Annotated in this window: 52 protein-coding genes (2 of these 52 running past the window's edge); 29 read left to right on the top strand and 23 right to left on the bottom strand. The window is 69.6% G+C overall.

Going from position 1 to position 55,770, the window contains the following annotated elements; genetic code table 11:
• The 9 genes from AC07OX_RS13500 to AC07OX_RS13460 all read left to right on the top strand — a co-directional run.
• A protein-coding gene (locus AC07OX_RS13500; protein WP_495261301.1) for a saccharopine dehydrogenase family protein crosses the window boundary here: on the top strand, positions 1-522 show its final stretch. The gene continues 597 nt to the left of window position 1, outside the view; 522 of the gene's 1,119 nt are visible here — the last part of the coding sequence; its start codon lies off the left edge, out of view; its stop codon occupies positions 520-522.
• Entirely contained in the window at positions 519-902 is a 384-nt protein-coding gene (locus AC07OX_RS13495; protein ID WP_495261302.1) for a DoxX-like family protein, read from the top strand. The genes AC07OX_RS13500 and AC07OX_RS13495 overlap by 4 nt, the downstream gene beginning before the upstream one ends.
• Positions 899-1,375, top strand: a complete 477-nt coding sequence (locus AC07OX_RS13490; RefSeq protein WP_070063336.1) for a DUF2269 family protein — start codon at positions 899-901, stop codon at positions 1,373-1,375. Before AC07OX_RS13495 ends, AC07OX_RS13490 begins: the two co-directional genes overlap by 4 nt.
• Before the next feature lie 123 nt (positions 1,376-1,498).
• The gene (locus AC07OX_RS13485) at positions 1,499-7,510 is read left to right on the top strand and encodes an alpha-2-macroglobulin family protein (RefSeq protein WP_495261303.1); all 6,012 of its coding nucleotides are present in this window, start codon (positions 1,499-1,501) and stop codon (positions 7,508-7,510) included.
• Between the two features lie 21 nt (positions 7,511-7,531).
• The gene (gene pbpC / locus AC07OX_RS13480; protein ID WP_495263277.1) at positions 7,532-9,853 is read left to right on the top strand and encodes a penicillin-binding protein 1C; all 2,322 of its coding nucleotides are present in this window, start codon (positions 7,532-7,534) and stop codon (positions 9,851-9,853) included.
• 75 nt (positions 9,854-9,928) lie between these two features.
• The gene (locus AC07OX_RS13475; RefSeq protein WP_495261305.1) at positions 9,929-11,281 is read left to right on the top strand and encodes an esterase-like activity of phytase family protein; all 1,353 of its coding nucleotides are present in this window, start codon (positions 9,929-9,931) and stop codon (positions 11,279-11,281) included.
• A gap of 156 nt (positions 11,282-11,437) precedes the next feature.
• On the top strand, positions 11,438-11,746 hold the full coding sequence (locus tag AC07OX_RS13470; protein WP_370680729.1) for a DUF3649 domain-containing protein: 309 nt from the start codon (positions 11,438-11,440) through the stop codon (positions 11,744-11,746).
• Positions 11,743-13,389 carry a PepSY-associated TM helix domain-containing protein gene (locus AC07OX_RS13465; RefSeq protein WP_495261306.1) on the top strand — a complete coding sequence of 549 codons (1,647 nt, stop codon included), beginning with the start codon at positions 11,743-11,745 and terminating at the stop codon, positions 13,387-13,389. The genes AC07OX_RS13470 and AC07OX_RS13465 overlap by 4 nt, the downstream gene beginning before the upstream one ends.
• Positions 13,389-13,727, top strand: coding sequence for a DUF3325 domain-containing protein (locus AC07OX_RS13460; RefSeq protein ID WP_319358189.1), 339 nt, complete (start codon positions 13,389-13,391; stop codon positions 13,725-13,727). The genes AC07OX_RS13465 and AC07OX_RS13460 overlap by 1 nt, the downstream gene beginning before the upstream one ends.
• Positions 13,728-13,763: 36 nt before the next feature.
• Here the strand turns inward: AC07OX_RS13460 and AC07OX_RS13455 are convergent, their stop codons facing one another.
• The 5 genes from AC07OX_RS13455 to AC07OX_RS13435 are packed head-to-tail and all read right to left on the bottom strand — an operon-like array spanning position 13,764 to position 18,371.
• The gene (locus tag AC07OX_RS13455) at positions 13,764-14,903 is read right to left on the bottom strand and encodes a hypothetical protein (RefSeq protein ID WP_495261307.1); all 1,140 of its coding nucleotides are present in this window, start codon (positions 14,901-14,903) and stop codon (positions 13,764-13,766) included.
• Complete coding sequence (locus tag AC07OX_RS13450) at positions 14,900-16,291, bottom strand: aminopeptidase P N-terminal domain-containing protein (protein WP_354345955.1); 1,392 nt, start codon at positions 16,289-16,291, stop codon at positions 14,900-14,902. The genes AC07OX_RS13455 and AC07OX_RS13450 overlap by 4 nt, the downstream gene beginning before the upstream one ends.
• A 6-nt stretch (positions 16,292-16,297) precedes the next feature.
• Complete coding sequence (locus AC07OX_RS13445) at positions 16,298-17,242, bottom strand: hypothetical protein (RefSeq protein WP_495261308.1); 945 nt, start codon at positions 17,240-17,242, stop codon at positions 16,298-16,300.
• Positions 17,239-17,967 carry a nucleotidyltransferase family protein gene (locus AC07OX_RS13440; protein ID WP_495261309.1) on the bottom strand — a complete coding sequence of 243 codons (729 nt, stop codon included), beginning with the start codon at positions 17,965-17,967 and terminating at the stop codon, positions 17,239-17,241. The genes AC07OX_RS13445 and AC07OX_RS13440 overlap by 4 nt, the downstream gene beginning before the upstream one ends.
• A 14-nt stretch (positions 17,968-17,981) precedes the next feature.
• Positions 17,982-18,371: an S-adenosylmethionine decarboxylase family protein gene (locus AC07OX_RS13435; protein ID WP_153281429.1), complete on the bottom strand. Its 390-nt coding sequence runs from the start codon at positions 18,369-18,371 to the stop codon at positions 17,982-17,984.
• A 149-nt stretch (positions 18,372-18,520) separates the two neighbouring features.
• Between AC07OX_RS13435 and AC07OX_RS13430 the strand changes: the two genes are divergently transcribed.
• The gene (locus tag AC07OX_RS13430) at positions 18,521-20,626 is read left to right on the top strand and encodes a transketolase family protein (protein ID WP_062473533.1); all 2,106 of its coding nucleotides are present in this window, start codon (positions 18,521-18,523) and stop codon (positions 20,624-20,626) included.
• Positions 20,627-20,689: 63 nt separating this feature from the next.
• A complete protein-coding gene (gene gap, locus AC07OX_RS13425) occupies positions 20,690-21,691 on the top strand; it encodes a type I glyceraldehyde-3-phosphate dehydrogenase (protein WP_056575024.1) in 1,002 nt (333 codons plus the stop codon).
• 71 nt (positions 21,692-21,762) lie between these two features.
• Here the strand turns inward: gap and AC07OX_RS13420 are convergent, their stop codons facing one another.
• From AC07OX_RS13420 to AC07OX_RS13410, 3 genes are all read right to left on the bottom strand, one after another.
• Positions 21,763-22,359, bottom strand: coding sequence for a hypothetical protein (locus tag AC07OX_RS13420; RefSeq protein ID WP_492698510.1), 597 nt, complete (start codon positions 22,357-22,359; stop codon positions 21,763-21,765).
• Between the two features lie 15 nt (positions 22,360-22,374).
• On the bottom strand, positions 22,375-22,965 hold the full coding sequence (locus tag AC07OX_RS13415) for a hypothetical protein (RefSeq protein WP_139702926.1): 591 nt from the start codon (positions 22,963-22,965) through the stop codon (positions 22,375-22,377).
• Between the two features lie 94 nt (positions 22,966-23,059).
• The gene (locus tag AC07OX_RS13410; RefSeq protein ID WP_062473527.1) at positions 23,060-23,368 is read right to left on the bottom strand and encodes a putative quinol monooxygenase; all 309 of its coding nucleotides are present in this window, start codon (positions 23,366-23,368) and stop codon (positions 23,060-23,062) included.
• A 208-nt stretch (positions 23,369-23,576) separates the two neighbouring features.
• Here AC07OX_RS13410 and AC07OX_RS13405 point away from each other — a divergent pair, with 208 nt between their 5' ends.
• Positions 23,577-23,867: a YciI family protein gene (locus AC07OX_RS13405; RefSeq protein ID WP_062473524.1), complete on the top strand. Its 291-nt coding sequence runs from the start codon at positions 23,577-23,579 to the stop codon at positions 23,865-23,867.
• A gap of 24 nt (positions 23,868-23,891) precedes the next feature.
• Here AC07OX_RS13405 and AC07OX_RS13400 read toward each other — a convergent pair whose 3' ends face one another.
• Positions 23,892-24,965, bottom strand: a complete 1,074-nt coding sequence (locus AC07OX_RS13400) for a pirin family protein (protein WP_495261310.1) — start codon at positions 24,963-24,965, stop codon at positions 23,892-23,894.
• 148 nt (positions 24,966-25,113) lie between these two features.
• Positions 25,114-25,530 (bottom strand): VOC family protein, encoded by a 417-nt coding sequence (locus AC07OX_RS13395; RefSeq protein ID WP_307582369.1) that lies wholly within the window; start codon positions 25,528-25,530, stop codon positions 25,114-25,116.
• Positions 25,531-25,694: 164 nt separating this feature from the next.
• On the opposite strand from AC07OX_RS13395, the gene AC07OX_RS13390 reads away from it, so the two are divergent.
• On the top strand, positions 25,695-27,269 hold the full coding sequence (locus AC07OX_RS13390) for a CYTH and CHAD domain-containing protein (RefSeq protein ID WP_495261311.1): 1,575 nt from the start codon (positions 25,695-25,697) through the stop codon (positions 27,267-27,269).
• A gap of 68 nt (positions 27,270-27,337) precedes the next feature.
• Here the strand turns inward: AC07OX_RS13390 and AC07OX_RS13385 are convergent, their stop codons facing one another.
• Complete coding sequence (locus tag AC07OX_RS13385) at positions 27,338-27,814, bottom strand: FKBP-type peptidyl-prolyl cis-trans isomerase (RefSeq protein WP_495261312.1); 477 nt, start codon at positions 27,812-27,814, stop codon at positions 27,338-27,340.
• A 38-nt stretch (positions 27,815-27,852) separates the two neighbouring features.
• Positions 27,853-28,782, bottom strand: coding sequence for a LysR family transcriptional regulator (locus AC07OX_RS13380; protein WP_307637731.1), 930 nt, complete (start codon positions 28,780-28,782; stop codon positions 27,853-27,855).
• Positions 28,783-28,922: 140 nt separating this feature from the next.
• Between AC07OX_RS13380 and AC07OX_RS13375 the strand changes: the two genes are divergently transcribed.
• From AC07OX_RS13375 to AC07OX_RS13325, 11 genes are all read left to right on the top strand, one after another.
• Positions 28,923-29,507 carry an NADPH-dependent FMN reductase gene (locus AC07OX_RS13375; RefSeq protein ID WP_495261313.1) on the top strand — a complete coding sequence of 195 codons (585 nt, stop codon included), beginning with the start codon at positions 28,923-28,925 and terminating at the stop codon, positions 29,505-29,507.
• Complete coding sequence (locus tag AC07OX_RS13370; protein ID WP_495261314.1) at positions 29,504-30,358, top strand: pirin family protein; 855 nt, start codon at positions 29,504-29,506, stop codon at positions 30,356-30,358. Before AC07OX_RS13375 ends, AC07OX_RS13370 begins: the two co-directional genes overlap by 4 nt.
• A 96-nt stretch (positions 30,359-30,454) precedes the next feature.
• A complete protein-coding gene (locus tag AC07OX_RS13365; protein WP_095747339.1) occupies positions 30,455-31,660 on the top strand; it encodes a M20 aminoacylase family protein in 1,206 nt (401 codons plus the stop codon).
• Positions 31,661-31,699: 39 nt separating this feature from the next.
• Entirely contained in the window at positions 31,700-32,674 is a 975-nt protein-coding gene (locus tag AC07OX_RS13360) for a tripartite tricarboxylate transporter substrate-binding protein (RefSeq protein ID WP_495261315.1), read from the top strand.
• A 430-nt stretch (positions 32,675-33,104) separates the two neighbouring features.
• The gene (locus AC07OX_RS13355) at positions 33,105-34,247 is read left to right on the top strand and encodes a branched-chain amino acid ABC transporter substrate-binding protein (RefSeq protein ID WP_062482625.1); all 1,143 of its coding nucleotides are present in this window, start codon (positions 33,105-33,107) and stop codon (positions 34,245-34,247) included.
• Positions 34,248-34,262: 15 nt separating this feature from the next.
• Positions 34,263-35,198, top strand: a complete 936-nt coding sequence (locus tag AC07OX_RS13350) for a 4-hydroxyproline epimerase (protein WP_495261316.1) — start codon at positions 34,263-34,265, stop codon at positions 35,196-35,198.
• A gap of 11 nt (positions 35,199-35,209) precedes the next feature.
• Entirely contained in the window at positions 35,210-36,313 is a 1,104-nt protein-coding gene (locus AC07OX_RS13345; RefSeq protein ID WP_495261317.1) for an NAD(P)/FAD-dependent oxidoreductase, read from the top strand.
• Positions 36,310-36,558 carry a (2Fe-2S)-binding protein gene (locus tag AC07OX_RS13340; RefSeq protein WP_070063317.1) on the top strand — a complete coding sequence of 83 codons (249 nt, stop codon included), beginning with the start codon at positions 36,310-36,312 and terminating at the stop codon, positions 36,556-36,558. The genes AC07OX_RS13345 and AC07OX_RS13340 overlap by 4 nt, the downstream gene beginning before the upstream one ends.
• On the top strand, positions 36,555-37,829 hold the full coding sequence (locus AC07OX_RS13335; protein ID WP_495261318.1) for an FAD-dependent oxidoreductase: 1,275 nt from the start codon (positions 36,555-36,557) through the stop codon (positions 37,827-37,829). Before AC07OX_RS13340 ends, AC07OX_RS13335 begins: the two co-directional genes overlap by 4 nt.
• Positions 37,826-38,542: a GntR family transcriptional regulator gene (locus tag AC07OX_RS13330; protein ID WP_390904045.1), complete on the top strand. Its 717-nt coding sequence runs from the start codon at positions 37,826-37,828 to the stop codon at positions 38,540-38,542. The genes AC07OX_RS13335 and AC07OX_RS13330 overlap by 4 nt, the downstream gene beginning before the upstream one ends.
• Before the next feature lie 79 nt (positions 38,543-38,621).
• Positions 38,622-39,548: a fatty acid desaturase family protein gene (locus AC07OX_RS13325; protein WP_495261319.1), complete on the top strand. Its 927-nt coding sequence runs from the start codon at positions 38,622-38,624 to the stop codon at positions 39,546-39,548.
• A 4-nt stretch (positions 39,549-39,552) separates the two neighbouring features.
• On the opposite strand, the gene AC07OX_RS13320 is transcribed toward AC07OX_RS13325, so the two are convergent.
• A complete protein-coding gene (locus tag AC07OX_RS13320) occupies positions 39,553-40,443 on the bottom strand; it encodes an EamA family transporter (protein ID WP_492730166.1) in 891 nt (296 codons plus the stop codon).
• An 89-nt stretch (positions 40,444-40,532) separates the two neighbouring features.
• Between AC07OX_RS13320 and AC07OX_RS13315 the strand changes: the two genes are divergently transcribed.
• The gene (locus tag AC07OX_RS13315) at positions 40,533-41,420 is read left to right on the top strand and encodes a LysR family transcriptional regulator (RefSeq protein WP_492738816.1); all 888 of its coding nucleotides are present in this window, start codon (positions 40,533-40,535) and stop codon (positions 41,418-41,420) included.
• Between the two features lie 12 nt (positions 41,421-41,432).
• Here the strand turns inward: AC07OX_RS13315 and AC07OX_RS13310 are convergent, their stop codons facing one another.
• From AC07OX_RS13310 to AC07OX_RS13290, 5 genes are all read right to left on the bottom strand, one after another.
• The gene (locus AC07OX_RS13310) at positions 41,433-41,756 is read right to left on the bottom strand and encodes a hypothetical protein (RefSeq protein ID WP_390347727.1); all 324 of its coding nucleotides are present in this window, start codon (positions 41,754-41,756) and stop codon (positions 41,433-41,435) included.
• Positions 41,757-41,849: 93 nt separating this feature from the next.
• Entirely contained in the window at positions 41,850-42,020 is a 171-nt protein-coding gene (locus tag AC07OX_RS13305) for a hypothetical protein (RefSeq protein ID WP_167395080.1), read from the bottom strand.
• 94 nt (positions 42,021-42,114) lie between these two features.
• The gene (dbpA, locus tag AC07OX_RS13300; RefSeq protein ID WP_139706904.1) at positions 42,115-43,557 is read right to left on the bottom strand and encodes an ATP-dependent RNA helicase DbpA; all 1,443 of its coding nucleotides are present in this window, start codon (positions 43,555-43,557) and stop codon (positions 42,115-42,117) included.
• Positions 43,558-43,680: 123 nt separating this feature from the next.
• Positions 43,681-43,950, bottom strand: a complete 270-nt coding sequence (gene infA, locus AC07OX_RS13295; protein WP_062482563.1) for a translation initiation factor IF-1 — start codon at positions 43,948-43,950, stop codon at positions 43,681-43,683.
• A gap of 553 nt (positions 43,951-44,503) precedes the next feature.
• Positions 44,504-45,754 carry an MFS transporter gene (locus AC07OX_RS13290; RefSeq protein WP_495261320.1) on the bottom strand — a complete coding sequence of 417 codons (1,251 nt, stop codon included), beginning with the start codon at positions 45,752-45,754 and terminating at the stop codon, positions 44,504-44,506.
• A gap of 87 nt (positions 45,755-45,841) precedes the next feature.
• On the opposite strand from AC07OX_RS13290, the gene pdxR reads away from it, so the two are divergent.
• Entirely contained in the window at positions 45,842-47,308 is a 1,467-nt protein-coding gene (gene pdxR / locus AC07OX_RS13285) for a MocR-like pyridoxine biosynthesis transcription factor PdxR (protein WP_495261321.1), read from the top strand.
• Positions 47,309-47,317: 9 nt separating this feature from the next.
• Here the strand turns inward: pdxR and AC07OX_RS13280 are convergent, their stop codons facing one another.
• Entirely contained in the window at positions 47,318-47,794 is a 477-nt protein-coding gene (locus tag AC07OX_RS13280; protein ID WP_159274176.1) for an Lrp/AsnC family transcriptional regulator, read from the bottom strand.
• Positions 47,795-47,914: 120 nt separating this feature from the next.
• Here AC07OX_RS13280 and AC07OX_RS13275 point away from each other — a divergent pair, with 120 nt between their 5' ends.
• Positions 47,915-49,213, top strand: coding sequence for an aspartate aminotransferase family protein (locus AC07OX_RS13275; protein ID WP_492745255.1), 1,299 nt, complete (start codon positions 47,915-47,917; stop codon positions 49,211-49,213).
• Here AC07OX_RS13275 and AC07OX_RS13270 read toward each other — a convergent pair.
• Entirely contained in the window at positions 49,210-50,265 is a 1,056-nt protein-coding gene (locus tag AC07OX_RS13270; protein ID WP_495261322.1) for a sugar phosphate isomerase/epimerase family protein, read from the bottom strand. The genes AC07OX_RS13275 and AC07OX_RS13270 overlap by 4 nt on opposite strands.
• A 105-nt stretch (positions 50,266-50,370) precedes the next feature.
• On the opposite strand from AC07OX_RS13270, the gene AC07OX_RS13265 reads away from it, so the two are divergent.
• Positions 50,371-51,258: a gamma-glutamyl-gamma-aminobutyrate hydrolase family protein gene (locus tag AC07OX_RS13265; protein WP_062480404.1), complete on the top strand. Its 888-nt coding sequence runs from the start codon at positions 50,371-50,373 to the stop codon at positions 51,256-51,258.
• 166 nt (positions 51,259-51,424) lie between these two features.
• Here the strand turns inward: AC07OX_RS13265 and AC07OX_RS13260 are convergent, their stop codons facing one another.
• Genes AC07OX_RS13260 through AC07OX_RS13250 form a run of 3 tightly spaced genes read right to left on the bottom strand, consistent with a single transcriptional unit; the run spans position 51,425 to position 55,482 of the window.
• Entirely contained in the window at positions 51,425-52,948 is a 1,524-nt protein-coding gene (locus AC07OX_RS13260; protein ID WP_495261323.1) for a class I adenylate-forming enzyme family protein, read from the bottom strand.
• Between the two features lie 19 nt (positions 52,949-52,967).
• A complete protein-coding gene (locus tag AC07OX_RS13255) occupies positions 52,968-54,608 on the bottom strand; it encodes an acyl-CoA dehydrogenase family protein (protein WP_495261324.1) in 1,641 nt (546 codons plus the stop codon).
• 37 nt (positions 54,609-54,645) lie between these two features.
• The gene (locus AC07OX_RS13250; RefSeq protein ID WP_495261325.1) at positions 54,646-55,482 is read right to left on the bottom strand and encodes a thioesterase family protein; all 837 of its coding nucleotides are present in this window, start codon (positions 55,480-55,482) and stop codon (positions 54,646-54,648) included.
• Positions 55,483-55,554: 72 nt separating this feature from the next.
• On the opposite strand from AC07OX_RS13250, the gene AC07OX_RS13245 reads away from it, so the two are divergent.
• Positions 55,555-55,770: the 5' end (the start) of a TetR/AcrR family transcriptional regulator gene (locus AC07OX_RS13245; protein ID WP_095948351.1), read on the top strand. Its footprint extends 417 nt past the window's final position; the window shows 216 of its 633 coding nt (coding positions 1-216); it begins with the start codon at positions 55,555-55,557; its stop codon lies beyond the right edge, outside the window.

Genomic DNA, 55,770 nt, shown 5'->3' with positions numbered 1-55,770 from the left:
GCGAAGGTGCAGTTCGCGCGCATGAAGCCGCGCCGCGGCGCCTTGTGCGACATCCCCGATCTCGAACTCTTTCCCACGCGCTACGCCGGCGTGCAGTCGGTCATGTTCCGCGCCGCACTCGAGGTCGGCCTGACCCAGCACGCCTTCGCTTTCCTGGCGTTCCTGCGCCGCACAGGCCTGCTGCGCGCACCGCAGAAGCTGGCCCCGCTGCTGCACGCGACGGGCGGCGTGTTCGATGCGTTCGGCACCGCGCTGGGCGGCATGGTGGTGCGCGTCGAAGGCACCGATGCGCACGGCGCCATCGCGCGCCGCGCCTGGCACATCGCGGCCGACGACAACCACGGCCCCGAGATTCCCTGCATGGCCGCCATCCTGCTGGCGCGCCGGCTCGCGCGCGGCGAGGCGTTGCCGGTGGGCGCGCACGCCTGCGCCGGGCTGCTCGCGCTGCCCGAGTTCGGCCCCGAGTTCGCGCGCTGGGGCATGGTGACGGACGTGATCGACGAAGGGGCGCCCACGCCATGACGCGCCCGGCTGTCGACGGCGACGACCGCCTGCTGCGCCTGAGCCTCGTCGCCGTCTGGCTCTTCACCGCCGTCGCCAGCATCGTCGAGCTCGACGGCCAGAGCCGCCGTGTGCTGGCCGACGCGGGCATCGCCTCGCCGCCGTGGCTGGTGCAGGTGCTGATCGTCGGCGGCGCGGCGGCCGATCTGGCGATCGGCCTGGCGCTGTGGCTGCGACCCGGCCGCACCGTCTACCTGGCCGCCTTCGCGTTGATGCTCGCCATGACGCTCGTGGCGACCGTGCTGCAGCCGGACCTGTGGCTGCACCCGCTGGGCCCGCTGCTCAAGAACCTGCCCATTGCCGCGCTGCTCTGGCACCTGCATCGACGCGCCACGCCATGAACACCTACCTCGTCCTCAAGTGGCTGCACATCGTCTCCAGCGTGCTGATGGTCGGCACGGGGCTGGGGTCGGCCTTCTACATGTTCTTTGCCAACCGCAGCGGCAGCGTGCCGGCGCAGGCGGTGGTGAGCCGGCTGGTGGTGCGGGCCGATTGGTGGTTCACCACGCCCACCGTCATCCTGCAGCCGGTCACCGGCTTCGCGCTGGCGCACCTGGCGGGCTGGCCGCTGTCGACGCCGTGGCTGGCGCTCTCGCTGGGGCTGTTCGCGTTCGCGGGGGCATGCTGGCTGCCGGTGGTGTGGCTGCAGATCCGCATGGCGGCCCTGGCGGGGCAGGCGCATCGCGAGAGCACCGCGCTGCCGTCGCTGTATCTGCGCTACCAGCGCTACTGGGAACTGCTCGGCTATCCGGCCTTCGTGGCCATGGCCGTCGTGTTCTGGTTGATGGTGAACAAGCCCGCACTTTCGTTCTGACGTTCGAGACGGGCCGGTGCGCGGGCCCTGTGCGGTTTTCACGCAGACTTCACACACAGCGCCATGGCTTCACAGACCGGGCAGAGACTGTCAGGCGCCAACAAAAACATCGGGGGAGCGTCCATGCTTCAAGTTGCCAATCGAAAACTCGCGTCGCTCAGCGACGTGCTCTTCACCGGCCTCAGCCGTGTGCTCGGGTTCTTGCGTCCGCTGGCACGCGGACTCATCGGTTCCTGGCGACCCCCGGGGTGGCTGCGCATCGTGGGCGCCTTTCTTCTCTTCGGGCTGCAGTGGTTGCAGCAACGGCTGGCCTGGGTGGTGGTGCTGGCACTGCTGGTGCTGGCCGGCTGGTTCGCGAGCCCGCAGGTGCTGAAGTGGTGGCACGGCCTCACGCCCGATCGCGTCGAGCCCGTCGTTTCCACCGCGCAGATCGTGGCGCCGCCGCGCACGCAGATCGAAAACGACAAGGGGCCCAACCCGGTCGTCATCAACTTCTCTGCCTCGGTCGCGCCGATCGCGCGCATCGGCCTGGAGGCGACCGGCGTCAGCATCGAGCCGGCCATTGCCGGGCGCTGGTCGTGGAGCAGCCAGAAGAAGCTCGAATTCCTTCCCGCGCAGGATTGGCCGGTCGGCCAACCCTACAAGGTGCAGCTGGCGAAGGACGCGCTCGCGCCGCACATCGAGATCGAGCAGCGCAAGTACGAGTTCACCTCGCCCGAATTCAGCGCGCGCATCGCGGGCGCGGAGTTCTACCAAGACCCGGTGCAGGCCAACGTGCGGCGCGCGCTCTTCCAGGTGCGTTTCTCGCACCCCGTGAACACGGCAGAGTTCGAAAAGCGCCTGGTGCTGACCTATGACCAGGCCTGCGGCACCTCGATCTTCAGCGTGGGCAAATGCGCGAGCGAGAAGTTCACCGTCAGCTACGACAAGCTGCGCCTCACCGCCACCCTCCAGTCCGAGCCGCTGCCCATCCCCGAGAAGACGCGCCCCGTGGTGCTCAGCCTCACCTCCGGCGCGGTCGCGCAGAAGGGCGGCCCCGGCCAGCGCAGCGACCTCTCGCGCGCGGTCGACATCCCCGGCCTCTTCAGCCTCGACATCGCGAGCATCGACCCCACCATCGTCACGGGCGAGAACGGCGAGCCCGAGCATGTGATGCACGTCACGGCCTCGATGCCGGTGCACGAACGCGAAATGGCGCGCGTGGTGCAGGCCTGGCTGCTGCCCGCCACGGAAGAAGCCAAGGGCGACCCCGAAGACAAGTTCGACTGGTCCGCCGACCCCGCGAAGGTCACCGACGCCGTGCTGCGCCGCGCGAAGAAGATCAATCTGCAGCCCATCGCCAGCGAGCGCGAAGTGACCGAGATGGTCAGCTTCCGCATGCCCCAGGCCGAGGGCGGCCGCTACCTGCTGGTGCGCGTGGCCAAGGGCCTGAAGACGCCGGGCGGTTACCAGCTCGGCGCGGCGCGGCAAGACGTGCGCCTGCTCAAGACCTTCGCGCCCGAGCTCACCATCATGAGCCAGGGCTCGCTGCTCGCACTTTCCGGTGAACGCAAGCTGCCGATCCTGGTGCGCGACCTGCCCGGCATCCGCCTGGAAATCGGACGCCTGCTGCCGCAGCAGCTGCAGCACCTGGTCACGCAGACCAACGGCGACTTCGCGCATCCGCAGTTCAACGGCGGCCTGCAGTCGGACAACCTCGTCGACCGCTTCCAGAAGGAGATCCCGCTCAGCATCCCCGCCGGCAAGGCGCACTACGAGACCGTCGACTTCGCGCAGTACCTGCGCAGCGACGTGGCCGACCGCCGCGGCGTGTTCCTGCTCAAGGTGCAGGGCTTCGACCCCAAGGCCAAGAAGAAGGCCGAAGGCGATGCGGCGCAGGCCCAGCCTGAAGAAGAACAACAGGAAGAACAGCAACAGTACGAGGGCGAGGGCGACCCCGAAAGCGGCAACCCCGAAGACCAGAAGGACCAGCGCCTGGTGCTCGTCACCGACCTGGGCATCGTCGCCAAGAAGTCGCTCGACGGCACGCGCGACGTGTTCGTGCAGAGCATCGCCAACGGACAGCCCGTGGCCGGTGCGCTGGTCGAGGTGTGGGGCCGCAACGGCATGATCGTCGCGTCGCAATCCACCGACGCCACGGGCGCCGCCAAGCTGCCGAACCTCGCCGGCTACCAGCGCGAGAAGGCGCCGGTGGTGCTGGTGGTGCGCAAGGACGGCGACCTGAGCTTCCTGCCCTTCAACCGCAGCGACCGCACGCTCGACATCTCGCGCTTCGACGTCGGCGGCCTGCGCGCGGCCGGCGTGCCAAACCAGATGACCGCCTACGTGTTCAGCGACCGCGGCATCTACCGCCCGGGCGACACCATGCACATCGCGATGATGGTCAAGGCCGGCAACTGGGCCACGTCGCTGCGCGACCTGCCGCTCGAGGCCGAGATCATCGATGCGCGCGGACTCAGCGTGCGCCGCGAGAAGCTCAAGCTCGGCCCCGGCGGCGCGGCGGAAATCGCCCACGCCACGCAGGACACCTCGCCCACCGGCAACTACACCGTCAACCTCTACCTGCCGCGCGAATCCTCGCCCGGCAACCCCGAGGTGCAGGGCCTGCTGATCGGCAGCACCACGGTGAAGGTGCAGGAGTTCCTGCCCGACCGCACCAAGGTCGTCGCCAAGCTCAGCAGCGAAGTCGCCGAAGGCTGGGTCAGGCCCAAGGACCTGAAGGCGCTCATCGACGTGCAGAACCTCTTCGGCACGCCCGCGCCCGACCGCAAGGTCGAGGGCACGCTCACGCTGAGCCCGGCCTTCCCGGTGTTCCGCGCGTTCGCCGACTACGCCTTCTTCGATCCGCAGCGCGCCACCGAGAAGCAGGTCGACGACCTGGGCAGCGTGCAGACCAGCGCCGAAGGCAAGGCCGAGTTCGACCTGCGCCTCTCGCGCTTCGATGCGGCGACCTACCAGGTGCACGTGCTCGCGAAGGCCTTCGAGCCCGAGGGCGGGCGCAGCGTCTCGGCCGAGGCGCAGACGCTGGTGAGCGACATGCCCTACCTCGTGGGCGTGAAGGTCGATGGCGACACCAGCTACGTGAGCAAGGGCGCCGCGCGCAATGCGACCGTGATCGCGATCGACCCGCAGGCGAAGAAGACGGCCGTGGACGCCCTGAAGATCGAGCGCGTGGAGCGCAAGGTGCTGTCGGTGCTCGTGAAGCAGGACAACGGCCTCTACCGCTACGAGTCGCGCAAGAAGGAAATCGTGATCGACGAGAAGCCGCTGGCCATCGTCGCGGCCGGCAACACCATTGCGCTGAACACCTCCACGCCCGGCAACTTCGCCTACGTGGTGCGCAATGCCGGTGGGCTGGAGCTGAACCGCGTCGAGTACAGCGTGGCGGGCAACGCGAACGTCTCGCGCTCGCTGGACCGCAACGCCGAGCTGCAGCTCACGCTCGACCGCAAGGACTACGAGCCGGGCCAGGAGATCGAGGTGAGCATCCGCGCGCCGTACGTGGGCGCCGGCCTCATCACCATCGAGCGCGACAAGGTCTACGCCCACGCATGGTTCAAGACCGACAAGACCGCCTCGGTGCAGAAGATCGTGCTGCCCAAGGACTTCGAGGGCACCGGCTACATCAACGTGCACTTCGTGCGCGACCCGGCCTCGGACGAGGTCTACATGAGCCCGCTGTCGTACGGCGTCGTGCCCTTCGCCACCAGCCTGGCCAAGCGCACCGCCAACCTGCAGCTCACCAGCAGCGAACTCGTGAAGCCCGGGCAGACGGTGAAGATGAAGCTCACCAGCGACAAGCCCACGCGCGCCGTGCTGTTCGCGGTGGACGAAGGCATCCTGCAGGTGGCGCGCTACAAGACGCCCGATCCGCTCAAGCACTTCTTCCAGAAGCGCGCGCTCGAGGTGGGCACCCTGCAGACGCTCGACCTGATCCTGCCGGAGTTCAAGAAGCTCATGCAGGGTGCAGCGCCCGGCGGCGATGGCGAAGGCGAGCTCGGCAAGCACCTGAACCCGTTCAAGCGCAAGCGCGACAAGCCGGTGGCCTACTGGTCGGGGCTGGTCGATGTGAACGGCAGCCGCGAGTTCAGCTACACCGTGCCCGAGAGTTTCAACGGCAGCCTGCGTGTGATGGCCGTCGCGGTGAACGACGAGACCACCGCCGCCAAGAGCACCCGCACCGTGGTGCGCGGCGATATGGTGATCCTGCCGAACGCACCGCTCGCAATGGCGCCCGGCGACACCGTCGAAGTGGGCGTGGGCCTCGCGAACAACATCGTGGGCTCGGGCAAGGACGTGCCCATTGCGCTCACGCTCACCGCCTCGGGCGGGCTCGAAGTGGTGGGCGATGCGACGCAGACGCTCAAGGTCAACGAGCGCGGCGAAGCGAGCACCAGGTTCAACGTGCGCGCCAAGCCGGGCGAGCAGGCGGTGCTGGGTTCGTCGGCGCTGGTGTTCACCTCGACGCACAAGACCTTCAGCGCGCGCCTCTCGACCGAAGTGAGCGTGCGGCCTGCGTCGCCGTTCGTCACGCTGGTGCAGGCGGGCAGCTTCCAGCGCGCGGGCGAGCTGAGCAGCAAGGCCGACCTGTACCCGAACTTCCGCAAGAGCGACGTGGCGGTGTCCGCCGCGCCGTGGGCCTTCGCGACCGGCCTCATGCAGTACCTGGAGGTGTACCCGCACGGCTGCACCGAGCAGATCACGAGCCAGACCTTCCCGGCCGTGCTGCTGTCGGGCCGACCCGAGCTGGTGAAGGAAATGGCGCGCGGCCGCACGCCGGAGCAGGGCCCGATGCCCGAGGCGCGCAAGACCTTCGAGCGCTACCTCGTGCAACTGCGCGCACGGCAGACGGCCGACGGTGGTTTCTCGTTGTGGCCTGGCGCGGGCACCGATGCCTTCGCCACGCTCTACGCGGTACACCTGCTCATCGAAGCCAAGGACCACAAGCTGCCCGTGCCGCAAGACCTGCTGCAGAAGGCGAATACGTACCTGCAGGGCTGGCTCGGCAGCGGCGACACCTCGCTCGACGGCTGGCGCCAGCGCACGCAGGCGGCCTACCTGCTCACGCGCCAGGGCATCATCGCGCCGGCCGCACTGGCCAACCTGCGCGAAGCGTGGCGCAACAAGCAGACCCAAGGCTGGAGCGACGACCTGGGCGCCGTGTACCTCGCCGCGAGCTATCAGCTCGTGAAGCAGGAGCAAGTGGCCAACGAGCTGCTCAACCCGGTGTGGTCCGACCTGCTCGCGCGCACCGAAAAGAAGCAGCGCCGCAACGTGTGGGGCGCGTACTACGACCCGCTGGTGCACGACAGCATGACGCTGCACCTGGTGGGCCGCCACTTCCCTTCGCGCCTGAAGACGCTGAAGCCCGAAGTGTGGGAAGGCATGGGTGCGATGGTGCGCGACGGTTGGTACAACAGCCTGTCGTCGGCCTCGATGCTGCTCGCGGTCGATGCGTACTTCGAAGCGGTGGCGCAGAACGCCGAGGGCAAGCTCACGGCGCAGACCGTGAATGCACAAGGGCAGGCTGCGGCGCTCGCGCTGGGCTCGGTGAACCCGATCACGCGCGCCGCGGTGCCCGCCGGCACGGCCAAGCTCAAGCTCTCGAACGACAGCGACTTCAACCTGTACTACAGCTGGGCCGAACAGGGCTTCGAGCGCAACGTGCCCACCACGCCGGTGAACCAGGGCCTGGAGATCTTCCATGAAGTGCTCGATGCCAAGGGCAACCCGATCACCAAGGCCAAGCTTGGCGAAGAGGTCACCGTGCGGGTGCGCGTGCGCAGCCTGGAGCGCGCACAGCTCAACGACGTGGCGCTGGTCGACCTGCTGCCAGGCGGCCTGGAGCCGGTGCTGCAGGCCGTGGGCGACGACCAGGAAGCCAATGCCGATGCGCCGATCTGGAAGAAGCGCCTCGGTGGCGGCGGCTCGTGGAAGGTGCAGTACGCCGACATCCGCGAAGACCGCGTGGTGTTCTACGGCGCCGTCGACAAGAACCTGCTCGAAGTGACCTACAAGGCGCGCGCCACCAACGTCGGCGACTTCGTGGTGCCTGCGGCGTATGGCGAGGCGATGTACGACCGGCGCGTGTATTCGCGCTCGGCGGGTGCGCGCTTCCAGGTCGTCGCGAACTGACGCCAGGCAGCGGAGGCCGTCATGCGCTTGGGCGTGAAGTTGGGAAGGCTGCGCAAGCCAGCGCTGTGGGCGCTGGCGGTTGCCTTCCTGCTCGCCTTGCTGCGCCTGTGGCCGCACGCCCCGCTCAGCGAAACCGTCGGCAGCTCGCGCGCCGTGTACGCGCAAGGCGGCGAGCTGTTGCGCCTCACGCTCGCAAGCGACGAGCAATACCGCCTCTGGGTGCCGCTCGACCGCATCTCGCCGACGCTGGTCGATGCGGTGCTGCTGTACGAAGACCGCCGCTTCTACGCGCACCCCGGCGTCAACCCCGCCGCGCTCGTGCGCAGCGCGTGGCGCATCGCCAGCGGCGAGCGCCGGCAGGGCGGCTCGACGCTCACGATGCAGCTGGCGCGGCGTGTCTACGGCATCGACAGCCGCACGGCCATGGGCAAGATCGCGCAGATCGGCGCGGCGCTCTGGCTCGAAGCGCGTTTCGGCAAGCGCGAGATCCTCGAGGCGTACCTCAACACCGCGCCCTACGGCGGCAACATCGAAGGCGTGCAGGCCGCAAGCCTCATCTACTTCCGCAAGGACGCCGCCAAGCTCAGCCTGCCCGAGGCGCTGACGCTCGCGGTGATTCCGCAGAACCCCGTCAAGCGCATCGCCGAGCGCGGTCGCAATGCCGAGCTGCAGTCGGCACGCGAACGCTTGTGGGCGCTGTGGGCCGAGCGCGATCCGACCGCGAAGCAGCACGCGCCGGATGCACAGCTCGCGCTCTCGGCACAGTCGCGCGGCAGCCTCCCCTTTCTTGCGCCGCACGCCACCGACATGCTGCTCGCGCAGGAACGCGGTGTGCAGGAAGTGCGTACCACCATCGACCTGCGCATGCAGGCCACGCTCGAACGCGTGATGGGCCAGTACCTGCGCACGCATGCCGACGTGGGCATGACCAACGCGAGCGCACTGCTGCTCGACGCCTCGACCATGCAGGTGCGCGCGCTGATCGGTTCGGCCGACTGGCACAACGACGCGATCGCGGGGCAGGTCAACGGCACGCAGGCCAAGCGCTCGCCGGGGTCCACGCTCAAGCCCTTCATCTACGCACTCGCGCTCGACCAGGGCTTGCTGCATCCGAAGACGATGCTGAAGGACGCACCGACCTCCTTCGGCCCCTACACGCCCGAGAACTTCGACCATCGCTTCGCTGGCCCGCTGCCCGCGCAGGAGGCGCTGATTCGCAGCCGCAACATCCCCGCGGTGGCCGTCGCCGCGAAGCTGTCGAAGCCGGGGCTCTACGACTTCATGCGGCTCGCGGGCGTGCAGAAGCTGCAGAGCGAATCGCACTACGGCCTCGCGCTGGTGCTGGGCGGCGGCGAAGTCACGCCCGAGGAGCTCGCGGGCCTCTACGCCACGCTGGCCAACGGCGGCATCTCGCAGCCGCTGCGCTACACGCAGCCCGCGTCCGACGAGCGGCCGGTGCAGCCGCTTCGCCTCCTGAGCGAAGAGGCCTCGTTCATCACGCTCGACATGCTGCGCCACACGCCGCGCCCCGACACCACGCTGCCCGCGCGCCCCGCCATCGCATGGAAGACGGGCACGTCGTGGGGCTTTCGCGATGCGTGGACCGCGGGCGTGTTCGGTCGCCATGTGCTGGTGGTGTGGGTCGGCAACTTCGATGGCACGAGCAACCCCGCGCTGGTGGGCGTCGATGCGGCCGCGCCGCTGTTCCTGCGCATGGTCGATGCGCTGCGCGCGGAGCGGCTCGATCCCGGCGAGATCGCGACGCGCCAGCCGCCTGATCTGCGCCAGGTCGAGGTGTGCACCGCGACGGGCGGGTTGCCCGATGCACTGTGCCCGGTCCGCACCACCACATGGTTCATCGCCGGCAAGTCACCGATCCAGGTGAGCAACCTGCACCGCGCCGTGTGGGTCGACGAGACGACCGGCAAGGTGGTGTGCGGGCCGCAGCCCAACGCGCGCCAGCAGGTGGTCGAGCAATGGGGCAGCGACATGCGGCGGCTGTTTCGCCAGGCGGGCCTGCCGCGCGCGAGCCTGCCGACCGACGGCTGCGAGAAGGGCGAGGCTTCGGAGACGGCGCCGCTCATCACCTCGCCCTTGCGCGGCGTGCGGCACACGCTGCGCGTGAAGAAGCCCGAGCCACTCGTGCTGCGCGCCGAAGCAGCGGCGGGCACGCAGACGATCTACTGGTTCGCCGATGACGCACTGGTCGGCAAGGCCGCGCCCGGCGAAGGCATCACCTGGATGCCGGACATGGCCGATTCAGGCCGGCGCTACGTGCTGCGTGCGGTCGATGACCAGGGCCGTGCCGAGTCGCGCGAAGTGACGGTGGACATCGCACCTTGAAGCCGGTGGATGTCACGGCGCCGTCACGCGCAATCGGCATGGTCTCGCGTTTCGACTGAAACCTTTCTTCTGCCCATGACGCGTCTCGCCTCCCTCTCCTTCATCGCCCTGGCCACCGCACTCGCCTGCGGTGGCGCGGCCGCACAGACCGCCTTCCCTGCCACGCTCGCCGGCCACGCCGTGCTGCCCGCGCAGAGCTTCGTTGCCGCACCGAAAGACGCGCCCGCCGACCTGCAGGTCAGCGGCAAGTTCACCTCGGGCAAGCGCGTCGAGGCGCTGGGCACCGTCGAAGGCCTCTCGGCCGGCCGCGGCACTGGCGTCTCGGTGCCCTTCAAGGGCCAACCGCTGCAGGGCCACTCGGGCATCAAGAAGATGGACGACGGCTCGTTCTGGATCCTCACCGACAACGGCGCCGGCGCGAAGGCCAACTCGCCCGACTTCATGCTCTACCTGAACCACTACAAGGTGGACTTCAAGAGCGGCAAGTTCAATCGCATCAACACCATCTTCCTGCACGACCCCGACAAGAAGGTGCCGTTCCGAATCGTTCACGAAGGCACGAAGCAGCGCTACCTGACGGGTTCGGACTTCGATCCCGAGAGCTTCCAGTTCGCCGGCGGCGCGCTGTGGATCGGCGAGGAGTTCGGCCCCTTCCTGATCAAGGCCGACCTGAAGGGCAAGGTGCTCGCCGTGTTCGACACGCAGGTGGACGGCAAGGCCGTGCGCTCGCCCGACCATCCGGCCGTGACCACGCCGGGCGCGCCGGGCGGCGCGGTCGATTTCCAGATCAAGCGCTCCAAGGGCTTCGAAGGCATGGCCTCGTCCAAGGACGGCAGCAAGCTCTATGCACTGCTCGAAGGCCCGGTGTGGAACGCCGAGGTCAAGGACTACGAGAAGGTCGACGGCAAGGAAGCGCTGCGCGTGCTGGAGTTCGACGTCGCGACCGAGAAGTGGACGGGCCGCCATTGGAAGTACGTGCTCGAAGCCAACGGCCACGCCATCGGCGACTTCAACATGATCGACGGCACCACCGGCCTGATCATCGAGCGCGACAACGGCGAGGGCACGAGCGACAAGGCCTGCCCCGAAGGCCAGAAGCGCACCGACTGCTTCCACGACATCGCGAAGTTCAAGCGCGTCTACAAGGTCGAGCTGAGCGACGCGAACGTGGGCGGCGCGGTGCGCAAGATCGGCTACATCGACTTGCTGAACATCGCCGACCCGAACAAGCTCGCGCGCAAGCCGCTGAACGACGGCGTGCTCAAGTTCCCGTTCTTCACCATCGAGAACGTCGACGTGGTCGACGCCACCCACATCGTCGTCGGCAACGACAACAACCTGCCGTTCTCCAGCAGCCGCGAGCCGAACAAGGCAGACGACAACGAGCTGGTACTGCTCGAAGCCGGCGCGTTGCTGCAGGCGAAGTAAGGCGTACGGCGGCGCCCGCCTTTCAAGGCCCCGCTCGCGGGATGGGCGGGGGCGAGAAAAACCCAGAAGATGAGTATGATTCTCATTCTCCAGGTTTCTCCTCTCCCTCTGTCCCATGAATTTCCGAACGACCTCGCACGTCGTCCGGCGCCCGTCGTGAGCGCCGGCCTCCGCTACCGGATGGGCGTCGCGTCGCGGGCCGTCGCCGCCATCGCGGGCGGTTACGGCGTCGCCGCGCTGTCGGCCGCCGTGCTCGCGCTGGGCCTGCCTGCCCTCTTCGGCATGGCGCGCAGCGAAGCCGCGCTGACCGGCACGCTGGCCTCCTTCCTCGTCTACGCCGTGGCCGTGATGTGGGTCTTCGCGGCGCGCTCGGCGTGGCGCGCCTGGACCGGCCTTGCCATCGCGGCGGCCCTGCAGGGTCTGCTGTTGCTGCTGTGGACCCAGGGCGGCGGAGGTGCCGCATGAAGGAAGGATTCCGTCAGTCGATGGCCTGGCTGCACACCTGGTCGGGCCTGCTGGTCGGCTGGGTGCTCTTCATGGTGTTCGCGGCCGGCACGGCCTCGTACTTCAAGGACGAGATCACCTTCTGGATGAAGCCGGAGCTGCACGCCGTGGCGCCTGGCACGGTGCCGCAGCCGGTGGCCGCCGACAACGCGCTGGGTTTCATGCAGCGCCACGCGCCCGATGCCACGCGCTGGTTCATCACCCTGCCCACCGAGCGCGAGCCCGGCGTGAGTCTGCTGTGGGCCAAGCCGCCGCCACCCGGTTCGCCGCCCGTGGACCGGCGCCGCAGCTTCGACCGCGCCATGCTCGACCCGGCCACGGGCCAGGCGATCACCGCGCCGCGCGAGACGCGCGGCGGCGAGTTCTTCTACCGCCTGCATTTCGACCTGCATTACATGCCCGCGCTCTGGGCGCGCTGGATCGTCGGCTTCTGCGCGATGTTCATGCTCGTGGCCATCGTCAGCGGCATCGTCACGCACAAGCGCATCTTCAAGGACTTCTTCACCTTCCGCCCGAAGAAGGGCCAGCGCTCGTGGCTCGACGCGCACAACGTCACCGCCGTGCTCGCGCTGCCGTACCACGCCATGATCACCTACACCGGGCTGGTCACGCTGATGTTCATGTACATGCCGTGGGGGCCGCAGGTGGCCTACAAGGCGCACGGCGGCAACGACACCTTCTTCGCCGAGGCCTTCCCGGGCGGCGTGCGCACGCAGATCAAGGCCTCGGGCACGAAGGCCGCGCTGGCGCCCCTCGCGCCCATGGTGGCGCAGGCCACGGCCCACTGGGAAGGCGCGCCCGTCGGCCGCATCGTGGTGCACCAGCCCAACGACGCCAACGCCGTGGTCTCGCTCACGCGGGCCGAAGGCCGGCACCTGTCGTACGACCAGCCCAGCATGCAGTTCAACGGCACGACCGGCGCGCTCATCGGCACCTTCGGCGACGTGCCCAAGGCCGCGGCCGAAACGCGCGGCGTGCTCTACGGCCTGCACATCGGCCGCTTTGCCGATCCGCTGCTGCGCGCGCTGTTCTTCGTGTCGGGCCTGGCGGGCTGCCTGATGGTGGCGACGGGCCTCTTGCTGTGGGCCGTGAAGGAGCGCCAGAAATACGCCAAGACCCTCAAGCAGGGCGGACGCATCGGCTTCGGCCTGCGGCTCGTCGACGGCCTGAACCTCGGCGCGATCGCGGGCTTGCCCGTGGCGATGGCCGCCTTCTTCTGGGCCAACCGCCTGCTGCCGGTCGACGTGGCCGGCCGCAACGAGGCCGAGATCCGCTGGTTCTTCATCGTCTGGGGCGCCACCGCCGTGCTGGGCCTGCTGCGCCCGACCCTGCGCATGTGGCAGGCGCAGCTTGCGCTCGGCGCGCTGCTGTTCGCACTGTTGCCGGTGCTCAACGCCTTCACCGGCCCCGCGCCGCTCACCGTGAGCTTGCGCAGCGGCCCGAGTTCGGTGGCGGGCTTCGACCTCGTGGCGATCGCGCTCGGCCTGGGGTTGGCGGGTGCGACCTGGCTGGTGGAGCGCAAGCGCCGCAAGGCTTTGGCCGCGCCGAAGAAGGCAGTCAAGCCGCCGCCGACAGAGCTCGCAGCGTCGGGCCAGGGGTCGTGATGCCGCTGCTCGGGTTGGTGTTCGCCGCCTCGCTGGCCGGCTTCTGTGCGCTGAGCCTCGCGATGGACCGCCACAGCGAAGACGTCTTCGGCCGCGGCAGCACGCCGGGTGCCTGGCGCCGCTGGCTGCAGCTCGGCGGGACGGCGCTGCTGTGCCTGTCGCTGTGGGCCAGCCTGGAGGCGGCGGGCGGGTCGGTGGGGTGGGTGCTGTGGCTCGGGGCGCTCACGGCGGCGGCGCTGGCGACGGTGGGGCTGCTGAGCGGGTTGCCGCATCGCTTTCACTGGATCGCGTCTGCAGCAGGGGGCGTTGCGTTTCTCAGTCTGCTGTTCTGCTTGTGATCGCGCGGGCATCCGGGCCCGCACCCGTCCGCGCACTCAGTGGACGATCTTCCAACCCACGATGAGGTAGGTCGCGAAGGCGGTGGCGATCCAGATCCACGCCAGAGCGCGTTGCTCCTGATCGAGCGGCGCGTGCAACGGGCGGCTGCCCGCGGGCACGGCCAGGCGGGTCGTCGGCGAATCGATCCCGACCGCCTGCAGGGTGGCTTCCGACCATTCGCTCGGCCGACGCCGAAATTCGGCGAGCGCATGCAGCCATTGCGGTGGCAGCAGGAGCGGTGCGGCCAGTGCCATCAGCACGGCGCAGAAGGCGCGCAACGGTCTTGATGCATGCGCACGAGGCCCGGCGAAAAAATTCAGGGTGCCAGCCAGGTCCAGGAACAGGCGTTCGCGGTCGTGTTCCGGTGTCCGCCAGCGGGTGGCGGGCAATTGCTCGGGGCCGTGACGCATGAACACCGCGATGAAGTCGACGACGGCCTTGCACGTCTCGTTCTCATGCGATTGCGTGCATCGATGACCGAAGCCCCAGCTCGGCAGCGGCAACGTCAATGGCTCCGTGCCCTGCTCCATTGTGGTGACGAGGGCATCGTCCTTGTTCAGCATCAGCAGACGCAAGTCTTCGGAGGTCTGCGTCGCGGGGCATCCCTTGCGATGGGCGACACGGATGCGCTCCCACGCGACCCAGCGGTCCTTCCCTTCCTCGCGCCACCACAGCCTTTGGTTGCGCCGGTCGCACAGAATCCCGACGGTCAACGGCGAGGGGCGCAGCACCTCCCTGAAGGTCATGAAAATCGAGCGCGCGCCGAAAATCACGGCGTACAGCGTCACGCCGATCAACCAGAGCGCGATCAGCGTGCCCATGATCGTCTGGGGTATGTCTACATGGAACAGCAATGCCACCAGCGGCGCGGCCATCAGCAGACCGAACCAGATCGCATAGGCGGACACGACGGACTCGGGCTCCCGCAATTCCAGTGCGGTATCGCTGATCCGCGAAATCACGCCTTCGGCGCAGACCGAGGACAGTGGCGTCCCCTTGGACGCGTGGACGTCGTAGATGCGGTACTCACGTCCATCGAACCGGTCCGATTCCTTGTGATGCAGCAGCCACTGCTGCATCCAATACGGCGGGCGGTCGTCCACCAGCCTGGCGCGCCGCTTGCGGACGGTGTTCACCCCCGCATCAACGCCTCGATCTCATCCGCCTTCACCGGCACCCCCCGCGAAATCAGTTCGCAGCCCGTGGCCGTGACGATCGCGTCGTCTTCGATGCGGATGCCGATGTTGTGGAATTTCTCGGGCACGCCTTCGCCGGGCCGCACGTAGATGCCGGGCTCCAGCGTCAGCACCATGCCCGGGTGCAGGATGCGGCTCGGGCGGTTCTTGATGAGCTCGTTGGACAGCGGGTCCTTGCGCTCGCTCACCTCGCCCACCTGCGTGGGTTCGACATAGCTGCCGCAGTCGTGCACGTCCATGCCCAGCCAGTGGCCGGTGCGGTGCATGTAGAACTGGAAGTAGGCGCGCGAATCGATCACGTCGTCGACGCTGCCGACCTTGTTGCCGTCGAGCAGGCCCAGGTCGAGCATGCCCTGCGCCAGCACCTTCACGGCCGCATCGTGCGGGTCGTTGAAGCGGTTGCCGGCCTTGGTGGCGGCGGCCGAGGCGTCCTGGCTGGCGAGCACCAGGTCGTACAGCGCGCGCTGCGGGCCGCTGAACTTGCCGTCGGCCGGGAAGGTGCGGGTGATGTCGCTGGCGTAGCCGTCGAGTTCGCAGCCGGCGTCGATCAGCACCAGCTCGCCCTTGCGCACGGGCGCGGCGTCGGCGCGGTAGTGCAGCACGCAGGCGTTGGCGCCGGCCGCGACGATGGAGCCGTAGGCCGGGTACTGCGAGCCGCCCAGGCGGAACTCGTGCAGCAGCTCGGCGTCGAGGTGGTACTCGCGCACGTCCTTGCCCTCGCGCAGCATGCGGGCCGACAGCTGCATCGCGCGGATGTGGGCGCGGGCGCTGATCTGTGCGGCGCGGCGCATGATGTCCTGCTCGTGCGCGTCCTTGACCAGGCGCATCTCGTCGAGCGGGCCGCACAGGTCGCGCTGTTCCTCGGGGCACAGCGCGCCGTAGCGCACGCGCGCGCGCACCGACTGCAGCCAGCCGTCGATGCGGGTTTCCAGGCCCTTGTGGGTGGCGAAGGGGAACCACACGGTCGAGCGGTTCTCGAGCAGCTTCGGCAACTTCGCGTCGAGGTCGTTCACCGAGAAGGCCTCGTCCACGCCCAGCGCGGCGGGGGCGGCGTCGGGGCCGAGGCGGTAGCCGTCCCAGATCTCGCGCTCCAGGTCTTTCGGTGCGCAGAACAGCGTGGCGCGGCCGTCGCCCGCCAGCACCAGCCACGCGTTCGGCTCGGTGAAGCCGGTCAGGTAGTAGAAGTAGCTGTCGTGGCGGAACAGGAAGTCGCTGTCGCGGTTGCGCTGGCGCTCGGGCGCGGTGGGGACGATGGCGATGCCGTCCTTGCCCAGTTGCGAGGCGAGGCGCGCGCGGCGCTCGGCGTAGATCGTGGTGTCATTGAGCATGGGATTTCACTTTCGATACGGTGCAAGTCCGGGGTCCGCGGGTACCAGATGCCGCCATGGGAACACATCCTGTGCAAAGTGGCTGACGTAGCCGCCGATCGTTGACTGGATGACCATGAATTGCAGCCGCTGCCGCACGCTCTGCAGCTGTTGCAGCTGGGCCAGGTCGAGGCAGGTGTTGCGCAGCCTCAGCACGCGCAGCTGCGCGCCCACGGGGCTGTGCAGCAAGGCCTCGTAGTCTTCGAAGGCCGTGATGCCCCCGGGCGTCCGGTCGGCCGGCCACGCCATCTGCTGCTCGGTGGACTCGGAAAAATCCAGCAACCTGAGGCCCGGCAGCTGCGTCGCGGCGGCCAGGTGGCGGATGAAGTACTGCGTGGCGAAATGGGCGCCGACGCACAGGCTGGTCAGTTGCGGCAGCGGCACGGCGAAGAAGTCGGCGTTCGGCGCGTTCGGCACCGTCAGTTCGCTCAGGTGCGGCGTCTTGCGCACCCAGCGCGCGATGTCGCCGCCTTCCTCGAGGATGCCGTCGCTGGTGCAGACGAGCGACTGGTTGTGGTCCTCGGGCTGCGTCGGCTTGATGAACAGCGAGCGCAGGCGGGGAAACATCACCGGGCTCTCGAGCAGCGGCGTGAACATCCATTCGCGCGAGCCGTTGGCGCCGCTGTCGGGGCCGCTGAACGACAGCGAGGTGATGCAGTCGGCCACGTCCTGCCGGCTCAGGCAGGCCAGGGTTTCATCGAAGGCGTCGCCCCAGGTGTCGCCGAAGTACTCGACGTGCCAGCCCTGGCGCATGGGCGCGAGGCTCAGGTGCGTGAAGTCGCTCACGTAGAGCGGCACGGTCAGCGGGTCTTCGGGCGCGCCGTCGTTGCGTTCGGCGGCGGTCGCCAGAGCCAGGTCCTGCAGGCGCTGCGGCAGCAGGCGCAGGGCGTCGGGCAGCGGCGCGAGCGTCATGCGCCCGCTGCCGGCGCGACCCCGGCGTTGAGTTGCTGCAGGCGCTGCGGCGTGCCCACGTCGGTCCAGTCGCCGGTGTAGAGCTCGGCACTCACCTGCTGGTTGTCCATCGCGGCGCGCAGGATCGGTGCCAGCGGGGCCTTGATGCCGTCCGGATTGCCGGCCGGGATGTCGCAGTACGGCGGCGCGAACAGCGCGGCGCGGTACAGGCCGATGGTCGAGAAGGTGTATTTTTCGGCCGCCTGGTTCAGCGCAAGCCCGTCGGCCGAGAGGCCGAAGTCGCCCTTGGGGTTGTGCGCCGGGTTCGGCACCAGCCACAGGTGGGCGAGCTTGCCGCTGGCCAGGAAGCGGTCGACCGCGGCCTGGGTGAAGCGGAAGCCGGGCGCGAACACGTCGCCGGCCGCGACCCAGAACACCTCGCCCAGCAGCGGCAGCGCGCGCACGATGCCGCCGGCCGTCTCGAGCGCGCCGCCGAAGTCGCGGCCCTCGTCGGAATAGGAGATGGACAGCGCGCCATGCCCCGCCAGCACGGGGTTCGCGCCGAACCGGGCGGCGACCTGCGCGCCGAGCCAGTCGGTGTTGACCACCAGTTCGGTGAAGCCGCCCTCGGCCAGCGCTTCCATCGGCCACTGCATCAGCGGCTTGCCGCGCACTTCGAGCAGGGGCTTGGGCGTGGCGTCGGTCAGCGGCCGCATGCGTTCGCCGCGGCCGGCGGCCAGGATCATCGCGCGCACCGCCATCACCGCACCGACCCGGCCACACGGCCGCGTTGCAGTTCGTTGCGTTCGCTGTGGCGGGGCTGGAACAGGGCCACCAGGCACGCCATCAGCGCATGCGCCTTGGCCGAGTGGTCGGCGCCGAAGTTGCAGACGTACACGTCGAGCGTCACGCCGCGCTGCTCGGGCCAGGTGTGGATGCACAGGTGCGATTCGGCCAGCAGCAGCGTGGCCGTCACGCCGCCCGGCCCCTGCGGCGTGGCCGGAAAACCATGGACCAGCTTGCCCACCGCCTGCAGCCCGGCGGCGGCCACGGCCTTGGTGCAGACCTCGCCGAGCGCGCGCCCGTCGGTGAGCCATTGGAGGCCGCATTGGCAGTCGTGGAGATCGGCGGTGAGGTGCAGCCCTTGCATGGGGGGCAACTCTAGCAGCCGGGCCTGCGACACAAGAGAGCATCAGCGGGGTGTTGGCCCTGTATCGAGGCCGGGCGCGGCTCGCCCGGTAAAATCTCGGGTTCTCCCGTATCCCCCACCCACCCTTTTCCCCCGAAAGCCCACTGCCCATGGCAAACCAAGCCCTGATGGCCAACGCGATCCGCGCGCTGGCAATGGATGCCGTTCAACAAGCCAATTCCGGACATCCGGGCGCACCGATGGGCATGGCCGACATGGCCGTCGCCCTGTGGGGCGAGCACCTGCGCTACAACCCCGCCAACCCGCACTGGTTCGACCGCGACCGCTTCGTGCTGTCCAACGGCCACGCCTCGATGCTGATCTACGCGGTGCTGCACCTCACGGGCTACGACCTGCCCCTGGCCGAGATCAAGAACTTCCGCCAGCTGCACAGCAAGACCGCCGGCCACCCCGAAGTCGACGTCACCCCCGGCGTCGAGACCACCACCGGCCCGCTGGGCCAGGGCATCACCAATGCCGTGGGCTTCGCGCTGGCCGAGAAGCTGCTGGCCGCCGAGTTCAACCGCAAGGACCTGGCCATCGTCGACCACCACACCTACGCCTTCCTGGGCGACGGTTGCATGATGGAAGGCATCAGCCACGAAGCCTGCGCCCTCGCCGGCGCCTGGCACCTGAACAAGCTGATCGCCCTGTACGACGACAACGGCATCAGCATCGACGGCCAGGTCAAGCCCTGGTTCATCGACAACACCGAAGAACGCTTCAAGGGCTACGGCTGGAACGTCGTCGGCCCCATCGACGGCAACGACGCCAAGGAAGTGGCCAAGGCCATCGCCAAGGCCAAGAAGGAAGCCACCAAGCCCACGCTGATCGTCTGCAAGACCACCATCGGCAAGGGCAGCCCGAACCGCGCCGGCACCGCCAAGGCGCACGGCGAGGCGCTGGGCGCCGAAGAAATCAAGCTCACGCGCGAAGCCATCGGCTGGCCCTACCCCGCCTTCGAAATCCCGGCCGAGGTGTATGCCGACTGGGACCACAAGGCCGAAGGCGCCAAGACCGAAGCCGCCTGGAACGACACCTTCGCCGCCTACACGGCCGCGTACCCTGAACTCGCCGCCGAGTTCACGCGCCGCATGAAGGGCGAGCTGCCCAAGAACTTCCACCAGGTTGCGTTCGACACCGTGGTCGCCGCCCACACCAAGGGCGAAACCGTGGCCAGCCGCAAGGCCAGCCAACTCGCGCTGGAAGCCTTCACGGCCGCGCTGCCCGAAATGCTCGGCGGCAGCGCCGACCTCACGGGCTCCAACCTCACCAACACCAAGAGCACCGCCGCACTGCGCTTCGACGCCAAGACCGGCGCCGTCGTGCTGAACGCGCCCCCCGCACCGGTGGTGCCCCAGGGCGGCGAAGACGAAGCCGCGCAGGGCGATGCCGTCGAGCCGCCGCACGGCGAGATCGGCCGCCACATCAACTACGGCGTGCGCGAATTCGGCATGGCCGCCATCATGAACGGCGTGGCGCTGCACGGCGGCTACATCCCCTACGGCGGCACCTTCCTCACCTTCAGCGACTACAGCCGCAACGCCATCCGCATGGCCGCGCTCATGAAGCGCCGCGTGGTGCACGTGTTCACGCACGACTCCATCGGCCTGGGTGAAGACGGCCCGACGCACCAGTCGATCGAGCACGCCGCCTCGCTGCGCCTCATTCCCAACCTGGACGTCTGGCGTCCGGGCGACACGGCCGAAACCGCCGTGGCCTGGGCTGTCGCACTGCAGAACGCCACGCGCCCGACCGCCCTGTTGCTGAGCCGCCAGAACATCGCCTACGCCGCCAAGAGCGACCTGGGCGACATCAGCCGCGGCGCCTACGTGCTGTCCGAGCCCGAGAACGTCGGCCTCAAGAACAAGAAGACGGCAGCGGTCATCATCGCCACCGGCTCCGAAGTGCAGCTCGCGCTGGCCGCCCAGAAGCTGCTGGCCGACAAGAAGATCGCCGTGCGCGTGGTGTCGATGCCCTCGACCACCACCTTCGACCGCCAGGACCTGGCCTACAAGAAGGCCGTGCTGCCCAAGAAGATCCCGCGCGTCGCGGTCGAAATGGGCTGCACCGACGGCTGGTGGAAGTACGGCTGCGCGGCCGTGGTCGGCATCGACAGCTACGGCGAGTCGGCCCCCGCGCCCGTGCTGTTCAAGCACTTCGGTTTCACGGCGGAGAACGTGGCCGCCACCGTGGAAGCGGCCCTGCGCGACTGAGCGTCGCGCGGTTCGTCCTCTTCCCGTCCGATCAAAAGTTTTTCAACCTTAGGAGCAAGTCAGATGGCTATCAAACTCGGTATCAACGGCTTCGGCCGCATCGGTCGCAACGTGCTGCGCGCAGCCGTGCAGAACTTCAAGAACGACATCGAAATCGTTGCCATCAACGACTTGCTCGAGCCGGAATACCTGGCCTACATGCTCCAGTACGACTCGGTGCATGGCCGCTTCAAGGGTGAGGTCACGGTCGAAGGCAACACGCTGATCGTCAACGGCAAGAAGATCCGCCTGACGCAGGAGCGCGACCCGTCGCAACTCAAGTGGAACGAAGTCGGCGCCGACATCGTGCTCGAGTCGACCGGCCTCTTCCTCACGAAGGAAACCGCGCAGAAGCACATCGACGCGGGCGCCAAGAAGGTGATCCTGTCGGCCCCCTCGAAGGACGACACCCCCATGTTCGTCTACGGCGTGAACGACAAGAAGTACGCCGGCGAAGCCATCATCAGCAACGCCAGCTGCACCACCAACTGCCTGGCCCCGCTGGCCAAGGTGCTGAACGACAAGTGGGGCATCAAGCGCGGCCTGATGACCACCGTGCACGCCGCCACCGCCACGCAGAAGACTGTGGACGGCCCGAGCAACAAGGACTGGCGCGGCGGCCGCGGCATCCTGGAAAACATCATTCCCTCGAGCACTGGCGCTGCCAAGGCCGTGGGCGTGGTGATCCCCGAGCTGAACAAGAAGCTCACGGGCATGAGCTTCCGCGTGCCGACCTCCGACGTGTCGGTGGTCGACCTGACCGTCGAACTCGTCAAGGACGCCACCTACGCCGAGATCTGCGCCGAAATGAAGGCACAGAGCGAAGGCGCGCTGAAGGGCGTGCTGGGCTACACCGAAGACAAGGTCGTCGCCACCGACTTCCGCGGCGACCCGCGCACCTCGATCTTCGACGCCGAAGCTGGCATCGCGCTGGACGGCACCTTCGTGAAGCTCGTGAGCTGGTACGACAACGAGTGGGGCTACTCGAACAAGTGCCTCGAGATGGTGAAGGTCGTGTCGAAGTAAGACTTCGCGGCTCCCACAAAAAACGCGCCCTCGGGCGCGTTTTTTTATTGGGCGAGTGGTCGTTGAACGGCTCAGCGCAGCTTCTCGTTGCGCCGGATCTCGCTGCTGAGCTGCGCCGTCATCCGCGTGGCCGCGCGTCGGGCGGCCAGGCCGTAGTCGCCGTTGAACTCGCCGAACTCCGCCGTGCCGTTGCCGACCGCGCGCACGCGCGTGACTTCGGCGCCTGCGGTGTCGGTCACCACGCAGGCCACCTCGGCCGTGAAGGCGGTGGGCGGCCAGGTGATCCATGAAGACGAGCTCGAATCGGTCTTGATCTGCGGCGTGAACACCAGCGACACGCCCGCTGCCTCGTTGGCCTTGGCATCGCCGGCAGTGCGCAGCACGACCACGTTGCGGTAGACCGCGCGCAGCGCGTCGCGGATCGATTTCTCGAGGTCGCGGTACGGGTAGTAGCTCACGCGGTCGCCGCTGCCGCCGGCGGTGGTCACCTGCAGATCGCGTTGCGCATCGGTCATCACGTAGGCCACCTTCTTGGGGATGAGGTGGGCGGCCGACCGGGGCGGTGCGGTCTCGGTGATCATCGTGATCGGGTGGGCGCAGCCCGCCAGCAGCACGGCGGTTGCCAGTGCGGCGGCCAGTCGGGGCGTCAGGGAAGAAAGAAGCGACATGGTGCGTTCCCGGCCTTACTGCGCAGGCGGCGCGATGGCCGCGACGAATTGCGGATCGGCATACACCTGCCGCAGCAGCGCCCGCACCAAGCGCGGGTACGCGGCCTGCCCGGCGGGCACGGCCACGATGTTGGCGTAGCTCGAATCGAAGGCGATCTCGCCGCGGTAGGTCTTGCGCAGCGTCTGCGCGGCGTTGCGCGTGACGGTGACTTCGACGTCCATGCGGCCCGAGCCGTTGATCACGCCCAGGTCGAGCTCGTTGACGAGGATGCGCGCCGCGATGCGGGTCGGCGCCTTGGGGTCGTAGACCGAGATTTCGCCCAGGTCGCGCATCAGCGCGTCTTCGAGGTACTGGGCGAAGGTGCCGCTGGGCGACACGAGCCTGGCGCGGCGCAGGCCCAGGGTGTTGATCTTGTCGTTCGGGTCGGTCGGTTGCACCTTGGCCACCGCGACCTTGCCGGGGTTGTGGGCCTCGAGCCGGTCGAGCGCCTCGTAGTCGGCGGCATAGGGCGGTGCGCCGAGCTGTGCGCAGCCCGTGGCCAGTGCCGCCAGCAGGAGCGCGCCGGTGCGCCAGCGCAGACCCTGCGGTCTGGAGACGATCGCCATGTCTTGAACCCCCTCGTCCGAGATGTCTTCTTCTCCCCGGCGCGAGGGTAGCAGGCATCGCGCCGCGCGCGAAGGTGGCGGCGGCGCAGCAGGGTCAGATCGGCTCGAGCACGTGGATGCGCTTGCTCTCGGTGAGCTCCCTGGTCTGGGCGCTGAAGGCCGCCATGTGCGGCGCGACCGCGTGCGCCTGCAGGGCCGGCAGCGAGGCCCACTTCTCGATCACCACGAAGGTGTCGGGCCCGAAGCTGGCCTTCGACGGGGGGATGCCCTGCGCGTCGATCGTGGCGGCGTACTCGATGCAGCCCTCTTCGGCGAGCACGGCGGCGCGGTTGGCCTTGAAGGCTTCGAGCAGCAGGGCGCGCTGGCCGGGCTTGGCGGTGATGACGGCAACGACTTGGATCATGGAACAGGGTCTCCGGTGAAGTGACATGAACTGAGGAATGCAACGACCGAATCTACGAGATCGCACGCCGGTGCGCAGGTCCGGTGGGCGACAAGGCCGGCATGCACATGCCGCATGCGACAGTTACCCGCGAGACACACTCTCGCCCCGCCACGGTCGTTGCGAGGTCATAGGATCGGGTCATCTTCCGCATCGACCTGCCTTTGCCATGTTCATCGTCACCCTGACCTACATCCGTCCGCTCGAGGAACTCGACGCGCTGATGGATGCGCATGTCACCTGGCTCAAGAAGCACTACGCCAGCGGCCTGTTCGTGGCCTCGGGGCGCCAGGTGCCGCGCAAGGGCGGCGTGATCCTCGCGCGCTCGGGCGACCGCGAGGGGCTCGAGGCGGTGCTGGCGCGCGACCCCTTCGTGCAAGGCGGCGTCGCGCGCACCGACGTGATCGAGTTCATCCCGAGCATGACCGCACTGAGCGTCGAGGTGCTGCGCGGCTACTGAGAGCCGCGCAGCCTCGGAAGCCGATCAGGCCCCCGGCACTTCCTCGCGCCCGTCCGGGTGCCGCGCGAAGCGCGCGGCCTCGGCGCCGTGCACCGGCGCCGGGTCGGCCCAGGGCCAGCCGCCGAACTGGGTGCGGCGGTAGTCGGCCATCGTCTGAGCGATCTCGGCCTGCGTGTTCATCACGAAGGGGCCGTACTGCGCCACCGGCTCGCCGATCGGGCGGCCCTGCAGCAGCAGGAACTCGCCGTCGCCCTCGGGGCCGTTGCACAGCTCCACCGCTGCGTCGGCGCGCAGCTCGATGGCCGCCGGCCCGTCGATGCGCCGGCCCGCCACCTGCGCCGTGGCGCCCTTGAAGAAATACAGCATGCGCCGCGTGCCCTCGCCGGTGGCGGGCGGCAGCGTCCAGCGCGCGCCGGGCGTCATGCGCAGCGTCCAGATCGCCAGGTCGGCGCCGGCCTGAGCGGCCCACGAAGCGGGCGGCGGCGCGAGCGGGTCGATGGCCGCCTGGGCCTGCGCGTCATCGCCGCCGAAGCGCCCGGCGATCACCGCCACCTCGGTGCGGCCGCCCTGCGCATCGTCCGAGGCGAAGCGCGGAATCGCCTCCGACCAGAACATCGTGAAGTGCGGCTCGGCCATCTTGTTTTTCGCCGGCAGGTTGAGCCAGATCTGGAACAGCTCCAGCGGATTCGGCGCGCCGGCGTCCAGCAGCGGGAACATCTCCGAATGCACGATGCCCTTGCCGGCCGTGAGCCACTGCACGTCGCCGCCGCCGAAGCGCGCCGTGGCGCCCAGCGAGTCGGAATGGTCGACCAGGCCCTTGCGCACGATGGTCACCGTCTCGAAGCCGCGGTGCGGGTGCGAGGGAAAGCCCGGCACCGTCTCGCCGTGGTACATGCTCCAGCCGTCCTTGCGGCTGAAGTCCTGGCCGATCTGGCGGCCGGCCAGCGAGGCCTCGGGGCCCATGCGGCCGTTGGCCTTCGGGTACGCGTCGTCGTGATAAACGCAGAACAGGAAGGGGTCCAGCGTCTGCCACGGGAAGCCGAGCGGCTGGACCTGGACGATGGGAGACGCGCTGCGGTTGTCGTTGCTGTCGGACATGTCGGTATTCCTTGGTGAGGCAGGCACGGCCGCCATGCGGGCCGCGCCGGAACCAGGAATATCGGGGCGGCGCCGCCTTTCGGTAGGTGCCTTCCGCGCAACGATCAAGAGCGCATATGGAACGATGGGCATCGTCCGGCCCCCACGTTCACTGCGAGGGCATCTCGGCGTTCGGGTCCATGTAGACCAGTTCCCAGATGTGGCCGTCCAGGTCCTGGAAGCCGTGGCCGTACATGAAGCCGTAGTCCTTCGGCTCGCGCGGCGTCGTGCCGCCGGCGGCCACCGCCTTGGCGACCAGCTCGTCGACCTCGGCGCGGCTCTCGCACGACAGGCACACCAGCACCTCGTTCTCCTTGCGGGCGTCGGCGATGCCCTGGTTCGTGAAGGTCTTGAAGTAGTCCTCCATCAGCAGCATCGCGTGGATGCTGCCTTCGTGGATGACCATGCAGGCAGCGTTCGCGTCGGTGAACTGCGGGTTGAAGGTGTAGCCCAGCGCGCCGAAGAAGGCCTTGCTCTTGTCGAGGTTCCGGACGGGGAGGTTCACGAAGATCTGCTTGGTGGCCATGGTGGGGTTCCTGTGCTGATGAAGGGTGAATGGGGTGTTTTCCGACGTCTTGTGTACGCCGTCCACAAAAGATATCAAAGAAAATGGACGGTGTCCACATGATTTTTCGGCGCACCGGAAATCGGCCGGCACCACCTCGCTGAGGGGGAAAAAGAGCGGGCATCATGAACACCATGGAAATCGAGTTCAAGTTCTGCATTCCCGCCGGCCGCCTGAAGGCCGTCGAAGCCGCATTGCGGCGCGGCGCCGTCGTGCGCACGCGCCTGCAGGCCCGCTATTTCGACACCGCCGACCAGCGTCTTGTCGCCGACGGCATGGTGCTGCGGCTGCGCAAGGAGGGCCGGCGCTGGGTGCAGACCGTCAAGGCCGCCGGCGACAACGCGCTGCACCGGCTCGAGCACAACGTTGACCTGGGCACCGGCGCCGCCACGCCCGCCATCGACCCCGCACGCCATGCCGGCACGCCCGTCGGCGAGCGGCTGGCCCGCTTGCTGCAAGCGGCCGACGGCGGCGCGGTGCCGCTGGTCGAGCGCCAGTCGACCGACATCGTGCGGCTCACGCGCGACCTGCGCGTGAGCGGCCCGGGCGGCGCCGTCGTCGAGATGGCACTCGACGTCGGCAAGGTCGTCGCGCACGCGGGCACGCCCGCGCAGCGCGCCTCGCCCGTGTGCGAGCTGGAGCTCGAACTCAAGAGCGGCGACGTGCAGGGGCTCGTGGCGCTGGCGCGGCGCTGGTCGCAGCAGCACGGCCTGTGGTTCAGCACCGTCTCGAAGGCCGAGCGCGGCATGCGCCTGCTGGCCGAGCTGGAGACGGTGCCCGCCGTCAAGGCCGAAGCGCCGCGCTTCCCCGCTCATGGCCGTGACGGCCGCGCCATCCAGCAGGCCGTGGTCGCGTCGTGCCTGGACCAGATGCTGCCCAACGCCAGCGAGATCGCCGCGGGCAGCACCGACGAAGAGCAGATCCACCAGCTGCGCATCGGCATCCGCCGCCTGCGCACCGCGCTGCGCGAACTGGCGGGGCTCGACGCCGACGCCAGCCGCTTCGACGCCGCCACCTGGGAGCCGCCGCTGGTCGACGCCTTCCGCGCGCTCGGCGAACTGCGCGACCGCGAACAGGTCGTGAAGCTCGCGCAGCCGCGGCTGCGTGAAGCGGGGGCGCCGGAGGTCGATCCGTTGGCAGGCGATGCGGTTGCTGTTGCCGCGCAGGCATCGACACCCGGCGACATCGTGCGCGCCGCCGCGTTCCAGGACGTGCTGGTGTCGCTGATCGGCTTCACTGCCGCCGCACCCGAGTCGACGGGCCCGGCACTACTCGCCGCTGACGAGGCCCTTCAGCTGCTGCGCGAGCGGCTCCAGCGCCTGCACAAACAGGCGGTGCGCGACGGCCGGCGCTTCGAATCGCTCGCCACCGAACACCAGCACCGCGCACGCAAGCGGCTCAAACGCCTGCGCTACCTGGCGGAGTTCGCGGCGCCGCTGTTCGCCGAGGCGGAAGGCGGCAAAAAGAAGAAGGACGCGGCCGAGCGCTACCTGAAGGCCCTGCGCCCCGCGCAGGACGCACTGGGCGCGTTCAACGACGAAGCGGTGGCGCTCGCGCTGTACCGCGAGGTCGCATCGCGCGACCCGCGTGCGTGGTTTGCGGTGGGATGGTTCAGCGCGCGCCGCGCGGCGGGGGCGACGGCGTGTCGCGAGGCGCTGGAGAGAATCGGCGAGGCGCCGAGGTTCTGGAAGAAGAAGTAACCAGGAAGCAACTGGCGAAGCGAACGCCGGGCCACGCGGCCCTCGGCGTTCGTCACCGACCCTGTCACTCAGTGATGGTGCCCATGCGCCCCATGCACATGCCGGTGCTCGATCTCCACCGGCAGCGCCGCGCGCACGTCCGTCACCTGCAGGCTGAACTTCAGCGCCTTGCCGGCCCAGGGGTGGTTGCCGTCGAGCAGCACGACCGGGCCCTTGATCTTGGTCACGGTGAAGACGTGCTCGGTGCCGTCGTCGAGCCGGCCCTGCAGCTGGCCGCCGACCTTCACGCCGGGCGGGAACTCGGTCTTGGGGATGGTGCGCACCAGCGCTTCGTCGCGCTGACCGAAGGCGTCTTCGGGGGCGAGGTTCAGCGTGGTCTGGTAGCCCTTTTCCTGGCCGTCGAGCGCCTGCTCGATCTTGGGCAGGGTGTTCTCGTAACCGCCATGCAGGTAGGCCATCGGCTCGGGGCTGGCTTCGATGAGCTTGCCCTGGGCGTCGGCGACTTTGTACTTGAGGGTGACGACGGTGTCTTTTTCGATTTTCATGGCGGGCATTTTCTGTGGAAATCGATCCGCGTCCGAAGTCAGGTCATCCGCGCCCGCCACACATCCGGCAACGCCTCCTCCTCCCGCAGCTTCTGCGTCACCATCCCGATGAACGCCGACACCGCCCGCGGCAGGTGCTTGCGGCTCGGGTAGACCACGCTCAGCCCGTGCCCGGTGCGCTGGTACTGCGGCAGCACCGGTACCAGCCGCCCGGCCTCCACATCGAGCCGCCCCATGGCCGGTGGCAGCAGCGCGATGCCCAGGCCGGCGATGGCGGCCTTGCGCAAGGCCTGCGCGGTGTTGCCGCTGAAGCGGCCGCCGACCTGTACTTCTTCTTCCTTCCCGCCGGGCCCGGTCAGGCGCCACGTGGTGCGGCCGCTGGGGTGGGCGGGGGTCACGCAGTCATGGTCGGCCAGCTCGCCCAGCGTGGCGGGCGTGCCGCGCGCGGCCAGGTAAGCGGGGCTGGCGACGAGGCCGTCGGTGCGCGGGCCGAGCAGCTGGCGGGCGACGTACCCCGAGTCGGCCAGCGCTCCGCCGCGGAAGGCGATGTCGATCTGCTCGGCGATCAGGTCGGCCTTGGCGTCGCTGAGCACGAACTCGACGCGCACCAGCGGGTACGCGGCCAGGAAATCGGCCACCCAGGCCATGGGGAAGAAGTCGAAGAAATCGGCCGTGGCCGCCACGCGCACCCGGCCGCTGGGTTCCTGGCTGCCAGTGATGAGCGCCTGCCCGGCCTCGACCAGCCCGTCGACCGCCTCGGCGCACTGTTCGTGAAACGCCTGCCCGGCGCCGGTGAGCGTGAGCTTGCGGGTCGAGCGCTGCAGCAGCCGGGTGCCGAGCTGCGCCTCCAATTGCTGGATGCGCCGGCTCACGGTGTTGGGCGGCAGGCCCAGTCGGCGGCCGGCCTCGGCAAAGCTGCCGTGGCGCACCACCTGCACGAAGACGGCGATGTCGTTGAGGTCGAGCATGGCGAGGCTTATTCCTTCTGTTCGTGGACGAGTGCAATCCGACTCTACCGTCTAGTCGATCAATGCGTGCGTGCCTAACCTTCAGTCCATGGCCTTCCCGGCCTTCGACCACCCCCAATTCATTCAGGAGCACGCACCCCATGAGCGCACAACAACCCCGCATCGGCATCGTCATCGGCTCGACCCGCGAAGGTCGCTTCGGCGAGAAGCCCGCGCACTGGATCCACGAGATCGCGAAGCAGCGCACCGACCTGGCCTTCGAGCTGGTCGACCTGCGCGAGCACCCGCTGCCCTTTTTCAACGAAGCCGGCGCGCCCGCCTGGGGCCCGGTGAAGAACGAGGCCGCGCAGCGCTGGCAGGCCAAGCTGGCGACCTTCGACGGGCTCATCATCGTCACGCCCGAGTACAACCACGGTCCGAGCGCGGTGCTGAAGAACGCGATCGACTGGGCCTACAAGGAGTTCATCCGCAAGCCGATCGGCTTCGTGGGCTACGGCGGCGTGGGCGCGGCGCGGGCCGTGGAGCAGCTGCGGCTGGTCGCGGTCGAGATGCAGATGGCACCCGTGCGCAACGCCGTGCACATCGGCATGGTCGAGTTCCTGGGCATCTGGCAGCAGGGCAAGAGCTTCGGCGACTTCCCGCACCTGGCGCAGTCGGCCACGGGCCTGCTCGACGACATGGCGTGGTGGACCCGCGCACTGAAGACCGCCAGGGAGGCCGTATGAACGCAGTGGTTGCCACCGACACCCGCGCCATCGTTTACCGCACGCGCGGCGCGAAGCACGGGCCGATCACGCGGCTCATGAGCCCCGGCGACCTGGGCGAATACCTCAAGCCCTTCGTGTTCCTCGACCTGTTCGGCTTCGATGTCGACGGCGGCCACAAGGGCTTCGGCCTGCACCCGCACTCGGGCATCGCCACGCTGACCTGGCTCATCGAAGGCGACACGCTGTACGAGGACACGACCGGCGAACAGGGCGTGCTGCGCGGCGGCGGCGTCGAGTGGATGCGCGCCGGCAACGGCGTGTGGCACACGGGCGCACCGGCGCCGGGCGTGACGCGCGTGCAGGGCTTCCAGCTCTGGGTGGCGCTGCCGGCCGCCGAAGAAAACGCGCCCGCGCAGAGCATGTACCTCGCGCCTTCGCAGGTGCCGCAGGAAGGCCCGGCGCGCGTGCTGCTCGGGCGCTACGGCGCGGCGCAGAGCCCCATTCCGGCGCCCTCGCCGATGAACTACCTGGCCGTGCAGTTGAAGGACGGCGAACGCTGGCGCTACACGCCGCCCGCGGGCCACACGGTGGGCTGGGTGGCCGTGAATGCGGGCCGGCTCGACGCGGGCGACGGCACCGGCGGCCCCATCGGCACGGGCGAGCTCGCGGTGTTCGAGGAGTCCGGTGCGGCCATCGACGTCGTGGCGCAGGGCGACACGGCCTTCGTGCTCGGCTCGGCGGTGCCGCATCCGCACGAGCTGGTGATGGGCCATTACTCGGTCCACACCAGTCGCGCGACGCTCGACCGGGGCGAGGCCGAGATCCGCCGCATCGGCGCCACACTGCGCGCACAAGGCCGGCTCGCCTGAGCGACGAACCGCGCGTAAGCCAGCATGCGCCGCGCGGGCGGCTGCGCCAGAATCGTTCGCTTCTGTTTTTCGCGAACGATCCCGCAGCCGCCCGCCATGAATCTCGTCGACGCCTTCGCCGCCCACGCCACCCGTTTCATCGACATCCGGCGCGACATCCACGCGCACCCCGAACTCGGTTTCGAGGAGCACCGCACCTCCGAGAAGGTCGCGAGCCTGCTCACCGAATGGGGCATCGAGGTGCACCGCGGCATCGCGGGCACGGGCCTCGTCGGCGTGCTGCGCAAGGGCACGGGCAGCCGCACCATCGGCCTGCGCGCCGACATGGACGCGCTGCCGCTGCACGAAGCCAACGAGTTCGCCCACAAGTCGACGAACCCCGGCCGCATGCACGCCTGCGGCCACGACGGCCACACGACGATGCTGCTGGCCGCCGCCTGGCACCTGTCGCAACAAGGGCCGGATGATTTCGACGGCACCGTGCATTTCATCTTCCAGCCCGCCGAGGAGATGGGCAAGGCCGGCGCCAAGAAGATGATCGACGAGGGCCTGTTCGAGCGCTTTCCGTGCGACGCGGTCTTCGGGCTGCACAACTTTCCCGTCGGCGACGTGGGCCGCTTCGCGCTCAACGAAGGTGCGCTGATGGCATCGAGCAACACCTACAAGATCACCGTGCGCGGGCGCGGCACGCACGCCTCGATGCCGCACACCGGTATCGACCCGGTGGCCGCGGTGGTCACGCTGGCGCAGCAGCTGCAGACCATCGTGGCGCGCACCATTCCCAGCACCGAGCGCGCACTGCTGGCGGTCACGCAGCTGCAGGGCTCGGATGCGCCCAATGTGATTCCCGATGTGGCGACGGTGGGCGGCACGATCCGCACCTTTTCCATCGAGGCCATCGACAAGCTCGAGGCGCGGCTGCGCGAAGTGGCGGCCGGCGTGGCAGCGGCGCATGGCTGCACGGCCGAGGTGTACTTCAACCGTTCCTCGCCGCCGACGGTGAACCATCCGGCCGAGGCGCGCTTTGCCGCCGGCGTGATGCGCGAGGTGGTGGGCGACGACATGGTCACCGACAACTTCCCCGCCGTGATGGGCGCCGAGGACTTCGCCCACATGCTGCTCGCGCGGCCCGGTTGCTACGCCTTCCTGGGCAATGGCGACGGCGACCACCGGCTGGACGGCCATGGGCCCGGCCCTTGCATCATCCACAACACCTCGTTCGACTTCAACGACGAGATCATCCCGATCGGTGCCAGCTATTTCGTGAAGCTGGTGCAGCGCTGGCTGCCGTCGGGCACCTGAAAAACAACTTTTTTGTTGACGATGAAAGCGGCCACCTCGATGACTTTTCCCCTGTTCACCCGACGTTCGCTGGCTGCGCTTGCAGCCGCCGTGGCCCTGGGCGGCCTTGGTGCCGCGCACGCGCAGCAGCGCGTGATCCACATCATCGTGCCCTTCGGCACGGGCGCCGTGCAGGACACGGTGGCGCGCGCCTTCAACAACGAGCTGGGCGTTGCGCTCGGCGGCAGCGCCATCGTCGAGAACCGCGCGGGCGCGGGCGGCACGGTGGGCGCGGCGGTGGTGGCCAAGGCGCCGGCCGACGGCAACACGCTGGTGCTGGCGGCGGCCAGCCACAACATCGCGGGCTTCCTGTACAGCAAGCTGCCCTACGACCCGCTGAAGGACTTCGTCGGCGTGGCCAACGTGGGCAACGCGGGCTACGTGCTGGCGGTGGCCAGCGGCATGAACGTGTCGACCACGGCCGACTTCATCAAGGAGGTCAAGGCCAACCCCGGCAAGTACAACTACGCCTCGGCGGGCAACGGCAGCGCCACGCACCTGGCGATGGCGTCGTTCCTCGCGAAGGCGGGGCTGCAGATGACGCACATCCCGACCAAGTCGACCGGCGAGGCCGTGAACGAGGTGCTCGCGGGCCGGGTGCAGGCGGTGATCTCGTCGAGCATCGGCGTGATGGGTTTCCAGGACGACGCACGCGTGAAGCTGCTGGCCTCCACGGGCCAGGCACGCAGCCCCTTCCTGCCGAAGCTGCCGACGGTGGGCGAGAGCGGCCTGCCGGGCTACGCCTTCGATTCGTGGATTGGCCTCTTGGCACCGGCGGGCACGCCGAAGGCCGAGGTCGAGCGCATCAATGCGGCGGCCAACAAGGTGCTGGCCGATCCGGCGATCCAGGAACGCTTCAAGCGCCTGGGCGTGGAGCCGCGCAGCCAGAGTGCCGAAGCCTTCCAGAAGCTGCTGCGTGCGGATTGGGATGCGATGGGGGCGGTGGTGAAGGCTTCCGGAGCCAAGGTCGACTGACCTTCTTGTTGTTGTCCGGGGCGCGTGCCCGGGCCACCGGGTACTTCCCTCCGCGAATGTCCCCCGGGGCTGCGCCCCTCCTCCTTGATTTCGCTGCGGGAAGCACCCAGTGTCCCGGGCACGGGACACGCTGTGGGTTCTCCGCTGATCAACCACCGCACTGACCCGATCACGTCGATGGGGTGCCTTGCGCAGCGAAATCAAGGGGGAGGCCGCAGGCCGGGGGACATTCGCGGAGCAAGGTGCCCCGTCGGCGGGATCGCGCCCCGAACGGCCCGTTCGTTCACAGATATCACAGAACCCCAGCGACCGAAAGAGCGCTTGCCCCACAGATATCTACAAGATATGTACTTAATATATTTAAACTGAGACAGGTCTCCATGCACGAGGGCCCTGTCGTTTTTCATTGTTCCCAACCCTAGGAAGAAGCATGAAGTCACAAGCAGGCATGGTTTCCTCACTCAGTCTCGCGGGCCTGGTCGCCCTGGCCGTGGCCAGCCCCGCGCAGGCCCAGGAGCAGGTGGTCAAGATCGGCCACAGCGGTCCGCTGTCGGGTCCCAACGCCTTTGCGGGCAAGGACAATGAAAACGGCATCCGCCTGGCCATCGAGGAGCTCAACGCGAAGAAGCTCAGCGTCGGCGGCAAGACGCTGAAGTTCGAGCTGGTCTCCGAAGACGACCAGTGCGACGCCAAGACCGGCGTCAGCGTGGCGCAGAAGTTCGTCGACGACGGCATCAAGTTCGTCATGGGCCCGTACTGCTCGGGCGTGGCCATTCCGGCCTCGCGCATCTACAGCGACGGCGGCACGCTGGTGTCCACCGTGGGCACCAACCCGAAGGTCACGCAGGGCGGCTACAAGAACCTGTACCGCATCATCGCCAGCGACAACCAGATCGGCGGCGCCATGGCCGTGTACGCGGCCAAGGAACTGAAGGTGAAGAAGGTCGGCGTGATCGACGACCGCACGGCCTTCGGCCAGGGCCTCGCCGAAGAGTTCACCAAGGAGGCCAAGAAGCAGGGCCTCACGATCGTGGGCCAGGAGTTCACCACCGACAAGGCCGTGGACTTCACCGCCATCCTGACCAATATGAAGGGCAAGGCGCCCGAGGCGATCTTCTTCGGCGGCTATGCGCCGCAGGCCGCGCCCATGGCGCGCCAGATGAAGCAGCTGGCCGTGCCCGGCAAGCTGCTGGGCGGCGACACCGTGTGCAGCCCGGCCACCGGCAAGATCGGCGGCGACGCGGTGAACGACCTGGTGTTCTGCGCGCAGGGCGGCTCCATGCTCGAGAAGGCGCAAAGCGGTCCGGCCTTCAAGGAGAAGTTCAAGAAGCGCTTCAATGTCGACCCCGACGCGTACGCCGCCTCGTACTACGACCAGGTTCTGTTCATCGGCGAGTCGATGAAGAAGGCCAATGCCATCGACCCCGACAAGGTCGGCGCCGAGCTCTACAAGGCCACCTACAAGGGCGTGGCCGCCACCTACGCGTACGACGACAAGGGCAACATGAAGCAGGCGCCCATCACCGTCTTCACGTTCAAGAACGCGGCCCCGGTGCCGATCGCCAGCTACTGAGTGAGCCCCACACCCATGCAACGCATCCAGGTCATCGACTCGCACACGGGCGGCGAGCCCACGCGCCTTGTGATCGGCGGCTTTCCCGATCTGGGGAAAGGCTCCATGGCCGAGCGCCGCACGCTGCTGGCCGATCAGCACGACAAGTGGCGCGCAGCCGCCGTGCTGGAACCGCGCGGCAGCGACGTCGTGGTCGGCGCGCTGCTGTGCGAGCCGGTGTCGCCCGATGCGGCGGCCGGCGTGGTCTTCTTCAACAACGCCGGCTACCTGGGCATGTGCGGCCACGGCACCATCGGGCTGGTCGCGAGCCTGGCGCACATGGGGCGCATCGGCGTGGGCGAGCACCGCATCGAGACGCCCGTGGGCACGGTCACGACCACGCTGCACGAAGACGGCTCGGTGAGCGTGCGCAACGTGCCCGCGTACCGGCACCTGCACCAGGTGGCGGTCGAGCTGCCGGGCCATGGCACCGTGCGCGGCGACGTGGCGTGGGGCGGCAACTGGTTCTTCCTCGTGAGTGACCACGGCCAGCGCGTGGCGAGCGACAACCTCGCGGCGCTGACCGACTACACGGCCGCCTTGCGCAAGGCGCTGGCGACGCAGGGCATCACGGGCGCGAACGGTGCGGAGATCGACCACATCGAACTCTTCGCGAACGATGACCAAGGCGCCGACAGCCGCAACTTCGTGCTGTGCCCCGGCAACGCCTACGACCGCTCGCCCTGCGGCACCGGCACCAGCGCCAAGATCGCCTGCCTCGCGGCAGACGGCAAGCTCGCGCCGGGCGCGGTGTGGCGGCAGGCCAGCGTGATCGGCAGCGTCTTCGAGGCGAGCTACGCGATGGACGGCGACCAGGTCATTCCCACGCTGCGCGGCCGCGCGCACATCAGCGCCGAGGCCACGCTGCTGATCGACGACAACGACCCCTTCGGCTGGGGCATCCGCCTCTGACACCGGGGCGCATGGACGCGGACGTCATCGTCATCGGCGCCGGCATCGTCGGCGCGGCGTGCGCCCATGCGCTGGCGCAGGCCGGGCGCCGCGTGTGCGTGCTCGATGCGCGCCTGGGTGGCGCCACCGGCGCGGGCATGGGCCACCTCGTGGTGATGGACGACAACGCGGCCGAGCTCGAACTCAGCCGCCACTCGGTCGCGCAATGGCGCGCCCTCGCGCCGCGCCTGGGCGTCGACTGCGCCTACAGCCCCTGCGGCACGCTCTGGATCGCGGCGAACGACGAAGAGATGGCCGAGGCCGAACGCAAGCAGCACCGGCTGGGCGCGCTCGGCATCGAGAGCCGGCTGCTGGGCGCGGTCGAACTCGCGCGCGCCGAGCCCGCGTTGCGCCCCGGCCTGTCGGGCGCGCTCGAAGTGCCGGGCGACGGCATCCTCTATGCGCCGAATGCGGCGCGCTGGCTGCTCGCGCAGCACGCGGCGTCGGTGCAGGTCGAACACGCGAAGGTCGAGGCCATCGAGGACGACGGCACGCTGCGCCTGGCCGACGGCAGCCGCCGCACGGCGCCGCAGGTCGTGCTCGCCAACGGCATCGAGGCGACGACGCTGTGCCCCGAACTGCCGATCCGCCCGAAGAAGGGCCACCTGCTCATCACCGACCGCTACCCGGGCACGGTGCGCCACCAGCTCGTCGAGCTCGGCTACGTGACCAGCGCGCACCACAGCGACGGCGACTCGGTCGCCTTCAACGTGCAGCCGCGGCCCACGGGGCAGCTGCTGGTGGGTTCGTCGCGCCAGTTCGACACGACCGACCTGGCCGTGGAGGCACCGATGCTCGCGCGCATGCTGCAGCGCACGCTCGACTACCTGCCGGGGCTCGCCGACCTGAATGCCGTGCGCGCGTGGACCGGCCTGCGCGCCGCCTCGCCCGACGGCCTGCCGCTGCTGGGCAGGCATCCGTGGCGCGAGAAGCTCTGGCTCGCGGTCGGCCACGAAGGGCTGGGCGTGACCACGGCGCCGGGCAGCGCGCATGTGCTCGCGGCGCTGATGACCGGCGCAGCGCCCGATTTCGACGCCGCGCCGTATGCGCCGCGCGGCCTGCGGGAGAGGGCATGAGCGCTCAGACTTTGCTGCACATCGACGGACAGCCCGTGCGCGTGAAAGCGGGCAGTTCGGTCGCCGCCGCCTTGCGCATCGCCGGCGGCATGGGCGCGGCGCGCACCTCCGTCACGGGCCAGCCGCGCGCGCCGTTCTGCGGCATGGGCGTGTGCCAGGAATGCCGCGTGCAGATCGACGGGCGCCGCCGCCTCGCCTGCCAGACCGTGTGCGCTGAAGGCATGCGCGTGGAGACGACGGCATGAGCGGCGTCATGCGCGAAGCTTGCGATGTGCTGGTCGTCGGCGCGGGCCCCGCGGGCATGGCCGCGGCCGTGGCGGCGGCGTCCAGCGGTGCATCGGTCGTGGTGATCGACGACAACCCCGTGCCCGGCGGACAGATCTGGCGCGACGGCCCCGGCGCGTCGCTGCCGCCGGCGGCACGCCAGTGGCGCGAGGCGCTCGCACGGCACGCGAACCTCCGCGTGTGCAGCGGCACGCGTGTGGTCGCTGCGCCTGCTGCGCATGAACTGCTGCTCGAAGACGCCGAGGGCGCCACACGCATGCAATGGACAAAGCTCATCCTGTGCACCGGCGCCCGCGAACTGCTGCTGCCCTTCCCCAGCTGGACGCTGCCCGGCGTGACGGGTGCGGGCGGGCTGCAGGCGCTGATCAAGGCCGGCCTGCCGGTCGAGGGCGAGCGCATCGTCATCGCCGGCAGCGGGCCCTTGCTGCTGGCTGCCGCCGCCACCGCCAAGGCGGCGGGTGCGCAGGTGCTGCGCATCGCCGAGCAGGCCTCGTTCGCCTCGGTCGCGGCCTTCGGTGCCAGCCTCGTGCGCTGGCCCGGCAAGGCCGTGCAGGCGCTCACGCTGGCCGATGGGCGCTACCGCACCGCGACGCGCGTGGTCTCCGCGCAGGGCACGGCGCAGGTCGAATCGGTGCGGCTGCGCCAAGGCAGCCGCGAGGTCGAGATGGCCTGCGACCGCATCGCCTGCGGCTTCGGCCTCACGCCCAACACGCAGCTCGGCCAGCTGCTCGGCTGCGCGCTCGCGGGGCCGGGGCTCGCGGTCGATGCGCTGCAGGCCACGAGCGTCGAGGGCATCTACGCGGCCGGCGAGTGCACCGGCTTCGGCGGCAGCGAGCGCGCGCTGGTGCAGGGCACCATCGCCGGCCTTGCCGCCGTCGGCGAGACCGCCCAGGCCCGCACTCACGACCGCGAACGCGCCCGCTGGGACGCCTTCGCCGCGCAGCTGCACCGCCGCTTCGCGCTGGCCGACGACCTCAAGGCCCTGCCCCGCCCCGACACGCTCGTGTGCCGCTGCGAGGACGTGCCCTTTGCCGCGCTCGCGGCCTGCACCGGCTGGACCGATGCCAAGCTGCACCGCCGCTGCGGCATGGGCGCTTGCCAGGGGCGCGTGTGCGGCGACGCAGCGCAGTTCCTGTTCGGCTGGACGCCGCCCGCGCCGCGCCCGCCGCTGGTGCCGGTCCGCATCGAGACACTGGCCGGGCTCGCAGCGCCCGGCGACGCCCGACAATGACGGCCCCGCCTCAGTACACGCACGAGCACACCCACATCCCCACCATGGCCGCCCCGAAGACCGCTCCCCGACCCCCGCCCAAGCGCCGCGCGGCCGACCTGGCCTACGACGCCATCGAGGCGCTGCTGTCCACCATGCAGCTGGAGCCCGGCAGCCAGATCGTCGAGGCAGAGCTGGCCGAGCGCACGGGCCTGGGCCGCACGCCGGTGCGCGAGGCGCTGATGCGCATGGTGTCGATCGGTCTCATCGTGCAGCAGCCGCGCCGCGGCCTGCTGGTGTCGACCATCGACCTGGCCGACCACCTGGACGTGATCCAGACCCGGCGCGTGCTCGAGCAGCTGATTGCGGCCTGCGCCGCGCGCCGCGCCACCGCGCCGCAGCGCCAGGCCATCGTGCGCTGCGCCGAGGCCATGGTCGAAGCCGCGGGCCGCGGCGACCTGAACGACTACATGCAGGCCGACCGCGCGCTCGACCTCGTCACGCACCAGGCGAGCCACAACGACTCGGCGGTGAAGGCGGTGGTGCCGCTGATCGTGCAGTGCCGGCGCTTCTGGTACGCCTACCAGCACGAGGGCGAGATCGTCGAGGGCGCCAACGCGCACCTCGAACTGGCGCAGGGCATCGCCACCGGCGACGAGGCCGCGGCCATCGCGGGCGCCGAGCGGCTCATGGACTACCTCGAAGTCTTCGCCCGAAAAATCATCGACAAGTAGGCCGAAGGGCCTCGCTCCCAGGCGCCCACACCGGGGAACTACGCGTGATCTGCCCGCGCCTTCGCCGCATACTGGCCCGATGGCCGCTGCACCCCGCGCTCGACCCGAAGACTTCTTCACCCCCGACGAGTGGCAATCGCTCACCACGCGTTCGTCCTGGCGGGGCCTGTGGCTGGTGGCGCACTGCTGGGGCGTGATCGGCGCCGCGATGCTCGTGGGCATCGTGTGGCCGTGGACGATCCCGCTCATGGTGCCGATCGTCGGCACGCGCCAGCTGGGTCTGTTCATCCTCATGCACGACGCCGCGCACGCGGGGCTGCACCGCAACCGCAAGGTCAACGACTGGGTGGGCTACTGGCTGTGCTCGCCCACGCTGCGCGACTACCGGCCGTATCACCTGCAACACCACCGCTTCGTGCAGCAGACCGAAGACCCCGACCTCGTGCTGTCGGCGCCTTTCCCGATCTCGCGCGACTCGATGTGGCGCAAGGTCGTGCGCGACCTCAGCGGCCAGACCTTCTACAAGCAGCGCTTCGGCCACATCGCTGACGGCATTCGTCAACGTGCACCGGGCGAATCGGCGCTGCGCGTGTTCGGGCGCGAACTCGCGAAGGACAGGCGTTTTCTCGTCGGCAACGGCCTGGGCCTGCTGGCCTTCACCGTGGCGGGCTATGGGTGGGCCTGGGTGGCGATGTGGCTGCTGCCGATGGCGACCTGGTTGCCGCTCGTGAGCCGCGTGCGCAACATCGCCGAGCATGCGCTGGTGGCGCAGAACGAGGCCGACCCGCTGCGCCAGGCGCGCACCACGCATGCCGGCTGGCTCGAACGCATCTTCGTGGCGCCCTACTGGGTCAACTACCACTGCGAGCACCACATGTTCACCAACCTGCCCTGCTGGGCGCTGCCGAAGGCGCACCGCCTGCTGCAGCGCCAGGGCGCGACCGCGCGCATGGAAGTGCAGCCCGGCTACCTGCAGCTGCTGCGCCAGGCAGCGCCAGTGGCGTAAGCCTTCAGCGGCTGGGTGCGGGCTGCACCGCCGCCACCGGCTGCGCACCGCGCTGCGCCTGCTGGCTCAGCCAGATGCTCGCGATCACGATGCCGATGCCCGCCATCTGCCAGCCCGAGAGGCTCTGGCCCAGCAAGGCCCAGCCCAGGATCACCGCCGTCACCGGGCTCAGGAAGGCCAGCGGCGCGATCGCCGAGGGCTCCAGCCGCGCCACGCCGCGGAACCACACGATGTAGGTGAGCGCGGCGCCGACCAGGCCGAGCCAGGCGAAGCCGACCCAGTTCATCGCCGTGAGCGCCGGCAGCGGCGGTTCCAGCCACAGCGCCACCGGCAACAGCAGCAGGCCGCCGGCCGTCAGCTGCCAGGCCGTGAAGGTCAGCGCCGACACCGGCGGCTGCCAGCGGCGGCTGAGCACCGTGCCGAAGGCCATCGACACGGCCGCCGCGAGCGCCGCGGCGATGCCCAGCGCGTCGAGCGTGGCATTCGGCGTGAGCACCAGCAGCGCCACCCCGCCCATGCCGATCACGGCCGCCGCCACCGACAGCGCGCGCACCGGCGCGCCCAGCAGCAGGCCGGCGAGGAACACCACGAACAGCGGCTGCACCGAGGTGATGGTGGCCGCCACGCCGCCCGGCAGCCGGTAGGCGGCCAGGAACAGCATCGCCCACAGCACCGAGAAGTTCAGCGCGCCCAGCAGCAGGATGCGCCCCCACCACGCCCGGGGCGGCAGCTGGCGCACGATCAGCATCAGCAGCAGGCCCGCCGGCAGCGCGCGCAACAGCGCCACCGTCAGCGGGTAGTTCGCCGGCAGCAGCTCGGTGGTCACGATGTAGGTGCTGCCCCAGACCGCGGGCGCGATCGCGGTGAGCAGGAGGTCGGTGGTGCGGGAGGTCATGGCTCGAATCTAGGCCGTTGACCTGTGGTTGTGAATGCTCGAATAATGAATTGATTCTTTACTGACAGTCGTCAATCGAGCGCCGGCCCATGGACCATCTCACCGCCCTCAAGGTCTTTCGCACCACCGCCGCGGCGGGCAGCTTCGCCGGCGCCGCGCGGCAGCTGGGGCTGTCGGCGGCGGCAGTCAGCAAGAACATCGCCGAGCTGGAGGCGCACCTGAAGGTGCGGCTGATCAACCGCACCACGCGCAGCATGAGCCTCACCGAGGCCGGCGCGGCCTACGTGGAACGGCTCGCGCGCATCCTCGACGACCTGGACGAGGCCGACGCCGCGCTGGCGCCCGTGGGCGCGAGCCCGGGCGGCGTGCTGCGCGTGAGCGCGCCGCTGACCTTCGCGCTGACCTGCATCTCGCCGCACATCCCCGCCTTCATGGCGCGCCACCCGAACCTGCGGCTGGAGCTGAACCTGCAGGACACCCGCATCGACCTGATCGGCGAGGGCTACGACCTCGCGATCCGCGGCAGCGACCGACTTGAAGATTCGAGCCTGGTCGCGCGCGAGCTGATGACCATGACCCACGTGCTGTGCGGTGCGCCCGGCTACTTCGCGGCCCACGGCCGGCCCGCCGCGCCCGAAGACCTGAAGGCCCACGAGTGCGTGCAGTTCACGCTGTCGGGCCACGCGAACAAATGGACCTTCCGCCGCGCCGGGCGCAGCGTGGCGGTGCCGATCGACGGGCGCTACAAGGTCAGCTCCAGCATCGCCGTGCGCGACGCCCTGCTCGCGGGCTTCGGCCTGAGCCTGGTGCCGCGCATCTATGTCGAACCGGAGCTGGCGGCGGGCCGGCTCGAAGCCGTGCTCGCCGACTGGGAGGCGGATCGCACGCCGGTGTACGCCGTGTACCCGTCGCGTCACCTGGCGGCGAAGACGCGCGCCTTCGTCGACTTCCTGCTGGAGCGGTTCGCGGCGCGTTGAGGCGCGCGAAGGTTAGTCGCCCGCCGGCTCGGCGATCTCGGGCGCTTCCCACCCCAGCAGCTCGGCCAGCCGATGCACGATCCAGCCGGCCTCGGGCACCGACACGCCCGATTCCGGCGTGGCCAGCCCCGCGTGGATGCGCCGCAGGATCTCGCTTTCGACCGGCACCTCGGTGTGGTGCTGGATCTGCGCATGGCCCACGAGGTGGCCGGCGAGGTCTTCGCAGATCTCGTAGCGCGCGCGCACCACGTCGATCGGTTCGCGCAGGCGCTGGCGCGCGTCGCTGTAGACCGCGAAGAACGAGGGCGGGATGTAGATCTGGTTGTCGTCGGACATGGCGGCGCGTGATGCAGGGCAGGCCCCAATGACAAAACGCGCCCGGGGGCGCGTTCGTCGTGGCTCCGAAGAAAAAGAGCCGCGGGGGCTGGATCAGCCGCCCTTGCTCGGGCGCTTGCCCGGGTTCTTCTTGCTGCGCGTGGCGGTGCCGCGCTCGAGGCTGATCTTCTGGCCGCCACCGTTGCGCGGCACGGTGTAGCCGGGCATGGGCGTCGGCTTCGGGCTGGCAAGACGGTCGGCTTCGGTACGGATTTTCTTGGGCATGGAAAGCTCGGATAAAAAAGATGTTCGACCCCCGATTAGGCCACATCGGCAGATTTCGTCTGCCAAGCGCCCAAACAGGAGCATGGGAGGGATGTCAGGTCGACTGCGGTGTCAGCAGGCGCACCTTGACGCTCTTGCCCTTCACGCGGCCGTTGCCGAGCTTGCGGGCGGCTTCTTCGGCAATGCCGCGGTCCACCGCGACATAGGTCGAGAACTCGTTGACGTTGATCTTGCCGACCTGGTCCTTGGTGTAGCCGCAGTCGCCGGTCAGCGCGCCCAGCACGTCGCCGGCGCGGATCTTTTCCTTGCGCCCGCCCACGATCTGCAGCGTGGCCATGGGCGGCGTGAGCGGTGCGCCCTTGGCGGGCGTGAGCTCGGTAAGCTGGTGCCATTCGGACTCGCGGCCCTGCAGCTGTTCGATCTTCCCGACGAAGCCCATCTCGTTCATGCTGGCCAGGTTCAGCGCCAGCCCTTCCGAGCCGCCCTGCTGGCCCACGCGGCCGGTGCGGCCCACGCGGTGGATGTGGATTTCGGAGTCGGGCGTCACGTCGACGTTGATCACGGCTTCGAGCTGGGCGATGTCCAGGCCGCGCGCCGCCACGTCGGTGGCCACCAGCACCGAGCAGCTGCGGTTGGCGAACTGCACCAGCACCTGGTCGCGCTCGCGCTGCTCCAGCTCGCCGAACAGCGCCATCGCGCTGAAGCCCTGCGCCTGCAGCACGTCGACGAGGTCGCGGCACTGCTGCTTGGTGTTGCAGAAGGCCAGCGTGCTCACGGGACGGAAATGGTCCAGCAGCAGGCTCACGGCGTGCAGCCGCTCGCTGTCCTTCACCTGGTACCAGCGCTGGCGGATCTTGCTGCCTTCATGCTGGGCCTGCACCGTGATCTGCTCGGGGTTCTTCATGAACTGCTGCGCGAGCTTGGCGATGCCTTCGGGGTAGGTGGCCGAGAACAGCAGCGTCTGGCGTTCCTTGGGGCACTGGCGCGCCACCTTCACGATGTCGTCGAAGAAGCCCATGTCGAGCATGCGGTCGGCCTCGTCGAGCACCAGCGTGTTGAGCGCCGAGAGGTCGAGGTTCTCGCGCTCCAGGTGGTCCATGATGCGGCCCGGCGTGCCCACCACGATGTGCGCGCCGTGCTCCAGGCTGGCGATCTGCCCGCGCAGCGCGACGCCGCCGCACAGCGTGACGACCTTGATGTTTTCTTCGGCGCGCGCCAGGCGGCGGATCTCGGTCGTGACCTGGTCGGCCAGCTCGCGCGTGGGGCACAGCACCATCGCCTGGATGGCGAAGCGGCGCGGGTTCAGGTTGGACAGCAGCGCCAGCGCGAAAGCGGCGGTCTTGCCGCTGCCGGTCTTGGCCTGGGCGATCAGGTCCTTGCCCAGCAGGGCGGGCGGCAGCGCGGCGGCCTGGATGGCCGTCATCTGCGTGTAGCCGAGCTGGGTGAGGTTGGCCAGCATCTGGGGCGACAGCGCCAGCGTGGCAAAGCCGTGGGGTTCGGCCTGGAGGCCGCCGGCTGGGGAGGTGGTGGAGTTCATCGTTCGGCAGCCGGAGACAGACAGACAGGAAAACGCAAAGGGGAAAAAGTGACGGCCCGGAAAAGACAAAGGCCTTGCAGGGCCCCTCCGGGAGGGCGCTCTGCAAGGCCGGCCGGGCGTCGCTCAGCGGCGGGGCGTGTTGTTGCCCGAGTTGGTCGGCGGGGGGCCGCGGCGTTCCAGGTGACGGAACGTGATGCGGCCCTTGGTCAGGTCGTAGGGCGACAGCTCGAGCGAGACCTTGTCGCCGGCCAGGATGCGGATGTGGTGCTTGCGCATCTTGCCGCCGCTGTAGGCGATCAGCTGGTGGCCGTTGTCGAGCGTGACGCGGTAGCGCGAGTCGGGCAGGACTTCGGTCACTGCGCCGTTCATTTCGATCAGTTCTTCCTTGGGCATGTGTGATTACCTCTGAATCGTTCGATGTGTGTTGGAGATGAAGATGGGCGTGTTGGTTTCAGTCGGCCGGCGGGTCAGCCGGCGTCCAGGAATCTGTCGTTGCGGTGCGGGAAGCAGAAACCTGCCCACCGCGATGCTGTTGCGAAAGTGTCCATGAAGCCTGGGGCGCTGCGTGCCGGTGCGGGGCGCGCAATGCCGAAAAATTAGTGAGAACGGACGCGCCGCACGCGCGATTCGCTTCAACAGGAACGAAGGCAGTGGTGGCATTCATGGGCGCCCGGTCTGGCGCTCCAACACACTGTGAAAGCCGGCGTGGCCCGAGGGCTGGAAACGAGAAGCCTGATGAATCCTGGAACCCGGATTCGGATGGCAACGCAGATCGGCCGGCGGGGGTGACGAAATTCTTCGTCGTGGTATCGAAACGAACCCGACATTATAGCTTGCAGGGCATGACAGTTGCTTGTCTTAAAAACAACGTCCGCATGAAAAAGGCCCCGAAGGGCCATCCATCCTATCAATGTAGCTATTGAAAATATAGCAACCCGCCGCAGGATCAGGCGCAAGCCGGTGCCGATGACGCCACAGGCGCGGCCGACCGGGCCCGCCGCGCCGCGCGCCACAGCAGCACCAGCCCCGCCAGCTGGGCGGCGGCGCCCACCCAGCCCACCGCGCTCACGCCGAACCACGCGATCGTCGCGCCGCCCAGCCCCGAGCCCGCCGCGATGCCCAGGTAGACCGCCGAGGCGTTGAGCGACAGCGTCATCGGTGCGCGCTCGGGTGCCAGCCGGATCAGTCGCACCGCCTGCGCCGGGCCGTAGCCCCAGCCGGCGAAGCCCCACAGCGCCGACAGGCCCACGATCAGCGGCAGCGCCAGCCCGCGCGGCAGCATCTGCGCGGCGAACGAGAGCCCGCCCATGATCACCACCAACGCCAGCGCGAAACCGCGCGCCATGCGGTCGGCGCCGAAACGGTCGGTGGCCCAGCCGCCGGTCGCGGTGCCCAGCGCGGCGGCCAAGCCGATCGCGAAGAACACCGCGCCCACACCCTCGGCCCCGAAGCCCAGCGTGTGCCCGAGGAACAGCGCGATGTAGGTGTAGAAGCTGAAGCCGCCCGTGGCCCACAGCACGGTGGCCAGCAGCGCCGGCGCCACGTCGGGTTCGCGCGCCACGGCGAAGGCCGAGGTGCGCGGGGCCGCGTCGGCCTTCGCCTGCGCCAGCGTGCGCGGCAGCCCCACGCACAGGCCCCAGGTGGCCAGCGCCGCCACCGCGGCGATCAGCAGGTAGGCCGTGCGCCAGCCGCCCCAGCCCGCGATCCAGGCGCCCAGCGGCACGCCGAGCGCCACCGCCACGGTGCCGCCGCCGGTCACGATGGCCAGCGCCCGGCCGCGCAGCGCGGGCGACACCATCGCCGCCGCCACCGCGCTGGCCGTCGGCAGGAACACGCCCGCCACCAGCCCGAGTGCGACGCGCGCCAGGGCCAGCTGCGCGATGCCGTGCGCCATCGAGGCCGCCGCCGTCAGGCCCGCGAACGTCGCCAGGCTGGCGATGAGCAGCGGGCGGCGCCCGAAGCGCGCGAGCAGCGCGGCCATCAGCGGCGAGCCGATCGCATAGCTCAGCGCGAACAGCAGCACCAGCTGGCCGGCCTGCGCGGCGCTGACCTGCAGGTCGGCCGCCAGCACCGGCAGCAGGCCGGCGACCATGAAGCTTTCGGTGCCGATGGCGAAGGCGCCCAGCGCGAGCCAGGCCAGGCCCAGGGGCAGGCGTTCGGCGGGCGGTTGCGGTGAGGTTTCAGGAGCGGTGTGCATGGTGAAGGACTCCATGGGTGGGTGTTCCAAGGCCTCCAGAATAGGATTGCAGGCGGCTCTTCAAAAGAACCACAATCGGCAAAGATCATGGAGCCACTTTTCGAGCTTGCCCTGCGCCTGCCGGTCGCCGGTTCGCGCGACCTGCTGCGCGCGCTGCACCGCCAGCTGCGCGACGCCATCCTCGATGGCCGGCTGCAGCCCGGCGCGCGCCTGCCCGCCACGCGCGCGCTGGCGCAGCGGCTGGGTGTGTCGCGCAACACCATGCTGGCGGCCTACGACCTGCTGCTGAGCGAGGGCTACCTGCTGGCGCGCCCGGGCTCCGGCACCTACGTGGCCGACACGCTGCCCGCATTGCGGCGCGGCCGGGCCGCGCCCAAGGAGGCGGGCGCCGCGCCCCGGCGCGATCCGCGGCTGGTGCCGCTGAACGTGCCCGGCGCCGACCTCGCCCCCACGCTGCAGCCGCGGGCCGCGCGCGACGACTTCCGCGTCGGCCTGCCCGACGTCGGCGCCTTTCCGTTCGACATCTGGCGCCGCCTGTCCGACCGCGCACTGCGCCGCGTGGCGCGCCAGACCGCCGACTACGCCGACCCCCAGGGCCAGGGCGCCCTGCGCGAGGCGATCGCGGCGCACGTGTCGTTCACGCGCGCGGTCGGCTGCACGGCCGACGACATCGTGGTCACGGCCGGCGCGCAGCAGGCCTTCGGGTTGCTCGCGCGCATCCTGGTGGTGCCGGGGCGCACGGTGGTGGCGGTCGAGCAGTTGTTCTATCCCTCGCTGCGCGAGGCGATGCTGGCGGCCGGCGCGAAGGTGGTCACGGTGCCGACCGACAACGAAGGCCTGTGCGTGGACCGCATCCCGCCCGAGGCGCGCGTGGTCTGCGTGACGCCCTCGCACCAGTTCCCCACCGGCGTGGCGATGTCGCCGCCGCGCCGCGCCGCCCTGCTGGCCTTTGCGCGGGCGCGCAACGCCGTGCTCATCGAGGACGACTACGACAGCGAATTCCGCTTTGCCGGCCGCCCGCTCGACGCGCTGCAGACGCTCGACCGCGCCGGCTCGGTGTTCTACGTCGGCACCTTTTCCAAGAGCCTGTTCCCCGCGCTGCGCCTGGGCTTCGTGGTGGCACCGCCCTGGGCCCGCGCGGCGCTGGTGCGGGCGCGCGAGCTGGCCGACTGGCACGGCCCGGTGCTCGGGCAGGAGGCGCTCGCGGCCTTCATTGCCGAAGGGCACCTGGCGCGCCACATCCGCCGCATGCGCAAGCTGTACGGCGCACGGCGCAGCGCTTTGCTCGACGCGCTGGCGCGCCACGGCGCGGGCCGGCTGGAGGCGATTCCGTCCGATGCCGGCCTGCACCTGTCGGCCTGGCTGCACGGCGGCGCGCGCGACCATGTGGTGGTCGAACGTGCCGCGGCGGCCGGCATCACCTTGCCGCCGCTGTCGCGCTTCGCGCTCGATCCGCAGGCGCCCGACGCGCCCAACGGGCTGGCCTTCGGCTACGGCCTGATCGCCGAATCGCAGATCGACGGCGCCATCCGGCGGCTGGTGCGCCTGCTGTAGCGCGTGGGATCAGGCGCTGTCCAGCGGCAGCCGGGTCGTGAACTTGGTGGTCGACAGCACGATGTCGCTCGAGTAGTTCTCCAGTTCCAGCGCGTCGCCCAGCTGCTCCTGCGCGAAGGCCTGGTAGTCGGGCAGCGAGCGCGCGCAGATCACCAGCACGAAGTCGGTCTCGCCGGCCACGCAGTGGCATTGCAGCACCTGCGGCAGCGCATGCACCTTGCGCTCGAAGGCCCCGATCGCCTCGCGCGTGGTGCTGCGCAGCGACACGCGCGAGATCACCAGCACCGGAAAGCCCACGCGCGCGGCGTCGAGGATCGCCACTTCTTCGCGGATCACGCCCGCGCGCCGCAGCCGCTGCACGCGCTTGAGGCAGGCCGAGGGCGAGAGGTTCACGCGCTCGGCCAGCGTCTGGTTCTGCAGGCCCGCGTCGGCCTGCAGTTCGGCCAGGATGCACTGGTCGATGCGATCGAGGGTGCCGGTTTTCATGGTGCCGCCAGTGTGGCGCAAGGTGCGCGCAATCGGCTTCGTTTTCGGGCCCGCACAACGACACCGGATTTCTCGGCCGATGGCTACGCTGGGGCTCCCCCGACGAACAAGGAGCATCCGATGGCCGAAGGCGCAACCTACGACCCCGTGGTCAGCAAGCACCTCGTGCGCTACGGCATGGGGCTGAGCCCGCATGTCATCGTCAAGGCGCGCGGCGCCACGCTGTGGGATGCGCAGGGGCGCGAGATCCTCGACTTCACCTCGGGCCAGATGTGCGCCACCATCGGCCACAACCACCCGCGCATCGTCGCGGCCATCGAGAAGGCCTGCGAGGGCGCGCTGCACCTGTACAGCGGCTTCGTCGGGCCGGCCGTGCCGGCGCTGGCCGGGCGGCTGGCGGCGATGCTGCCGCCGTCGCTGTCGAAGTCGCTGTTCCTGTCCACCGGCGGCGAGGCCAACGAGGCCGCCGCACGCATGGCCCGCGTGACCACCGGCCGCTACGAGATTGTGGGCCTGAACGGCGGCTGGCACGGCGTGAACGGCGGCATGGCCGCGCTCACCTTCGCCGGCCGGCACCACGTCGACTACGGGCCGCGCAAGCCCGGCACCATGTCGATCCCCGCGCCGAACTGCTACCGCTGCCCCATCCGCCATTGCCGCGATGCCTGCGACACCACCTGCCTCGATGTCGGCTTCGACATGGTCGATGCGCAGTCCAGCGGCTCGCTCGCGGCCTTCATCGCCGAGCCGGTGCTGAGCTCGGGCGGCGTGATCGTGCCGCCCGCCGGCTACTTCCCGAAGCTGCAGGCCAAGTGCCGCGAGCGCGGCATGCTGCTGATCCTGGACGAAGCGCAGACCGCCTTCGGCCGCCTGGGCAGCAACTTCGCGTTCGAGCAGGCGGGCGTGGTGCCCGACTTCCTTACCGTGTCGAAGACGCTGGGCGGCGGCCTGGCGATCGGCGCGACGGTCACCAGCGAAGCGATCGAACAGGACTGCCACGAGAAGGGCTTCGTGCACGTCACCTCGCACGTGTCCGACCCGCTGCCGGCCGAGGTCGGCCTGGCGGTGCTCGACGTGCTCGAGGAAGAAGGGCTCAACCAGCGCGCCGCCGCCATGGGCGAGCGGCTGAGCCGGGGCTTGGCCACGCTGAAGGCGCGGCACGAGGTGATCGGCGACGTGCGCGGCCACGGCCTGCTGCAGGGCGTGGAACTGGTGAAGGACCGCGAAACCCGCGAACCCGACGCCGAGCGCGGCCGGGCCATCACCGACGCCTGCATGGCGCGCGGCCTGAGCATGAACATCGTGGCCGTCGGCGGCATGGCGGCCGTGTGGCGCATCGCGCCGCCGCTGAATGTGAAGCCGGAAGAAATCGACCGCGGCCTGGAAATACTCGACGACGCGATCCGCTCGACGAGTTAGCCGATTCCCAACATCCGTCGGTTCGCCGCCACGTCCGCCCCGCCCGCCGCGAAGTCGTCGAAGGCGCGGTCGGCCACGCGGATGATGTGGTCGCGGATGAAGGTGGCGCCTTCGCGCGCGCCGTCTTCCGGGTGCTTGATGCAGCACTCCCATTCGAGCACCGCCCAGCCCGGGAAGTCGTACTGCGCCATCTTCGAGAAGATGGCCTTGAAGTCGACCTGCCCGTCGCCCAGCGAACGGAAGCGCCCCGCGCGGTTGATCCAGCTCTGGAAGCCGCCGTACACGCCCTGCTTGCCGGTTGGGTTGAACTCGGCGTCCTTCACGTGGAAGAGCTTGATGCGCTCGTGGTAGTGGTCGATGTAGGCCAGGTAATCGAGCTGCTGCAGCACGAAGTGGCTCGGGTCATACAGCAGGCAGGCGCGCGGGTGGTTGTTCACGCGCTCCAGAAACATCTCGTAGCTCACGCCGTCGTGCAGGTCTTCGCCGGGGTGGATCTCGTAGCCCACGTCGACGCCCACGGCGTCGAAGGCATCGAGGATCGGGCGCCAGCGGCGCGCCAGTTCGTCGAAGGCTTCCTCGATGAGGCCGGCCGGACGCGGCGGCCACGAATACAGGTACGGCCAGGCCAGCGCGCCCGAGAAGGTCGCGTGCGCCGTGAGCCCGAGGTTCGCCGAGGCCTTGGCCGCGTGGTGCAGCTGCTGCACCGCCCACTGCTGGCGCGCGACGGGGTTGCCGCGCACCTCGGGCGCCGCAAAGCCGTCGAAGCCCGCGTCGTAGGCCGGGTGCACCGCGACCAGCTGGCCCTGCAGGTGGGTCGAGAGCTCGGTGATCTCCAGGCCGTGGCCGGCCAACGTGCCCTTGATCTCGTCGCAGTAGGTCTTGCTTTCGGCGGCGCGCTTCAGGTCGATGAGGCGCGTGTCCCAGCTGGGGATCTGCACGCCCTGGTAGCCGAGGCCCGCGGCCCAGCCGGCGATGGCGTCGAGCGAGTGGAACGGGGCCGTGTCGCCCGCGAACTGGGCCAGGAAAATGCCCGGCCCCTTGATCGTCTTCATGCGTGTCTCCTGATGCGCCGCACAGCATACTTCGGGGGTTCGGCTGACACACGACCGAAGTTCGATGGGCGCACAATGAACTTTGTCCACAGGGAACCCATCGACATGTCTCAGCCTGTCGCCGCCCGGCTCAAGATCGGCTTGTCCGCCTGCTTCTCGCACGCCGACCCGGCCCGCTCGCTTTTCACGAACAAGACGCTGCAGTACGTCGAACAATCGATCGCCCACTGGCTCATGTCGGCCGGCGCGATGGTGGTGATGGTGCCCTGCCCCACGGGCGAGACGGCGCGCGGCGACACCAAGCTGTCGCACTACGCCGAGTGGCTCGACGGCGTGGTGATGCACGGCGGCGCCGACGTCTGGCCCGGCAGCTACGGCGAGGAACCCCTGAAAGACGCCTGGATCGGCGACCAGATCCGCGACCTGTACGACCTTGCGCTGGTCGAGGCCTTCGAGCAGGCCGGCAAGCCGATCTTCGGCGTGTGCCGGGGCCTGCAGCTGATCAACGTGGCCTTCGGCGGCACGCTCTACCAGGACATCGAGGAACAGCACGGCCACCCCGAGACGGTGCGCCACCGCGACCCGGTGACCTACGACCAGAACTTCCACCAGATCGAGATCGTCGAAGGCACGCGCCTGGCGAAGCTGTACCCCGAGGTGCGCACGGCGCGCGTCAACAGCATCCACCACCAGGGCATCAAGGGGCTCGCGCCCGGCTTCGAGATCGAGGCCTGGAGCCTGCCCGACCGCGTGCCCGAGGCGATCCGTCGTCGGCCAGAGAAGGGGCGCGGCTACATCGCGGCGACCCAGTGGCACCCCGAGTTCCACAAGTACGGCAGCACCGAGACGGTGGACGACACGCCGATCCTGCACGACTTTTTATGGGCTTGCGCCACCGCCCGCGTGGCGCCGCGCACGAGCATGCGCGAGATGCAGGGGCGCATTCGCAACCGAGCGGCGCGGTTGCTGCGGCAGGCGTTGTTGCGGCGCTGACGGTGCTGCTGTTCGGGGCGCGTGCGCAGGCCACCGGGTACTTCCCTCCGCGAATGTCCCCCGGCCTTCGGCCTCCTCCTTGATTTCGCTGCGGGAAGCACCCAGTGTCCTGCGCACGGGGTGCAGCGCTGGTGTGCGGCCGATCCACGACCGCACTGTCCAACGCTCAGCCCGCGTCGCGCAGCAGGTGCTTCAGCAGCTTGCCCGTCGCCGTGCGCGGCAGGCTCTCGCGCACTTCGAAGATGCGCGGAATCTTGTAGCGCGCCAGCCGGTCCTCGAGAAAACGCACCAGCTCGCGCGCCTCGAGCGCGCGCCCGCCGCGCGCCACCAGCACCGCCGTCACGGTCTCGCCCCACTCGGGGTGCGGGCGGCCGATGACGGCCACGTCCTGCACGTCGGGGTGGGCGCCCAGCGCGTCTTCCACTTCTTTCGAATAGACGTTCTCGCCGCCCGTGATGATCATGTCGTGCAGCCGGTCGACGATGAACAGGAAGCCGTCCTCGTCCACCCGCGCGAGGTCGCCCGTGCGGTACCAGCCTTGCGCGTCGAAGGCCTCGACGCTCGCCTGCGGGTTGTCGAGGTAGCCCTGCATCACGGCCGGCGAACGCAGGTGGATCTCGCCGACCTCGCCCGCGCCGCAGCGCCGGCCGTCGGGGTGGCGCACCTCGATGGCCACGCCGGGCACGCCCGCGCGGCCGATCGAGCCGGCCTTGGCGATCGCGTCTTCCGGATAGAGCACGGTGCCCAGCGGGCCCGACTCGGTCATGCCGTAGACCTGCACGAAGCGGTCGCTGCGGTAGCTGTGGGCCAGCTTGCGCGCCATGTCGGCACCGAGCGGGCCGCCGCCGTAGGCCCACAGCCGCATCGCGCTGAAGTCGTAGCGCTGCACGTCGGGCACCACCGACAGCGGCGCCAGGAAGGCGATGGGCGCGCCGAAGGTGAAGGTGATGCGCTCGTCGGCCAGCGTGTCGAGAAAGGCCTGGGGCGCGTACTCGCGCAGCAGCACCACGGTGCCGCCCATGAGCAGCGTGCCCAGCAGCCAGTTGTTGAGCGGCGACGAATGCCACACCGGCATCGCGACCAGCGTGCGCTCGTTGCGCGACAGCGACATGCCCGCCGCCGTGCACACCGCCGCCATGAACACGTTGCGATGGCTGTGCAGGCAGCCCTTGGGCTTGCCCGTGGTGCCCGAGGTGTAGAGCACCTGGGCCAGCGTGTCGGTGCCGGGCGCCGGGGCGCTTGTGTCGTCACCGCCCAGCGGTGCGGCCTGCGCCGCCAGGTCGTCGAACATCGGCAGGCCGTCGGCGGCGCTGTCGGTCGCGAGCCAGTCGCAGCGGTGTGCGATGCGCGTGGCGACCTGCGTGGCGAGCGTGCCGTCGGCCACGCACAGGCGCACGCCGGCGTGCGCCAGCACGTAGTCGATCTCCGGCGCCTGCAGCTTGTGGTTGACCGGCACCACCGCCGCGCCGAGGCGCCAGGCGCCGAACATCGCGGCGACGAAACCGACCGTGTTGAAGCTCAGCAGCGCGACCTTGTCGCCAGGGCCCACGCCCTGGTCGCGCAGCACGGTGGCGGCGCGGCGCGAGAGGTCGGCGAAGTCGGCATAAGTCCAGGCGCGGCCTGCGGCGCGCAGGCATTCGTGGGTGGGCTGGGTGCGGGCGTGCTGGTCGAGCAGGGAAACGAAATCCATCCGGGTTGTCTCCGCGTGCTCAGTGCCAGGCGGCGCGCACCAGCGCGCCGGGGTCGCTGGTGCCGGCGCTGATGCCGGTCACGGGGCCCCAGTCGGGATCGAAGCGGCTGGACACGAACGCGGCCGCCGCGAGCGGGCTCGCGTGCTGCAGCATCAGGCCGGCCTGCGCCGCGCGCACCAGCCGCTGCGTGAAGCGGCGCGCCTGGCGTTCCAGGTCCTGCGGCGCCAGCTGCACCATCTGGCGCAGGGCCTGCACCTCGGTCTGCAGGCGCACTTCGCCGGCGGTCACGTCCTGCAGGTGGTCGAGCACGAGGTGCGCGTCGTCGGGGTTGCGCGACACGGCGCGCAGCACATCGAGGCACATCACGTTGCCCGAGCCTTCCCAGATCGAGTTGACGGGCGCCTCGCGGAACAGGCGGCCCATCGGGCCGTCTTCCACATAGCCGTTGCCGCCGAACACCTCCATCGCCTCGCCCGTGAGCGCCACCGCGCGCTTGCAGTTCCAGAACTTGGCGGCGGGCGTGAGCAGCCGGCGCCAGGCCGTGTCCAGCGGGGCGGGCGAGCCGAAGCGCGAGGCCAGCTCCATCGCCAGCAGCGTGGCGCTTTCGGTTTCCAGCGCCATGTCGCCCAGCAGCTCGGTCATCACCGGCTGGTCGACCAGCGCCTTGCCGAAGGCGAAGCGGTTGCGCGTGTAGTGCAGCGCCTGCGCGAAGCCCTGGCGCATGAAGCCGGCGCTGGCGAGCGCGCAGTCCAGGCGCGTCACGGTGGCCATCTCGATGATGGTCGGGATGCCGCGGCCCTCGTCGCCCACGAGCACGCCCCAGGCCTCCTTGAACTCGACCTCGCTGCTGGAGTTGGAGCGGTTGCCGACCTTGTCCTTCAGGCGCTGGATGTGGATCGCGTTCTTGCTGCCGTCGGGCCGCCAGCGCGGCACGAAGAAGCACGAGGAGCCGTGCTCGTCGGTCTTGGCCAGCACCAGGTGGCCGTCGCACATCGGCGCCGAGAAGAACCACTTGTGGCCGGTGATGAGGAACTCTTCGCCCCACGGTCCGCTGCCGGCCGGCACGGCGCGCGTGGTGTTGGTGCGCACGTCGCTGCCGCCCTGCTTCTCGGTCATGCCCATGCCGACGGTCATCGAGGTCTTGCCCTCGAGCGGGATGTCGCGTGGGTCGTGCACGTGGGCGGCGAGCTTGTCGCGCAGGTCGGCGTACAGCGCGGCGTTGCGGCGCATCACGGGGATGCAGGCCTTGGTCATGGTGGTCGGGCAGGTGGAGCCCGACTCGATCTGGCTGTGCATGTACAGCGAGGCGCCGTAGCCCACCCAGGCCGAGGGCCGCTCGTCGAAGAACGGCAGGTTGGCGATGCCGTTGCGCCGCGCGATCGACATCATGGTGTGCCACGCGGGATGGAACTGCACGCTGTCGATGCGCGTGCCGGTGCGCGAGTGGGTGTGCAGTTCGGGCTCGTGGCGGTTGGCGTCCTCGGCGGCGCGCAGCGTGGCCTCGGCGCCGTACTCGGCGCCCTGGCGCACCAGTTCGTCGTCGCGCCAGGCCGCGCCGCCGCGCCCCACCGCGCCGCGCAGGGCGGGGTCGCTGGTGTAGACGTTGTAGTCCTTGAGCTCGGGGACCTGGTTGTCGGGGTGGATGCCGGGAATGGTCATGGCGTTGTCTCCGTGAATCGGTGAAAGAGGGGCGTGTTCAGGTGGCGGCGGCGCGCTCGCGCACCACCAGCGTCTGGGTCGCGAGGCCGATGAGGCCGCGCGTGTCGTACAGGTGGGACACGGTGAGGCCCGCGCCGCCGGCGTGCATCTCGGTGCTGGCGCGCAGGCCGATCCACTCGCCCGCGGGCACGCGGAACAGGTTCAGGCTCAGGTCGGCGTTCGAGAACAGGAAGTCGGCGGGCGACAGCACCCAGCTCAGTCCGTTGCCGAAGTCGGCCGCCGCCGCCGCGCGCATGGCGGGTGAGGTGGCCACGCCGCGCACCAGCGGCACCGCCAGCCGGAACCACGCGGCGCCCGCGCCGGGCCGGGCGATGTCGCCCTGCGCCAGGCGCGACTCGACGGCGGTCTGGTGGAACGAGAGGCCGTCGGGCAGGCCGGGAATGCGCAGGCGCTCGGTGCAGTCCTCGGGCAGCGGGCGCAGTTCGCGCGGCGCGTCGCCCGTGGGCAGGTTCGCCGGCAAGGTCAGCGGCGAGGTCTTCAGCAGCAGCGCGTGCGCGCGGGCCACCACCGTGTCGCCCGCGAGCAGGTCGATGCCCACGCGCACCGTGGCGCGCGAGGCCTGCGACTGCGTGCGCGTGGTCAGCGGCGCCACCGGCACCGGCCTCACCAGTTCGAGCGTGAGCCGCGCCAGCTGCCAGCCGGGGCCGGGCGCCGCGCGTTCGGCGATGTGCGCGAGCAGCGCGGCGGGCGCGCCGCCATGCTGCGCGCGCGGGTCCCAGGGGCCGCGCGAGAGCGCGTCGGGCAGCCACGCATCGCCCTCGCCGGTGTAGACGGCGGGGGGCGTTGTCTCGGGGGCGCGGTCGGGCGAGGTCATTGCAGAATGCCTTTCGATGGGATCAAAAATTCTAGGAACAACCCGCCCGCGAGGTGTTCGGGTTCGGCGGCCATGACCGGCGCCCGCGCACCCGCCGCCGCCCCGAGGAGGAAGCCGCGCCAGTCCCGCGCGCGCCACACCTCGCAGGCGCTGCAGGAAGCCTTTGTTCGGCTTTTGGTCGAGAAGGGCTACGCCGCCATCACGATCCGCGAGATCGTGGCCGTGGCGGGCACGGGCCTGGGCAGCTTCTACGAGTACTTCGAAAACAAGGAGGACCTGGCGCGCGTG

It is taken from the genome of Variovorax sp. GW821-FHT09D07 (assembly GCF_059416345.1).
This window is presented reverse-complemented; position numbering and strand designations above follow the sequence as displayed.

Coding starts and splice junctions, on each gene's coding strand:
- AC07OX_RS13495 (WP_495261302.1), top strand. CDS start 519: ATGACGCGCCCGGCTGTCGACGGCGACGACCGCCTGCTGCGCCTGAGC.
- AC07OX_RS13340 (WP_070063317.1), top strand. CDS start 36,310: ATGAGCGCTCAGACTTTGCTGCACATCGACGGACAGCCCGTGCGCGTG.
- AC07OX_RS13440 (WP_495261309.1), bottom strand. CDS start 17,967: ATGATCCTGGCCGCCGGCCGCGGCGAACGCATGCGGCCGCTGACCGAC.
- AC07OX_RS13335 (WP_495261318.1), top strand. CDS start 36,555: ATGAGCGGCGTCATGCGCGAAGCTTGCGATGTGCTGGTCGTCGGCGCG.
- AC07OX_RS13325 (WP_495261319.1), top strand. CDS start 38,622: ATGGCCGCTGCACCCCGCGCTCGACCCGAAGACTTCTTCACCCCCGAC.
- AC07OX_RS13415 (WP_139702926.1), bottom strand. CDS start 22,965: ATGGCGATCGTCTCCAGACCGCAGGGTCTGCGCTGGCGCACCGGCGCG.
- AC07OX_RS13280 (WP_159274176.1), bottom strand. CDS start 47,794: ATGAAAACCGGCACCCTCGATCGCATCGACCAGTGCATCCTGGCCGAA.
- AC07OX_RS13420 (WP_492698510.1), bottom strand. CDS start 22,359: ATGTCGCTTCTTTCTTCCCTGACGCCCCGACTGGCCGCCGCACTGGCA.
- AC07OX_RS13380 (WP_307637731.1), bottom strand. CDS start 28,782: ATGCTCGACCTCAACGACATCGCCGTCTTCGTGCAGGTGGTGCGCCAC.
- AC07OX_RS13465 (WP_495261306.1), top strand. CDS start 11,743: ATGAAGGAAGGATTCCGTCAGTCGATGGCCTGGCTGCACACCTGGTCG.
- AC07OX_RS13360 (WP_495261315.1), top strand. CDS start 31,700: ATGACTTTTCCCCTGTTCACCCGACGTTCGCTGGCTGCGCTTGCAGCC.
- AC07OX_RS13365 (WP_095747339.1), top strand. CDS start 30,455: ATGAATCTCGTCGACGCCTTCGCCGCCCACGCCACCCGTTTCATCGAC.
- AC07OX_RS13275 (WP_492745255.1), top strand. CDS start 47,915: ATGGCCGAAGGCGCAACCTACGACCCCGTGGTCAGCAAGCACCTCGTG.
- AC07OX_RS13450 (WP_354345955.1), bottom strand. CDS start 16,291: ATGCTCAATGACACCACGATCTACGCCGAGCGCCGCGCGCGCCTCGCC.
- AC07OX_RS13390 (WP_495261311.1), top strand. CDS start 25,695: ATGAACACCATGGAAATCGAGTTCAAGTTCTGCATTCCCGCCGGCCGC.
- AC07OX_RS13445 (WP_495261308.1), bottom strand. CDS start 17,242: ATGACGCTCGCGCCGCTGCCCGACGCCCTGCGCCTGCTGCCGCAGCGC.
- AC07OX_RS13270 (WP_495261322.1), bottom strand. CDS start 50,265: ATGAAGACGATCAAGGGGCCGGGCATTTTCCTGGCCCAGTTCGCGGGC.
- pdxR (WP_495261321.1), top strand. CDS start 45,842: ATGGAGCCACTTTTCGAGCTTGCCCTGCGCCTGCCGGTCGCCGGTTCG.
- AC07OX_RS13290 (WP_495261320.1), bottom strand. CDS start 45,754: ATGCACACCGCTCCTGAAACCTCACCGCAACCGCCCGCCGAACGCCTG.
- AC07OX_RS13370 (WP_495261314.1), top strand. CDS start 29,504: ATGAACGCAGTGGTTGCCACCGACACCCGCGCCATCGTTTACCGCACG.
- AC07OX_RS13395 (WP_307582369.1), bottom strand. CDS start 25,530: ATGGCCACCAAGCAGATCTTCGTGAACCTCCCCGTCCGGAACCTCGAC.
- AC07OX_RS13305 (WP_167395080.1), bottom strand. CDS start 42,020: ATGCCCAAGAAAATCCGTACCGAAGCCGACCGTCTTGCCAGCCCGAAG.
- AC07OX_RS13320 (WP_492730166.1), bottom strand. CDS start 40,443: ATGACCTCCCGCACCACCGACCTCCTGCTCACCGCGATCGCGCCCGCG.
- AC07OX_RS13310 (WP_390347727.1), bottom strand. CDS start 41,756: ATGTCCGACGACAACCAGATCTACATCCCGCCCTCGTTCTTCGCGGTC.
- AC07OX_RS13255 (WP_495261324.1), bottom strand. CDS start 54,608: ATGACCATTCCCGGCATCCACCCCGACAACCAGGTCCCCGAGCTCAAG.
- gap (WP_056575024.1), top strand. CDS start 20,690: ATGGCTATCAAACTCGGTATCAACGGCTTCGGCCGCATCGGTCGCAAC.
- AC07OX_RS13475 (WP_495261305.1), top strand. CDS start 9,929: ATGACGCGTCTCGCCTCCCTCTCCTTCATCGCCCTGGCCACCGCACTC.
- infA (WP_062482563.1), bottom strand. CDS start 43,950: ATGCCCAAGGAAGAACTGATCGAAATGAACGGCGCAGTGACCGAAGTC.
- AC07OX_RS13345 (WP_495261317.1), top strand. CDS start 35,210: ATGGACGCGGACGTCATCGTCATCGGCGCCGGCATCGTCGGCGCGGCG.
- AC07OX_RS13315 (WP_492738816.1), top strand. CDS start 40,533: ATGGACCATCTCACCGCCCTCAAGGTCTTTCGCACCACCGCCGCGGCG.
- AC07OX_RS13330 (WP_390904045.1), top strand. CDS start 37,826: ATGACGGCCCCGCCTCAGTACACGCACGAGCACACCCACATCCCCACC.
- AC07OX_RS13485 (WP_495261303.1), top strand. CDS start 1,499: ATGCTTCAAGTTGCCAATCGAAAACTCGCGTCGCTCAGCGACGTGCTC.
- AC07OX_RS13375 (WP_495261313.1), top strand. CDS start 28,923: ATGAGCGCACAACAACCCCGCATCGGCATCGTCATCGGCTCGACCCGC.
- dbpA (WP_139706904.1), bottom strand. CDS start 43,557: ATGAACTCCACCACCTCCCCAGCCGGCGGCCTCCAGGCCGAACCCCAC.
- AC07OX_RS13405 (WP_062473524.1), top strand. CDS start 23,577: ATGTTCATCGTCACCCTGACCTACATCCGTCCGCTCGAGGAACTCGAC.
- AC07OX_RS13250 (WP_495261325.1), bottom strand. CDS start 55,482: ATGACCTCGCCCGACCGCGCCCCCGAGACAACGCCCCCCGCCGTCTAC.
- AC07OX_RS13410 (WP_062473527.1), bottom strand. CDS start 23,368: ATGATCCAAGTCGTTGCCGTCATCACCGCCAAGCCCGGCCAGCGCGCC.
- AC07OX_RS13260 (WP_495261323.1), bottom strand. CDS start 52,948: ATGGATTTCGTTTCCCTGCTCGACCAGCACGCCCGCACCCAGCCCACC.
- AC07OX_RS13400 (WP_495261310.1), bottom strand. CDS start 24,965: ATGTCCGACAGCAACGACAACCGCAGCGCGTCTCCCATCGTCCAGGTC.
- AC07OX_RS13265 (WP_062480404.1), top strand. CDS start 50,371: ATGTCTCAGCCTGTCGCCGCCCGGCTCAAGATCGGCTTGTCCGCCTGC.
- AC07OX_RS13385 (WP_495261312.1), bottom strand. CDS start 27,814: ATGAAAATCGAAAAAGACACCGTCGTCACCCTCAAGTACAAAGTCGCC.
- AC07OX_RS13355 (WP_062482625.1), top strand. CDS start 33,105: ATGAAGTCACAAGCAGGCATGGTTTCCTCACTCAGTCTCGCGGGCCTG.
- AC07OX_RS13460 (WP_319358189.1), top strand. CDS start 13,389: ATGCCGCTGCTCGGGTTGGTGTTCGCCGCCTCGCTGGCCGGCTTCTGT.
- AC07OX_RS13430 (WP_062473533.1), top strand. CDS start 18,521: ATGGCAAACCAAGCCCTGATGGCCAACGCGATCCGCGCGCTGGCAATG.
- AC07OX_RS13350 (WP_495261316.1), top strand. CDS start 34,263: ATGCAACGCATCCAGGTCATCGACTCGCACACGGGCGGCGAGCCCACG.
- AC07OX_RS13490 (WP_070063336.1), top strand. CDS start 899: ATGAACACCTACCTCGTCCTCAAGTGGCTGCACATCGTCTCCAGCGTG.
- pbpC (WP_495263277.1), top strand. CDS start 7,532: ATGCGCTTGGGCGTGAAGTTGGGAAGGCTGCGCAAGCCAGCGCTGTGG.
- AC07OX_RS13435 (WP_153281429.1), bottom strand. CDS start 18,371: ATGCAAGGGCTGCACCTCACCGCCGATCTCCACGACTGCCAATGCGGC.